This window comes from Bacillus sp. UMB0893 (assembly GCF_002858905.1).
In the GTDB taxonomy this organism is placed as follows: Bacteria; Bacillota; Bacilli; order Bacillales; family Bacillaceae; genus Bacillus_P.
In genome coordinates, this window is record NZ_PKLB01000009.1 from 1 (window position 1) to 55,480 (window position 55,480).

A 55,480-nucleotide genomic window follows, 5' to 3' on the forward strand; every position below is an offset into this window, starting at 1 on the left:
CCCGTATCATACCAAGAGGGCTCTTTTTTGTTCAAGTGCCCGAAAATCCTTCTAACAGGAATGCTCCTTTTTTCATACAAGATAATTTTAATAGATTAGGGCATTAAATACTACAAATTTCTAAAAATAGCACTATATTCTTATAAAAAACGATAATTTCCTGCAATTTTATCCCGATATCTTTACATTTTATGACAGCATTAGTCATTTATAGCTTATTTGTACGAGATCATTTTTATCCTAGTCTCATATATTGATAAAAAAGAAACAGGGTGTTGAAGATGGCAAAAAGAAATCGGGGAAAAACGTTATTAAGAATGGCATCAAGGGGCCGCGGCACATGTCCGATATGCGGAACTAAGCGGATTAAACTGCTTTACCCAAACCTTCAAGCAGATGGACATAAGCTGACAGTCTGCAAGAAATGCCGTGAAAAATAAGTAAAGCGCAAGCGTCTTGGTCAGCGTACAGATCAGGTCTGTCCGAGGAGTTTGTGCATGAGCTAATAGATACTGAAAAAGAAAACCGGCCATTGGCCGGTTTTTAAAAAAAGAGAGGTCTCACCTCTCTTTTATTTGCTTTCACTTAAAGCTGCATTAAGCTCTGTCTTCTGAAAATACTTTAGCCCGTATAAAATCACTAATGCGAGAGACAGTGTTCCGAAGATAAGCACCATGAATTGCAGCCCGATTGTGTCAAGAAAAAGTCCGGTACCAAGCAATACAACCTGGAACATGACACGATCAAGCATGTTTCTGAACGAGAAGAACCTCCCATGGTATTCTTTTGGAATTTTTGTTTGGAAAATAGTTGAGACAATTGGGAAAAAGCAGCCTACTCCCAGACCAAAGAGTCCAAATGATACAAGCGACATCCACATGATGTCACTGAAAAATAAGCTGAGATGTGCAATAGATATTAACAATGCAAAAACAAACAGCATGTTTACATGTGAAAAACGATGTGTGATTTTTTTTACAAAAAAGGCTCCAATCATAAATGAAATTCCTTCAACCGTATAAAGAAGTCCTTTAATAGATGTACTATCCTGCAGTTCACTAATATTGATTACCATCAAATTAAATCCGCCAAGGAACAGAACCGGGATGATTGTTAACACAAGGGCTATGATCGCAACCGGCGTATCTTTTAAAACAGGAATAACCTCTTTAAATCCTCCAGACTTCCCTGACTTCGATTTATCTTTCTTTTCTTCTTCGAAATCAAGCAGAAAGGTTGCTCCAAACAAGATCGCATAAGCGGCCATAGAAATAGCATAAATCGCTGTCAGGCTCATGAAGACAAGAAGAGCTCCGGCAAGTGCAGTTCCTATGACTCTCGACATTGTGGAAACATTCATATGTACACCATTCATCTGAATTAAATCACTGTCCTTTACAATAATCGGAATAACAGCCTGCAGGGCAGGAAAATAAAAGGCTGCTGATAATTGAATACAGATCATGAACAAAACCATTAGTATCAGGGAGTCAAACTGAATCGCCATAAACATAAAGACAACACTGAGCATTCGTCCAAGCCCGGAATAAATAAGAACCGACTTTTTAGAACGGCTGTCAATCATTCTTCCAGCCAGCGGTCCAACGAAAACACCAGCCAGCAAACCAGTAAAGAGAATCAGAGATTTCAAGAAATCCGATGGTACATTTTCCTGCATAAATTCCAAGTTTCCTATGATGCCAAACCATAGCCCAAGACCTGCAATGAACTCTCCGCTGAGTACAATCCAAACGTTTTTATTTTTCCACATGATGAGTTCCCCGATTTCCATGTTATTTATCAATATCTACTATAGCATCACGTAAATTGTTTCGCTACACGAAACTTATCTGGAATAGAAAAAAAGGTCCTAAATGGACCTTTTAAAGCATTGTATAAAAATTAATGAAGAATGCTGCTGTAATGATGTACATCATCCAATGAAGTTCTTTTCTCCGCCCTGAAAAAAGTTTTAATAGTGTGAAGGAAATAAATCCAAATGCGACCCCTTCAGCGATGCTAAACGTTAATGGCATCATAATGATGGTCAGAAAGGCAGGGATTAGTTCGGTCAAATCATCAAAGTTGACTGCTTTCAGTTCTGTCATCATAAAAGCTCCGATGATAATTAAGACAGGTGCCGTAGCAGCGCTTGGAATAAACTGTATTAAAGGTGTGAAAAGAAGTGTAAGTAAGAAAAGCAGTGCTGCAAATACCGCTTTCAATCCTGTTCTTCCTCCTTCAGAGATGCCTGTTGCATTTTCAATATACGTGTTCATTGCTGTGCTTCCAAAAATGGCGCTGATCATTGTTCCGATAGCTCCAGTCGTTAATGCCCGTTTCATATAAGGTGTTTCATCATTTTCATTGTTTAGATTTGCTTTTTTTGTCAGACCGATTAAAGTAGCAAGCGTATCAAACAGCTCAACAATTGTAAATGAAAAAATAACGGAAAAGATGCCGTATCCGATGGCAGCCATAATATCCAACTTAAGAAAAGTCATCTGTACAGACGGCATTTCAAATGAGAAAACATCTTTAATCGAGCCTGGCACAGGAGAATATCCAATGATCATAGCAATCACTGTTACAGCAAAAATACTTAAAATCAGCCCGCCTCTTACATTTCTGGAAACAAGTACAGCTGCCAGAATCAAGCCGAGTAATGCGAGCCAGGTCCCCTGTTCCCCAATATTTCCTAATGCTATATATGTAGAATCATCCGGTACGATAATCCCCCCATTCTTCAGCCCGATAAATGCAACGAACAAACCGATTCCTGCCGTAATAGATGCTTTAAGAGTTTTGGGAATGGCAGCGACAACCTTTGAACTGATACCTGTAATGGATAATAGAAAGAAAACCAAACCTGAAATAAAAACGGCTCCGAGTGCTGTTTCCCAAGATAACCCTTGTCCAAGCACGACAGTATAGGTAAAGAATGCGTTTAGTCCCATCCCAGGTCCAATCACGATGGGCAAGTTAGCCCAAAGCCCCATAAGCAAAGTTGTGATGACAATCGCAAAAATCGTTCCTGCTAATGCTGCCTCTTTAGGTATACCGGCCTCTGACAAAATAATCGGATTCACTAAGATGATGTAACTGACAGTCATAAACGTTGTCAGAGCTGCGAGAAATTCGGTTTTCACCGTTGTTTGCCGTTCTTCTAATCTAAAAAAATCATTTAACCTTCTACTCAAAACATGTTCCTCCTCGGGCACACTAAGGGCACCTTTTTTGATGAGGTGTCTTTGCTTTTACATAAAAATCACATTATATAAGGATTCTTTATAGGAGGCAAGGTTTTTTTTGAAAAACAATGATACAAGATAAATAGTTCTTACTCCGCTCTAAATGGATACAAACCTCCATCAATTGCAAATGACATTTTACCAGTCTCCTCTGAAACAACAAGTGCTATCGCGTCTGTAGATTCTGTAATACCAAGCGCTGCTCGGTGTCTAGTTCCAAGTTTGGCATCGCTGGTTTTTACGGAAAGCGGCAGAACGTTGGCGGCGGATATTATTTTTGTGCCGGAGACAAGGACTGCCCCGTCATGTAAAGGACTGCCAGGAAAGAATAAACTTTCAAGCAATGAGGCAGATAAATAAGCGTTAATAGATACACCGTTTTTAAGAAAAGGAAGCACGGGATCCTTTCTCTCAATCACAATCAATCCTCCGTGCTTTTTCTCTGAAAGCTGCTGCATAACTTTTGAGAGCAGAGCATAATGCGGTGTGAATTCTGAAAGGTAGGACTGCAAATAAAAGGAGGATGCTTGTGATTGCAGCTGCTGAAATACCTTATGCAATTCATCAAGCTCACATAATAAACAATGGTCCTTTTCATGGAGTGAGCTCATTAACTGCAGGGACTCATCAATAATTTTGCCAAGGTGATTATGAATGTGTTTTTTAATGGGATCTGTTAATTCTTTTTCCATCCTAGCCATCCCCTTTTCTGTTCTTCCTCTTATTGTTGGATGAAACAGATCATTCCATGCAATTATTTTCCATTTATAGCTCATACTAAAGAAAAGGAGGTCGGGAAAATGACAGCAGTTAAAATTTTTCAATATCTTTTTTCAGGTTTGGGGATTATGATCCTAAGCTATTTTTACTACCAAATGTTTAAGCCACAGAAAAAAGAAATCGAGGAAAAGTCGAAATAGTCACGAGCACCCTTATTTCATGTTATAATTCTTTGGTTACTCAAAGAAACGGGGAATCTCATCATGAAACAAACCTTTACATTATGGGAGAAAGGAAAGCAGTTTTCTCTCATTCTACTACCTATTTTTATTACACAGCTTGCTCTTTACTCGATGAATTTTTTTGATACGACTATGTCAGGGAAAGTAAGCCCGGGTGATCTTGCTGGTGTTGCAATTGGCTCAAGCATTTGGGTTCCGGTTTACACGGGATTAAGCGGTATTCTTCTTGCGGTGACTCCGATTGTATCCCAGTATGTGGGTGCCAGACAGAAGGAAAAAATACCTTTTACTGTCGTACAAGGTCTTTATCTTTCTATTTTGCTGTCTATTGTTGTGGCGATTATCGGTTTTTTTGTCATTGATCCCATTTTAAATTCAATGAAACTTGAGGATCATGTCAGGGAGACAGCCAAGTTTTATCTGGTCGCATTATCTTTTGGAATTCTTCCTCTTTTTGCTTACAATGTCCTCCGCTGTTTTATTGATGCCCTTGGCTTTACTCGCGTATCGATGATCATTACATTATTAGCACTGCCAATTAATGTAGTTTTTAATTATTTATTTATCTTTGGAAAGTTTGGATTTCCGGCTCTTGGAGGCGTAGGATCAGGCGTTGCTTCAGCTATAACCTATTGGTCCATCTTTCTTATTTCTGCATTTGTCATTTGGAAAAAGCATCCGTTTGTTCAGTACTCTATTTTTAAAAAGCTCTATAAAGCTTCGATTGAAGCTTGGCTCAGTCTTCTAAAAATAGGGATTCCCATCGGAATTGCCATTTTCTTTGAAACTAGTATTTTCGCAGCTGTAACCTTATTAATGAGCAATTATGATACAGTGACAATTGCTTCTCATCAAATCGCAATAAATTTTGCCTCGCTCTTGTATATGCTGCCTCTCAGCATTTCAATGGCGCTAACGATTGTTATCGGTTTTGAAGTAGGCGCGGAACGATATAAAGATGCAAAGCAGTACAGTTATTTAGGAATTGTCATGGCTGTACTCCTATCACTCATTAGTGCAGCGGTTATTTACTTCTTAAGGAGTGAAATTGCAGGGATCTATACGAATGAAGAAATTGTTATTAATCTTTCAGGACAGTTTTTAATCTATGCAATTTTCTTCCAGCTGTCAGATGCCATTGCTGCACCCATTCAGGGAGCGCTGCGCGGCTATAAAGATGTGAATGTCACTTTGGTAATGGCGCTAGTCTCTTATTGGGTAATCGGACTGCCGACAGGATATTGGCTGGCAAATTATACTTCTTTCATGGCATTTGGATATTGGATAGGTTTGATAGCAGGTCTTGCCGCTGCAGCAGTTGCGCTTTCTGCGCGGTTATGGTTTATACAAAACAAGGTATATACACTTAGCGAACATCAAAAAGGGTGAGCCGATATGGCTCACCCTTTACTTTATTATTATGGAAAAGAAAACCCTAGGCTAGGCCTATGATTCTAAAAAGCTTTCAGCGTGTTAGTAAAAAAACTCTTCCGAGGTGCTAAAATATATTTGGTTTACCAACCAATATCTTAGAAATCCAATCTGAATGGTACCCTGGAACCCGGAAAAAGCGAAATCCAAGTACTCATACGAGCTGAATGGTGCCATAGAAATCGGAAAAAGTGAAATCCAGGTACTCATACGAACCGAATGGTGCCCTAGAAATCGGAAATAGCGAAATCCAGGTACTCATACGAGCTGAATGGTGCCCTTGAAATCGGAAAAAGTGAAATCCAGGTACTCATACGAGCTGAATGGTGCCATAGAAATCGGAAAAAGTGAAATCCAGGTACTCATACGAACCGAATGGTACCCTAGAAACCGGAAATAGCGAAATCCAGGTACTCATACGAACCGAATGGTGCCCTAGAAATCGGAAATAGCGAAATTTGGGTACCTTAAGGAAATAAGCAGAAGGCCTTTGAGGTCTGGCTAGTAGAAGTAGTACAATTGGCGAACCGTTCAGTGTCCCTTTAGGGTCTGGTCAGTAACAAAGGCTTTCAGCCGCAGAGAAAACCACCCGTTTATCACGGGTGGTTTTTATTTAATCGTTCCATTTATATGTCCAAAAAATCTCCTTCTCAATCCAGTGCATAACTTCAGGATCTTTATTTTTGAACTTTTCTTCCATTTGCTTGAGCATTCCTTCTGTCTGACTGCGATGTGCACGCAAAGCATTTAATTTCATTTCTGCAACGCTTGAAATATCGATTGTGATATCATGTTCACCAAGTACTTCAACACGGTTTCTTGTAATCGCAACACAATACGTTTCCGGTCGCTCTTCAACCGGCATTCTTCTTAAGGCGTGAATGGTTGCTGCCCCGGTTGCATCATGATCTGGATGCACCCCATGTCCAGGATAAAATGTTACAACGAGTGTGGGCTTGACTTCTTTAATGATTTCTTCAATGATGTCTGCAAAGTGCTCAATATCCTCAAATTCAAGGGTTTTGTCGCGAAGTCCAAGCATTCTTAAATCCTGAACATCTAGTGCATCACAAGCATCACGCAGTTCCTTTTTGCGGATTTCCGGCAATATTTCACGATTTGCGAATAAAGGATTCCCCATATTTCTTCCCATTTGGCCAAGTGTGGCGCATGCATAGGTTACAGGAATCCCTTCTTTTCTTTTTAATGACATCAGTCCGCCAACTCCAAATGATTCGTCATCAGGATGCGGCAGTACAACTAATACATGCTCTTTCATATTATTCTCTCCTTCTACTCTGCAAACGGAGTTTCACTGATTTGAAGTGCGATTGCAAGCTTGCCTTCTCGATCATGTCCGGCCATTAACAGCTGATTCTTTTCGTTAAACACCCAGTCTGTCAGTCCTTCCGCATAGATCCATCCATGATCCAATTTTAGACCGACTCTGTATGGTCCTTGTCCTGTAATTTTAGCCTGATTAAAGGATACTTTTACGTTTCGGATAAAAGCTACAACCGTCATGTTATTTTCATTCATATGAGCAGAATAGGCGCCGGTCGTAGTCTCTAAGTGAACATACACTTCTTTATTCAGCAGAACATCTAAATATTTTTGAATCTCTTCTTTCTTAATAGGGACCATGTTACCGCTCCTTTAATGTTGGTTGTTTGATTTCTTCGTACATTTTAATATGTAAGGCAATCAGCTCGGTTTTGTCCTCGGAGCTGATTGTGGATTCCGTGATCCTTTTTGCTGCCAAAAAAAACTTCTGTTCAATGTTTTTCCGTAAACGGGGATGCGTCATTTCATCCATCAGCTCAACCTTGATTGCGCTTTGCAGTGTTTGAAGATCAGATTCGCTTCCTGCAAGCTTTCGATTTGACCAAAGCGTCCGGTATATTTCTAACAAATGGCGGTTTTCCGTCATCTTCTCCAATCAACCCTTTCCTTACCCTCATATTGTATACTGAAAAATCATTTCAATGAAAGAAAAAAGCCTTGCGCAAGGCAGGCATCTTCTAAATCTCCATCGTTTTCTTCTTTTCTGTTACTTTTATCCCTCTGACATGGGAAAATGAAAATAGGACAAGCGCGCTCCATATTAATGAAAACGTGATGATTTCAACGCCAGTAAACGATTCTTTGTAGATCAATACACCAAGGAGCAAAGTGATAGTCGGTGCAATATATTGCAGAATGCCCACCATAAATAATGGAATATGCTGAGCCCCTTTCGCAAACAGCAGCAGAGGAACAGCAGTTACGATGCCTGCCCCGATTAAGAACGTATTTGTTCCTGCATTCCAATCAAAAAATGATGAAGTCCCGTTATTTGCAATCGACAATAAATAAATGAAGGCAACTGGCATCACCATCATTGTCTCAAGCGTAAGTCCTATTGAGGCGTTTAATTTCGTCACTTTTTTTGTAAGTCCATAAAAACCAAAGCTTAATGCAAGAATGAGTGCTACATATGGGAATTTCCCGTAATGAAATGTCATGAATAGCACGCCTGCTGCTGCCAGGGCGAAGGATGCATACTGCCATTTATTAAGACGCTCTTTCAAGAATATCATTCCGAGCAGCACGCTGATCAGAGGATTGATATAATACCCCAGGCTAGTTTCTAAGATATGGCCATGATTCACAGCCCATATATATAAAAACCAATTAATGCTGATCAAAATGGATGAAAGAATAAGTGAAACAAATAATATCGGCTTTTTCAGCATCCGCTTGCACACTTCAATCAGCTGAGGCCACTGCCTGTTCATTTGAATCATTCCAATCATAAATAGAAAAGACCAAAAAACACGATGAGCAAGAATCTCCTCAGCTGCAACGTAATCAATCCACTTCCAATAAACAGGAAGGATTCCCCATAAAAAATAGGCGAGTGCTGTATGCATCATGCCTGCACGATATGTATCAAGATTTTTTTGTTCCATTTTTTGCTCCTTCCTTTTCCCCCAAGTAAAACCACATGCCCATTATAATCCTGATAGCAGGAATTCTACAAGAAAAAAAACTTAACCATGACTTGCTGCCCGGCATATAGTAAAGTATATCTGCAAAAAAGGGCGTGAACATCATGTTTCCCTGGAATAAACATTTTCCCTTTAACAATCAGTCCGGACAACTGCCTGAAACGTTTAAAAATATGAATCCTAAAAACGTTGAAGACTATATACAAAGTGTGATGGGAAACGTATTTGGAGAAGGTTTCAGTCAGCAGTTCCCATATCAGGGCAGCCTGACAGCAAAAGACAAGCAGCCTCAAGGAAATCCAGCAAATGCAGAGCTATTTGAAACGAATGATAACGTATTTATAAAAATCCCTGCTACAGAAGAACAAGCAGGAAATCTGCGCATTCAGCACAACAGCAATCAGCTCTTCATTATCAATTATCCAGCAATGGGTGAACAAAAAAACTTCATTTTGCCTTCCCTTGTGAAGCGAAAAGGCACGAAAGCCTCCTACCGCAAAGGAATTCTGGAAATTAAACTGACTAAAAATGAAGATCTGCAACTGTCAGAAATTGACATAATAAATCTTAATGAATAATAAACGGTCTTCCATTTGAAGCAGGCAAATTAAAAATTGCCTGATTAGCCAAGTTTTTAATAGATATCATCCCAAAAAACAAAATTTATCAGCCAAAATCTTAAAACAAAATTGACCAAAGAAGACTTAAGCATCTTCTTTGGTCAATTTTCATTTCCACACCGCGCTGAAGTCTTTGCACCTTAATACGGCCCTCCAGCGTATCCTCCTCCGCCTGGATATCCTCCAGGATACCCTTGAAAGCCTCCAGGTCCCGGGTATCCTCCATAGTATGGAGGAAGCTGGGGGTAATAATAAGGTCTGGGTCTCGGATAGTTAAAAAGGGCACTTCCAAGAAATCCTCCAACTAATCCGCCTACAAACGGCGCTCCAAATCCGAAAAAGAATGGTCCTCTATTTCTAGGGTTACGATAGCTGCGTTGGACATAATTAGGGTACATCTATTCCCCTCCTTCTCATTTCACTTACCTTATAAGGGTATTCACCTACTAGTTTTTGGAGTGGGCGAATATCTCAGGAAAATGAAATTAGTAAGGAGACAAGTATATAAATCATGATTGTGCTGCAAAGATTGTTGTTTTAAGTAGTCATATATAAACGTCTATGGTTAGCAACTTGTTCCCTTTTCTAAAAAAACAAAAACAGTTATCCTATTAAATATAATTAAAAAATAACAAGTGTTTTAGAAAGAAGTTTTAATCATTGATTTTATTTTCAATAGAGCCGTCTTTAAGATGAACAATCAGTGAGCTATTATTCTCCTTTACGAGATCTCTTCCTTTCTTTAATGCCTCCTGTTTCATCTCAAATCTAAAACTTGCCCGTTCATTTCCATCCTTTTTTATGATCCAGCCGCCATCATTATCCGAAAACACGTGATATTCATCTTTTGGAGTGTCATTGTCCGCCCATTTTTCTGCCTGCGATACAGCGATTGGAATAGCTCGTCCTTCCTCGTAGCCATCATCAAGCAATGCATTCGCAATCTCAATTGCTTTTTCACGAGTTTTCTCAGGAAGGTTCTTCATTGAAGCAGGATAATCTTGTTTTGTCCATGGCATTTCAATCATTCCTTTCAAGGTCATTTCTTTACCTTTACCCAGGCAGATTGAATTTAAACAAATATCATGATGATTTTCGGTAGAGCATATAACCGGCAAAAGCATGAACAATAAGCTTTTTATTGTCAGGAAGATTGGGTGAAATAACCAGCGTATCCTGGTTTACATCCTTAAATCGCTTACCCCATTCAAGCGGCAGCCAGCCTTCGCGGTAATGGCACCAAAAGGTATGATCGAGACTATGCAGCTTGTAATCATATAATAAGCTTCCTAAATCAAAATCAGAAAGAGAATTTCCTTCTTGGTCTAAAATAGAGCCTTTGATTCCGACTAATGACTTGCTTTCACGAATTTCACCGATCAAATCCCTTTCCCCATCATATATTTTCACTGGCGGATATAATCCATAAGATTGACTGACATATCCAAGCTTATATCCTGAGTGATCAGCAATGATCCACTCTTTTTTCATAAATGTCTGTATTGATTTTGGAATCAGCCAATGAATCCAATTCATTTTGAAACCTTTCATTTCATGGGTCATGTATCCACTAGGAGTGTAAAATGCAATATGAAATACCGATGAAGTCATTTTCATCATGATAAATTCGTTTTCTTTATGATACTCTGACTGGTGCTCAGATTCTTCCACGATAACTTCAATTGACCGATTTCGATTAATGATTCCGACTGTGATTAAAGTTGCGCTCATCATGAAAATGGAGATTAAGGTTCCGTTTAAATCTTCTTTTACTATATTGAATAAATTGACAGCGAAAAGAATGATTCCGGCTGTACAGAGAAATCCCCCAATCCAGAGTGAGTACTTGGCTGTTTTCTGATAATAATTATTAATCTTCATCGCATATCCCCCCAGATTATATACGAATAGGATTGGAAAAGGTTACTAAAAACAGCATAAAAAAAGACTGCATATTAGCAGTCTCAATGTTCATAGATCATCTTTCTAGTCATGCCTCCATCAACGACAATGTTTAATCCCGTTACAAAATCATTTTCAGGATCTGTTAAATAAAAACATGCTTTTGCAATATCAGCAGGCTTTCCGACTCGTTTGGAAAGATGCTGATCATGATCGATTTGTCTGAGTTCTTCGTATTCCTTTGTTTCAATCCAGCCAGGTGAAATACAATTCACTTTGATCCGATCTTCACTGAGAGATACAGCAAGCGCATGTGTCAACGCAACGATCCCGCCTTTTGTTGCAGCATAGGCTTCAGAGTCTGGTTCTGACATTGCAGCTCTTGTGGATGCGATATTGACAATAAAACCGCCTGATGAATTCTTCCTCATCACCTTCGCTGCCTCTTTGGAACAGAAAAATGTGCTTCTTAAATTGGTGTTGATCACATCATCCCAATCCTCCAATGTCAGTTCATAAGGCGATTTAAAGCGGGATACACCTGCATTGTTAATCAAAACATCAATTCTGCCGGTTAGACCAGCTGCTTCGTTCATAAGTTGCTCGATTTCGGCAATGTTCCTTACGTCTGTTTGCACAAAGCGAACATTTTTATAATCTGCTTCGATTCTTTTTCCTTTTTCTTCATCTAAATCAGCAAAAACAACAGTATCACCAAGAGAAGCATACTGTTTGACGAGTTCTTCTCCAATGCCATTAGCACCGCCAGTAATTATGACTGTCCTGCTCATTCCTTTTTCTCCTCTTCAAAACAATAACGTTCAGCCCATTCTTTTACTTCCATCATTACTTTTTCTAAAGAATGGCCCATTTCGGTTAGCTGATACGTCACCTTTACTGGGGTATCCGGAATCACTACTCTTTGAACAATGCCGGCTGATTCCAATTCTTTCAATCGTTCGACAAGCATTTTTTGGCTTATACTAGGAATGGTATCTGTTAAGTCCTTAAATCGCTTAGGTCCATCTAACAGGACGTGTATGATTAAACCCGTCCATCTTTTCCCTAAAAATCCAAATGCTTTTTCCATTTTGGGACATAAATTGGATTCCATTTGAATCTCCTTTACCATCTTTTTTCTTGACATATTATTTTAATCATTTTATGATTACAAAAGTCAAATAACTTACTAAAAGTTAGCCTGTAACTTTTTGTATATTATACCCTAACTAAAAATGATATTCAACAATGGAGGTTTTTCACAATGTCTACCGCTACAACTGAAAGCATTTTATCCATTATGTCTGAACGCAGTTCTGTCCGTAAATATGATCCAAGCGTTAAGATCAGCAAAGAAGAATTAAAAAAAATCCTTGAATTTACAGGAAAAGCTCCATCTGCATGGAACCTTCAGCACTGGAACTTCATAGTATTTCACAGCGATGAGTCAAAAGAAAGACTTCTTCCGATTGCCTACAATCAAAGTCAAATTACGGAAGCATCTGCAGTGGTTGCTATCTTAGGAGATCTTGAGGCGAACAAAAATACAGATCAAGTTTATAATCCGCTAGTAGAAGCAGGATTTATAAAAGAAGAAATTAAAGAAACATTGGCAGGCCAAATCAACGGTGCCTATCAGAATCCGATTTACGCTCGCGATGCTGCTTTCAGCAATGCATCCCTTGCTGCCATGCAGTTAATGCTTGCAGCAAAAGCAAAAGGCTACGATTCTTGTGCGATTGGCGGATTCAATGCCGAGCAGCTTTCTGAAACATTTAAAATTGAAGACCGTTATGTACCAGTCATGCTCATTTCCATTGGCAAAGCAGCGAAACCTGCACATCAAAGCTCACGCATCAGCATCGATAAATTAAGTACATTTCTTTAATACGAAACCGGTAAAGTGAAAACTTTGCCGGTTTTTGTATTTTTTGAACCATTGGGGGAAGTTAACGCTGACACTCCCCTAGTCCGCAAACAGCTGCAGGACATTGCAAAAAAAGACTGCTTTCAGTTGGTGAAGTTACTGATTACGCCGTATTCTTATCACATGTTAAACCAAAAGGTGTAACGGGACTGGCTCTGCTGCTTGAAGGCGGATAGACAGCTTTATAGTCTGGTCCTGTTTATCTCCAACAGGCATAAAAGGATCCGACGGAGAAGTCCGGTTTTGACTTCATCGGCGGAGCGGACAAAACCGGATGCTTGCCAGTCAAAATAAAAAAGGAGTGTCCATACCGGAACTCCTTTTTTATACGATTCAAAACTTACTTAACATACTCCTTATACCATGCACTTGCTGCTTCCACTTCAGACGAAGTCAGCTGATGACCATGATTCTCCCAGTGGATGGCTACTTCACCATTTGCTGCCTTCAGTAATTCAGCTAAGTCACGTGTCTCTTGCGGCAGACATATCGGATCATTCATACCAGCCCCGATAAAAACAGGAGTGCCTGCTAATGAAGGAATCTCAATGTTTCTTCTCGGGACCATTGGATGATGCAAGATCGCTGCCTTCAAAGAATTTTCATAATGAAATAGTAGGCTCCCGGCAATATTCGCTCCGTTTGAATACCCAACCGCAACAACATCGGATCGGTCAAATGAGTATTTTTTAGCCGCTTCGTTTAAAAAATCATTTAATTCACCTGTTCGGAAAATCAAATCCTCTTCATCAAACACACCTTCAGCCAATCTCTTAAAGAAACGGGGCATACCGTTTTCGAGCACATTCCCTCTCACGCTTAGAAGATTTGCGTCGTCATCAATATGTTTAGCCAAAGGAATGAGATCGTTCTCGTCTCCGCCTGTACCATGTAAGAGCAATAATGTTCGATTGCGATTTTTTCCTTTTTCAAAAATATGTTTCATATTACACCTCTCCTGTATTGAAATTAAAAGGTTTGGCAGTTAAGCCAAACCTTTTTTTTAGAGATAAGAAAGCATAAAATTTTGCGCATTAATGTCTAGCGTAAGCGCCCAACTCCTCACCCAAAACAAATCCATAAAAAAGTCAAAACCGGACTTTTCTGCCGGATTCTTATCTGTCATGCCTGCGCTAAACGGGCGCTTGTGCTTTTCTTACTGCATCCCTTTTTTAATCGATTCTGCAATTGTAACTGTTCGCTTAGCCTGGTGCTTAACAGCTGCTTCTACATCTTCTTTTAAAGTACCATCCTGATCAGCAGTAACAGAAGTACCGTATGGATTTCCTCCTGCAGCGTATGCTGACTGATCTGTATATCCTGGTGCCGCTACAATCGCTCCCCAGTGATACATTGTTGTATATAAGCTTAAGATTGTCGCTTCCTGACCGCCATGCGGGTTGCTTGCAGAAGCCATTGCGCTCACTACCTTATTCGCAAGCTTTCCTTGGAACCAGAGACCCCCTGTCGTATCAAGAAATTGTTTCATTTGCGCTGGAACATTACCAAATCGAGTCGGTACACTGAAAATAATCGCATCTGCCCATTCTAAATCATTCAGGGTTACTTCAGGAACATGCTGAGTTGCTTCAGCATGAGCTTTCCAAGCAGGATTTGAATCAATTGCAGCTTGCGGTGCAAGCTCAGGAACTTTAAGTACTTTAACTTCTGCTCCAGCTTCTTTAGCGCCGGCCTCTGCCCATGTTGCAAGCTTGTGGTTCGTACCTGTTGAACTGTAGTAAATGACAGCTAATTTTACATTTGACATTCCGATCTCTCCTTGTGTAATGTTCTTTATTTTCGAGAAAAAATATCTTCAATAAATATATCTCGAATTCGAATTAATTATATGTTGTCCAATAATGAAAGTCAACAAATAACCTGTATATTCTGCATTATTACTATTCCCCTCTTTTGAAAGAAAAAACTCCTTTTTATGGAAGAAAAGGAGTTTTGCGAGTGAGTTGCCCGTTTCGCCGATTTGGAATTTTGTTTTGGCTCATTGGAACACTCTTTGGCAGGTTGTAGTTGGGTGCATGGTATCTTTGCATCAGTCCTGGATTATTAAGTTGGGATTTGGGCTTATAAAATGACTTCTTCTGATCATATAGCTGCAGATTCGATAATAGGAACAGCAGTTAGTTGAAAAGGTGGCAGACGCCTTCCAACACTACAGTAAGAATAAATGGTCAAGTGCACCCAGTAACAGAATATTTTAGGGTATAAGATTTTAAATTCAACCTATGTTTTCAACTCTAACTGTCATTGTGCTAACTCATACAAACATACACTATCTAAAATTTGAATACGAAAAAAGCGCAGACAATTTGTCCGCGCTTTTTTCTATCCAGAACTTACATCTGTTCATTCAACACTTTAATGGCTTCATCCATCTGGGTGTCATTTTCTTTTAGCTGCGCCTGAAGCAATTCAAGCATTTTGATTGTTGTGTCACCGCTGATGGTGCCGGTCGGTTCGATGTTATTTTTTGTTTGGAACTCAGTCACAGCTTTCTTTGTGCTTTCATCAAAGAATCCATCTGTTTTTATGTTTGTATAACCTAATGCTTTAAGCATTTGCTGTGCTACTTTTACTTCAGCAGATGAATCTTCCTGCTTAAGCGTTTTTTCTGGATTTAAATAAGGCAGATTCGCATATGCAGGCAATGAAGCCTTATGCTGCGGTTCAATCCCTTTTTTATGAATCCAGGATCCATCAGGCGTCAGCCATTTGGCAATTGTATATTTAATAGAGGATCCATCTTCAAAGCTTTTCGCAGTTTGTATGGTTCCTTTACCAAATGTCTTTTCTCCAACAATAGGAATACCTGCTGATTGATTCAGGGCCCCAGCCATAATTTCAGCTGCACTTGCTGTACCATTATCTACAACGACAACAACAGGTACATTGACTGCTGAATCATTTTGAGATTTTTGAACTTCTTTGGAACCGTCCTTATTTTCAATCTGCATGATTGTTTTCCCTTTAGGAACGAAAATATCGCTCATCGCAATGGCCTGATCAAGCAGACCGCCGGGATTTTGTCTTAAATCAAGGACTAAGCCCTTAACTTCTTTTTTGTTCAGTTCATTTAAGGCATCAGCCAGCTCCTTGCCTGTCGTTTCAGAGAACTTTGTGATTTGAACCTTTCCGATTCCATTTTCAACTTCCGTATACACTGTCTCTAGAGGAATTGTATCTCTTGTTAGGTTAAAATCCAGCTCTCCAACGCCGTCACGTTCAATAACGAGCTGTACTTTAGATCCTTTTTCACCGCGGATCAGCATGACTGCTTCATTAACCGTCATTCCTTCAACACTTTTATCATCTACTTTTAAGATTTTATCTTTCGGCTTTAATCCCGCTTTTTCCGCTGGAGAACCTTTGATCGGAGAGACAATCATGATTTTTCCGTCAGATTCCTGGACTTCAGCACCAATTCCTTCAAAAGATGAAGAGATGTTTTCATTAAAGCCCTTTGCTTCGTCTTGGTCCATATAGGTTGAATACGGATCATCCAAAGACTGAATCATTCCTTTGATGGCCCCATCTACAAGCTTTTCTTGATTTGTATCTTGATAAAACTCGCCTTTTAGCGTGTCGTATGTAGAAAATAGCTTTTCAAAGGGATCATCACTTTTTTCCTGTGCCTGACTTAATCCGCTGTCCTGCTGCACAAATGCAAACGTAATACCTGCGCTGATGATGGCAGTTAAAAGGATTGCAAACAGAAATTTCACATTATTATTTTTAAACAAATTAACACCACCCTCATTATGTAATCATTATGAGTAACGAAAAGAAAAACGTCAACTAAAAACGCAGGAATCATGTGTTCCATCAAACAGTATGTACTATATGGCAAAAACCATTCTTTTCGAACATCACATTTTGGAGGCAATTCTTTTTTTTGCCAAAACATAGTTTAATCCGGCAGGAGGCCAATACCGGGCTGTTTGCTTTACTCTTCTATGTGTTCATATCTAAATAATCCGCATATTTTATCTATCATGAAAGGAGTTAATGCACATGCCGAGCTATCTTGATTTACTTGCACAACTTGGAGTTGGCGGCGCCCATCCAGGAGGCTTTTTGCTTACAAAAGAGATTATTGAACGCGAAATGGTTTCTGAGTCAGCAGTCATTCTGGACGTTGGATGCGGAACGGGCCAAACCCTTCAGTTTCTAAGATCGATGAATTATGATGCAACTGGTTTTGATTGTGATCCAACAATGCTTCTAAAAGCAAAGAAACGACTAAATGATGATACGTGCCTCATTCATGGAACAGCCGAAAAGCTGCCATTTAAAGACAGCCAATTTGATTTGATTTTATGTGAATCTGTTCTAAGCTTTACTCATTCTCAGCAATCTCTTTATGAAATGCATCGTGTTCTCAAAGATCATGGGGTCCTTCTCGCCATCGAAGTGACGAGAATTGATCACCCTGCTGATGAAATCCAAAAAAAGATTCAATCATTTTATGGTTTTCGGAACCTTTTGACTGAATACGAGTGGAAGTCTGCATTCTATCAGGCAGGATTTAAAAAGACCGATATTTTCACCGAAGAGGATTATGACATTGAAGATGATGAACCAACAACTGAGTTTGATATGTCAGACGATCTAGATCCTATTTATTTTGAAATGCTTGCCAAACATGAAGAACTGCGCGAAGCCTATCAGCAAACTGTACAATTTCGAATTTTCAGAGGCGTTAAATAGAGACTATCGGGGTATACGTACAAACCCTTCTCTCTCTTTAATCATAGTTTATGAGGAGAGCGGGTTGAAGGGAGGATAAGAATTTGTCTCAAAATTATTATAATCTTTGTTGTCAGTATCATGGAAAAGTCGTTCGCATCAGTGACCGATTTGGAAATCAGCATGTTGGAAGAATTATGAATGTTACAAGAAATAAGGTTTATATTCAGCCTTTTGGCGGCCGCAGACGTGGCGGTTATGGATTGGGATTCTACGGCGGCGGTTACGGTTATGGCTACGGTTACGGCGGTTATGGAATCGGGCTTGCGTTTATAACAGGCGTTGTACTGGGCGGTTTGCTGTTCTGGTAAAAGTTTCTGGGAATAAAAAAGCAGTCTTTTCACAAATAAGTGAGAGACTGCTTTTTTCATAATAACTTACCTATTTTTTTATAAATAGAGACAATTTCATCTTCTTTCATTCTGACCAGACCGCTTGACGAAGGTGCAGCAAATTCCATGACACCTTCTACCAGAGACTCAGGTTGCAATCCCCAATCTGCTTTCTTTTTCCCGCTGTAGGACAAATAAACGCCCTTTCCAACAAAACATGCCACTTTTGGCTGATAGGTTTCAAGCTTTTTCCTGAGTTCGGCTTTGCCAATACGATATTCTTCAGGAGTAATTTCTGCAGCCGTTTTCGTTGGGCGATGAACAATGTTGGTGAACCCAAAACCTTTTTCAAGCAGCAAGCGATCTTCACTTGGCAAATAGAGCCGTTTGGTAATTCCTGATTTAAATAAAATTCTCCAAAAGCGGTTATTTCGACTGGCATAATGATGCATAACTTCTGCTGAATAGAGGCTTGGATTAAATCCTATGAAAATGAGATCCAGATTCTTTGCGAGCAAATCAAGATCAGGATTTTCAGATATCATTATATTTTCTTTACTTTGGCAAAATATTCTTCAAGCGTCAAATCATTTTCATAGATTTCCGCCGCTTCATTTACCCCTACATAACGTAAATGCCATGGCTCGTATGCAAACTGGGTAATGTCTTCTTTTCCTTTTTGGTAGCGAATAATAAAACCGAATCGATGAGCATTCTCTTTCACCCATTTACCTTCAGGGGTATCCCCGAATTTTTCGGTGATGTCCATATTGGCGCTTTTGCTTGTTATATCCATAGCAAGTCCAGTCTGATGTTCACTTTGGCCAGGGAGTGCGACTGTCTCTAAAGCCACTTGTTCACCTTTTTGTTCCTTCTCAACATTTAAAATGCCGGTCTGCCGTTCGTAAGATCTGTATCCTGACACAGCAAACAGTTCAACGCCTTCATTTGTTGCCTGATTAAACATTTTTTCAAGTGCAGCTGCTGCCTCTTTGCGGATATATCGCTGTGGAACATCTTGATCTCCAAATGAAAATGGAACGTTTGGAGCGACCAGATCTTCAGGCTCATATGTTGATGGAAGAGAAAATTCTTTGTTCACGAGCGCCATCCGGTTTGAAGGATTTGCTATAGTCGGCATTCCATTTACATCTTCAATCTGATTAAAGAACTGCTCTTCTAATTGCAATCCTGTGATTTCATTTTGGTCAGATTCTTTAGCATCAAGCTGCTGTGTCTCGGATTGTCCTTCTTTGAAAGGATTTAAATCCTTTGAAAATTGGACTCCCGTACATGAGCTCATCATCAGTGTCATTGGAATAAAAGAACTAGCTACTATTTTTTTTATTTTCAAAATACGTTCACCCTACCTGCTTGATTATCATTTTCACCTTCATTCTATCACTATTGCCCAAAATGATAAAAACTATATCTGTCATTTGTGGCAGATCTTGTCGAAAAAAGAAGAAAAACGCGTGAAAAATTTTCACGCGCCTTGTTTTTAGAGATAAGAGATTATAAAATTTTGCACATTGATGGCGAGCGGAATCGCCCAACTCCTCGGCTAGAACAAATCCGGCAAAAAAGTCAAACCCGGACTTTTCCGCCGGATTCTTTTCTGTCATGCCTGCGCTAAACGGGCGCTTGCACTTTTCTTATTTAATTGCTGCCTCTAAAGCAATTTCCATCATTTCATTAAATGTTGTTTGACGTTCCTCTGAAGTTGTTTCTTCGCCTGTTAAAATGTGATCGCTTACTGTCAGAACAGATAGTGCCTGACGTCCAAATTTGGCTGCAAGTGTATAAAGGGCCGCAGATTCCATTTCAATTGCAAGAACTCCATATTTTGCCCATTTCTCGAGCTCTGAATTGTCGTTATAGAACATGTCCGCTGTAAAAACGTTTCCAACTTTCAGCTTTAATCCTTTTTCAGTTCCAGCATCGTATGCATGCTTTAACAATTCAAAGTCAGCTGTAGGCGCATAATCAACTCCGCCAAATGTCATTCTATTCATTTGTGAATCTGTTGATGCGCTCATTGCGAGGATGACGTCTCTTACTTTTACGTCTTTTTGAATCGCTCCGCACGTACCGACACGAATTAATTTTTGCACATTGTAGCTTTGCATAAGCTCATTGATATAGATGGCGATGGATGGAACACCCATGCCAGTTCCCTGAACTGAGATGCGCTTGCCTTTATATGTTCCTGTAAAACCAAGCATGCCTCGTACTTCATTGTAGCACACTGCATCTTCTAAAAACGTTTCAGCTATATATTTTGCGCGAAGCGGATCCCCAGGCAATAGAATAGATTCTGCAATTTCATTTTCTTTTGCTCCTATGTGAACACTCATCGTTCATACCTCCAATTATATGTATAAAATGGTGCTCATTCACTATACCATAAATGACTTTCAAAAATCATTCATACATTTTCATTTTTCGATTGGAGCTGCTTTCTTATACATGCAAGTATTTTACTGTTATGAGAATCCCGAAGCACGGGGAAAATAAGCTGGACAAGGAGGGGTTCCATAATGGGCAAAAAACACCGAAATCGCATAAACGGACAAAAGAAAAACAATCACATTCCCGTTGAAGCAATTGAAGCAGAAGAAAATGCTCACGGTAAAGAAGAAACTTCAACTAAACGAAAAAATGGTCCTGGACATAATATGTAGAAATAATAATAGACAGCGATTCTTCAGGTCGCTGTCTATTATTACCTTACATGGACCCTGTTAATTTTCGTCCAGCCGCCTGATAATAGCTTATAATAAGTTTGCCCACGTTTCACTTCATCAATTAAGACAATATCACCCGTCAAAATGAACCTTGCGTCATAATCTCGAGGTACACGGTCAGACACGTTAAAGGTACAGAAAACAAGATGTAGAGCTTCATCATGCCCCGCTGCTTCAATGTTCATTCGATATACTTGCTCATACCCCTTATTTTCACCGTATTTTGGTGTTTGAAAGATGGTAATGTCGTATTTCTGGCACCTCTTTTTTACTGCAAAAAGATTTAAACCCATATACGCTTCACCCCTTCATATCTTTCCTTATTTATTAGAGGGAGAACGTCATTTTTCCTTCTTCTAAGTTAGTCTAGTTTTGTCGATTATTTTCGAATTAATGCCCTCGTACACTTTTATCAGAATTAAAAGCCACGCCATACCTGCCGAAAAACCAGCCAGCACATCAAATAAGTAATGAACACCAAGATAAATTCGGCTTATGCCGATTAAGCCAATTAGTAGAACGGTCATACCGATCAGCCACTTCTTGCGGCGCTCATTTGTGCCATTTAACTCAATCAGCAAATAACAGATAAATCCATAAACAGCTGCGGAATTCATCGAGTGACCACTTGGGAAGCTATAGTGGGCAGCGTTTATAACCGCATCAAATGAAGGTCTTTCGCGATGAAAGAATTCCTTTAATTCAAAATTAAGAAAACGAACCGAGTTTAATGTAAACCACAGAAAGATTATCGATAAAATCCTGCCATAAAAAAGGAGAATAATCGAAACAAAGAAGAGAAGCGGTAATTCTACTTTTATGGATCCAATTTCGCTCATGACGAGAAAGAACTTAGTAAAAGCCTCAGAGCGGAGTCCCTCCATACCTTTTACTGCGTAATTATCGATTTGCTGAATTTGCTCAAATCGATACATTAAGGCAAATAAAACAAATAAAAAAAGATAAAGTGCAATTTTTTTCATGTTTCCCCTCTCCGCAATCTATTCATATTTGTCTGTTTTCAAAATCAAATCACTGTAAACGCTTATGTGTATCGTAAAACAGAGCGTTAAATTTTTTTATGTTTTTTCTGTTCTTTATGTCCTGGAGCAGGCTGAGCTTTATGTGTCAGCTCGTTTGAGAATTCTTCTTTATTATTTGAATGCTGTTTTTTTGCTTTTTGCTCTGCGCTATTTTGATGTTTATGGGCCATAACAGTTCCTCCTTCATAAATAAGAATAGTAACTGTCTTATTTTTTCACGACAATAGAAGAAACATTCATGAAAACGATTTATACTCTTCATGCATATACTATGGAAAAGATGCACTTTTTTCATAGAGGGTGATTCTTCTGAAATACTTCATACTCCTCGTTATATTCTTTTCCTATCTTTTCTATTGTGAACAAGCGGCAGACCCGCCAGCCACTCCACATACTCAGCTGCTGATTGCTCACAGAGGACTTTCTTCATATGCCCCTGAAAATACGATTTCTTCATTTGATCTCGCTGCAGCAGAAGGCTTCGATTTGATTGAGCTCGATGTACAAATGAGCAAAGATAAACAATTAGTCGTCATTCATGACACCTCCCTTAAAAGGACGGCTAACTTTGATGAAAAAGTGGCGAATTTGACTCTTGATGAGCTGCAGACTCTTGATGTTGGCATCTGGTTTGATGAATCATTTGCAGGTGAAACCATCCCTACGTTGAATGAGGTCTTTACAAAATATAAAGACCATCACTTATTGATTGATATAAAACGCCCCTCGCTTTATCCCGGAATTGAACAAGTCCTGGCAGATAACATCCTCAAATCATATAAGCCGCAAGAGTATTCTCTACTATCGATTCAATCAGCTGATCTCACAAGCATCCGAATCCTGCAAACACTTTTGCCCCACATTAAAAAAGGACTTGTTGTTTCCTCGCATATTCCGTATCATCAAATAAATGCACTTGGATCAGAAATTGATTTTTTAACTCTTCACAAACGCACCTTAACCATTTTTGTCTATCAGCAAGCAAAACGGGCTAATCTTACACTTTATATTTGGGGTATACAAAATAAATACGATTATAAAAATGTAAAAAGACTAGCTGTGGATGGTGTTGTGATCAACAAAACCTATGATTAAGCATAGCGGAAGCGCCTTATTCAGCTCAGACAGACAGAAAAGGATCTGACTGAAAAGTCCGGTTTTGACAATACTTTCAGATCCGTTCTGACCGAGGTGTTAGGTGCTTACGCTTGCCATCAATGCACATACTGCCTATGTCTCAAAAAAGCCCGTTTAAAAGGAACGGGCTTTTTTACGTTTTCCTATCCATTTCAAAAACATTTTTATGTATAGATATCCTAAAAATAAACACAGGATTGCCATTCCAATGACATCCAAGCCAAACAGCTTCAATACCATACTTAATGCAGTAAACAAATAAAGCATCCCAAGCATGGATCTCATTTCAGCATGTTTGTATTTGCCAGTCATGAATGCCCCAGCTTGAGCTCCTGCGAGTCCTCCGGCTAGCAGGAAGGCACCTGCTGATAAATCGATTGGCGATTTTATAAAATAAGTGATAAACCCTGTACTAACAATGAATAACACGCTAAGCAGGCTTGTACCAATGGCATGCTTAGGATAAAAACCACCTATTGAAATCAGAAGAGGTACAATGATAAATCCACCTCCAACTCCAAGCATAGCAGATATAAATCCGCCGAAAACCCCTATAATGTTTAAAAAAACAAACGCCCATTTTTTTACTGGTTTACGTGTATTCAAAGTATTCTTTTTTTTAAAGACAAGAAGGCTCCAGGCAAAATAACTTAAAATAAGGATATAAGCAAATGGTATAACTGTTTCATCATATCCATTGTTATTTAAAGAATATACCAAAGGATTTGCAGCCTGTGTAGCGGCCATACCGCTCAGAGCAATGATCGATGCTTCTTTCCATTTCACATTCTTCATTTTAAAATGTGCAAATGCCCCTGACAGTGAGGTGCCGATTGTATACAATAAACTAATTGTAATTGCAGGAATTGGTTCTGTACCTAGCAACAGCAGGATGGGTGTCAAAATAAAACCTCCGCCGACACCGAAAAAACCGGATACGACACCAATCAGCATACCCATTGCTGCAAACAGGATAATAATAATGATCACACCTTCTGCAAATAATAAACTTCTTTCTTATTTTATAGGTACCGCCCGGTTATTAAAAGGTGATGCGTTATTTTCAGAATAATTACATTACTGATATTAAAAAACCGCAGCTTTCAGCAGCTGCGGCAACTAGATTTTATTCTTTTTTTAAAGAAACCAGCAGTACACCTGCAATAATGAAAACCCCTCCTAAAAAGAAAGAAAGACTTAATGCTTCATTTAATAGCAGCCAGCCAAAAAAAGCGCCAGTCAGAGGCTGGAAAAAGAAGAAAAGTGAGCCTGCTCCTGCATCCAATAATTCCATCCCTTTATTCCAGAGAAAAAAAGCGCCTGCGGTTGAAACGATTCCTAAATATAAAAGCCCTCCTACAACGAGAGGATTTAGATTTGAAATGGTGTGCATTTTCAATTCCATAATCATAAACGGAAACGTGAATAGCACGGCAAACAGGATGGCATAAGCGGTAATCGTTAAAGATGAAAATCTCTTGGAAGCTATTTTGACGTAAACAGAAAGCAAAGCCCACGTCACTGCAGCCATAACTAAAAATAGACTTCCGCTAATAGAAGCATCATGGGTATCTCCCATCCCGATCACGATAAGCACACCAATTGTCGCAAGGAAAACGGATATCATTTTTCTAGCCGTTATTTTTTCTTTTAGAATCAATCTTGCAAATAGAACTACAAACGCAGGTGTTGCTGAAGTTATTAAGGCTCCTGTGTGGGCATCTGACAATTTTATGCCGACAAATTGGCAAGTAATCGATACAAAATACCCGATAAAGCCAATCCGTGCAAATATAAGATAATCACCTTTTGTATATTTAGGCTTTTTTCCTTTATGCATAATGTTTACAATCACAAACAAAACAACAGCTGCAATGGCAAAACGCAGCCAAACTAAAGTTAATGGAGGAATATAGTCCAGCACATATTTGCTGACAACATACATTCCGCCCCATATGCTTGCAGCGAGCGATAAACAAACCGCTCCTGTCCATGTATTTTTCATTGGCAGTGCCTCCGTCTATATAGGATTTAAACTGAACTTCTCCTAAAGACAGGGCAAGAATTCATTCTTTCCCTTCTTTAGGAAAGAAACACAGGCTGATCATTTTCAAAAAGTGATTGAAATAACATGATTATTTCTCCTTTCGTCTAACGCGGTTTGGCAATAATGCCATTATGAACCTTTATATAACCGTGTCTCAAAATATCGAAACCGTTTTCATAAACGTACAGTCCCATTTGCTGAATCGTCATTAACTCCCGGTACGTATGATTCATAACGTCAGCCATGATTTGATAATACAATTTAGACTTCATCTGTGCCCTTGGCGTTGTTAAAATTGCATACCCGCCCTCTTTTAGAAACCTGCGGTGCCAATCTATGGACTCTGGCTTTTGGTCATCCGGAAAATGTTCGATCATTCCCACGCTGATTACTATATCAAACTCTTTGCCAAACGGCAGCCTCCGGATATCTTCAACAAGATATGTAATATTAAAATCTTGTTTATACCATACTTTAGGTGCTCCAGTCTCAGGGTTTTCACCTAAAAACGGATAATGCTCAGGAAATTCCGCAAATCGGCCATCACGGCAAAAGGCATCATAATCAACCATCACAATTTCAGCTCCAGGATACATTGCTGCAAGCTGCATCGCTTCATAGCCTTCAGCTGCTCCTAAAAACAAGATCTTCGGTTTTTCAACATCAAGCCCTTCAAATAGTGCACGTTTCCCTCTAGGATCCCAAATACCATCTTCTATTCTATGTATATAATTCCATAGCCGCAGCCTCATTGATTTCCCCAGAACGTCTTTCACTTCACTTGGGCGAAATGCCGAAATGCTTTTTTTTATTTGATCATTTAAAACGTTTAGTTCTTCTGGAACATCTTTCACAAACCATTCATGGAATGATTTATTAAAATACTTCCCATGATGTTTGAACTGGCATCGTTTTATTGTTCTCCGCCTCCCAGTCTTTGCGATCTTTTGCATAAGTCTTTACTTCATATGGCTTGCCAACATCCTTCCAAGTAAGAATTGACCAGTCTCCAACCAGATTTGAAGCAAAAAGCTCATCCTTCTCTTCCTTTGAATAGGTCCGAAGATCAATTTTAAAGCTTTCAGTTAAAGCTGTTTTCCCAATATCACTTTCCGTAAACGGACGAACAGCTGCTTCTGCAGGCACTGGTATTGGCATGAAGAACCTCCACTCATTATTTTCTGAATTTTATACTAATTTTATCAACCTGCATTCCTTTTCGCAATTAATATTTTATAAGAAAACATTAAATAACAAGAATACTGAGGAATACTGAGAAACACTGAAAAAAGACGAAAAACTAAGATAGTGGAAGAAAAAGAGCATTTTACTGCTCTAAATCGTCTGAAACACCTTTATACAGATAATTCTGAATCTTTAACTATTGTAAAGTTTTTGTTAAGATTAACTTACTCACTCATAGGAAGGCGTGATTCCAATGACGACGGTAAGCGAAGCATATCAGAATCACATCTGACAAAAAAATCAGCCCGTGAAAACTGATTTTAAGGTGTGTGGATATGCGGGGATATGTGAATCTGACTAAGGGGATGATTCCAATGACGAAGGTGAGCGAAGCATGCTAAGATCATGATGCAAATGAAAATAGCCTGTGAAACCTATTTTCGCAGCATGTGGGCATGTGGGGAAAACAAAAATAAGAATAAACTGATCGAATCCGTGCAAGACATTAATTGAAATACAATCAATTGATTCAAAGCAACGAATGGTTATTAGTAAGAAAGGAAAGAACGAAAAAGTGAATATGCTTGACTCAAGATAAGGCGCTGTTTATGTTCTGTATACATAGACAGCGTTTTGTTTTATCTAATTGTGCAAAATCAGCTAATTCGAATTAATTCGCGGCCATTTCAATTTAATTCGCGCGCTTTCCAAATTAATTCAACATCAATGTCAAAATAGACGTTTCATTTAATTGAAACGCCTTCTGTTAATTTCTTTTTCTTATTCTAATTCGTTTCTGCCAATTCAAATTCTTCTATTAAAAATAAAAGAAACTGATCTGCAGCATCATGGACAGGTCCAAACTTGGCGGTGTCTTGAATTCTTTTTTTCGCAGCATCTATGTAAGGATAAAAACCTGGCTGAATTTCCAGATCCTTGATTAATTGTTCTCTCGTTTTATCTAATACAGTATATTTCCTTGTCCAACTATTTTCACTCATATCTACCATTCAACTCTTTCCTTTCCACATGAAGCGGGAAGCCCTTCAAATCATTATTTTCAGCTATAATTTATTTGAAAATTTATCTCTGGAGATTCTCACTTTCAAGTTTTCGGTCCATGAATTTTATACCGTTTCTAATAAAGTAGATGATAGAAATGGGAACCTATCAGCAGTTTCATCCCCATATTCCTCAGTAAGAGCTGCAGCAAGCATACTGGAAATTGTTTCTTTCTTTTGAATATCAAATGATACAATTTCATTAGCATTTAAGCCAAATGTAAGACCTGTGTGTGTGTAGCCTACAAAAAATCGATCTATTTGCAGTTTTTCGATTACTTCTTCTTTTTCAAGACCTAACGTAAGCAGTGATAGCTTTCCTTTTTCTGTACCAATTTCAATTTCGTATATCATGGGTGCTTCCTCCTTAAATTATTGATCATGAAGCCGATTAATATGTATGCTCTGTGCATGACAATTAAGGTAATCAGTGCGACTAATCGTCTTTTTTAACCAACTGTCCTAGTATACTATACGTGTTGTCCCTCACTTTTTTTGTCTGTACCTTTACTTCCCCTTTTTTTAAAAGGCGGTTATCGCATTGATTGTTGTTTTTGGTTATTAATTGTACCCGTGGATTTCGCTGCAGGCACTTTCTTTTCGCTGGGAGGGATGGGAGCCTCTATTTCCCGCACGATTCAATTCCCTTCCGCTGCAATCCACTAAAGGTTTTAACCATTTTTTCTAAAAGCAGCAACCTTTACGAAAAGAGCCTTTTAAAAAGTTGCTAAGGAGACAAAGAGCACTGTTTTTCTAAGTGAATCCTATCTGCAGTTAGTGCGATATAAAAAAGGAAACACTTTTTTAGGTTTCCTTTCATTTATTCATGCCATGCCTTTGTAGGTCGGTCCTCAGGATACCCATACTTTTCACGGTAGCTCTTTCGCTCTTCGGTAAAATCCCACCAATTTTTATCACTTTCTGGATGTTTCGCATGATGAACGGCACATCTCATCACGTCTTCTACACAAGGATCCATCCATACACCGTATTTTTTCTCAAGTTCATGCACTAGCTCTTCTCCCTTTTTATCCCTCAGTTCACTTACATCAGAAAAGCCTAAATCTACGACAAGATTGTGTGCAAGCTTCGGTCCGACAGAGGGGATGGACTGAAAGACAGCTAGTCCCACTAGTTCTCTTGCACGATCTTTTGAAATGCCAATAAGTGATGCTAATTTATCTGATTCCATATTCTTTATATCCGAAAGTTTAATTTTGGCGCTTCTTAACTGTAACCTTTCACTGTCATGAAGCGGCAGTTTTGGTGATTTTGCATGTTCTTTTTGCAACGTTATTTCTCCTTGTGATTAAGAATATTCATGAGAAGTCTCGTCATAAAAAACAGCAGTGATCTTCTCAATCACCACTGTTACTCTTTCTTAACTATATCTTTGAATGACGTTTTCAAGAGTCCGGCTGATGCTTGCCTGATCACCTTGTGTGAACGTAACTTTCACCTTTGATTCATCCATTTCAAGGGCTTCAGATAAAAAGCCTCCCAGACCTCTTGCTCGACGATCAACTTCAAGCAATAGCTCTACTCCGTGATTGCTTATATTTGAAATAACGACTTCAAGTTCATCCAGCTTGCCGCGGAACTGTCCGCCAGTTGGATAAAACTCAAATTCCTGTACGAATGGAAGGCGCTTTCGCAAGTGATAGGGAGCGGCTTCGTTTTCTACTTTTCTTAAATTAAAGCCCAAATCTCTCAATGCAGCAAATATGGTTTGTACGAGCGCAGGGGGGACCACTTCCAAATAATCTTTATCGCTGGGATCGACTGCCCCTTTAATATCAAGACCTGTCTCAAGCCAAACCTTTGAAGAGCCTAATGAAATTGGTGTATCCGATGGAAGCGGAAAAGAAAAAGGAATTTCTTTTATTTCATTTGCCATTATCACAAATGGTTCATTGATCTTTACTTTTGTGATAGTTGCAGCCTGCTCATATTTTTTGTCATCTGATTCTTTCACATAGGTCGTTTGAAGAGATAAATAGATTTCATCAATCTGCTGTTCAATGTTACCGCCTTGAACATGAATGATTCCTTTAAGCTCCTCGCCTAAACTAATTTTATCAGAAGATAACCGTGCATCCACCTTTGCAGCACCTATTCCTACACTTGAAAGAATTTTATTGAAAAATGACATTCTGCTCTCTCCCATCCGTACACTTCGTAACTTCTTCTATAAGCTCGTCGATTGAATCGAACGGCTTTTGAAGCTGAAGCATCCGTTTTATTATTTCTTTGGCTACTGCTGATAATTCAAGTTCTTCTTCCCAACAACTGTTTTTTTTCGTGGAAGGCTCAAAGCTTGAATACAATAAAAAAAGCACAAAATGTCCTAATGCAAAAAAATCGCTTCGATAGGAACATTCTCTAAATAGCTTTTTCTCTTTTGTGTATTTCGATTCTGATTTGCTTTCTTCATTTTCTTTACTCATCCGTCTCGCTAAACCGAAATCAATGATATGGATAGACTGATTCTTTAAAAGAATATTCGGGATCCTTAAATCTCTATGCACAATCTCCTTTTCATGAAGATTCTTTACGGCCATTAATACTTTCAACAAAATATGAAAGGATTCCTTCTCATCATACGAATCTTTCTTAATAAATATTAAATCCTCGAATGTTTCACCATCAATATACTCCATCGCAATGAAATTTTTATTTCTCCATTGAAAGTCTTCATAATAAGCTGGAAAAGCTGTTTCATGCAGGGCTGAAAGAATTTCTGCTTCTCTCTGAAATGAATGCAATCCCTTCTTGCTCTGTGCTTTATATGATCTTAGCTGTTTAACAACTGCAGGCTTTTGCCCCTTTTTGTCTTCTGCTAAATAGGAAATGCCATAGCTCCCCATACCAAGAACTTTCTTAATTAGATATCGTTCTTTAATATGTGTGCCTGGTTTAAAAGGCCTTCCAGCGTATTTTAAGATCCAGTTGAACATTAGCTGCTATAAGATCTCGAGAAACGGCTGGATTTTGATTTTCTCTTGTAATGTTTATGACCATATTGAGCGGGATTTCCATAATGCCGATGCTTGCGGTCACTGCTGCTGTATCGACGATGTGATTTATTCCCTAGAAATGACTTTATCAGCTTTTTTAACATGCTTTATCCCTCTTTCTTTTGGTTTCGTCTTTATTTACGTTTCAAATGAACAAAAGTTTCAGCTTTTTTATATGTAAGTAGGAGGCAAGGATTTAGGAGCTGGCTATCATGAACATCCTCCCGCTTAGTAAGAAAAAAGCATTAGCTGTACTATTACCTAATGAAGGAAAATTGAAACTTCAAACTGCACTTTCGGAATCCTTTTCCAATAAACACAGCCGGTTGTCCTATTTAGTGATGAAAAAGAACCTATCAAATGGATCCGACACCAGACAGCCCTCCACAACAAAATAACATTACCAGAACAGCGGCTTATTTGCATTTTTATAAGAAACACCCGGAAATTCATTGGGCTTTTCTCGCTCACATGGTCTCTAGGAATGGCGGTTACAGTATGACTGACCTGAAAAATGGGATGGTCAAACATTTTCTCTCCATTGAGGAGATCACAAAAAATCTTTCATTTTTTAGAATCTGCCAATGCGCTTATTTTTCATGATGCATATCCTCAATTGCTTTTATACGAAATCAGTGCTGCTGTTGGGAAGCCGCTTTTTCATTTGCTCCCTGCATTAAATGTTTCATTATTCAGCCATCCGCGCTGCATACACTCGCCCTTATTACAAATGAACAGCATTATGTAGAACAGCAGCTCATTAAAAAGTCCGCCGCCGTTCTGAAATCCCTGCCATACATTCTACAGGAAAAGTGCGGACTTACGAATGTTGTCTTTCCTTATCAAAAGCATTTTTATGACAAAAAATATTCGCTTGCAGGTCTTGAAGTAGATCATTTTATTCACCTTAAAGCAAGAATAAGATTGGGAAAGGCAATGTATCAAACCCTTTTTCATCCAGCAGTTTTCAAGGAAGCATTAGCATTTGCGGAACACACTTCACATACTGGATCAAGAAGTGATTACTGGCCACATTTTTTCACAGCGGCAGATGAAAAAGTGAAACGTTCCAGCCCAACATTATTGGAAGCCTGAACCGACGTCCCCCATTCCTTTCACATATACTTAGATTGGTTTCAAAGTACTGTCCGTTTTTGGGTTTGACGCCTTTGAACAAAAAGCGGCTTTCAAAGACATGACAAAGAATGTCAAATTGGATTTACTCAAATTGACTTCCCTAAATATTCTTGCCGGATAAATCCTTTATTTCCTTGGAAAATAACAACCTCATGGAAGTGATTTCATTAAAAAACGACGAGAGCTCTCGTCGTTTATTCTATATCATCTAATTCTTCGTCTATTATGCATTTTTCGAGTAAGTAATCGAATGCGATATCTGCGATAGCATCCAGTTCCTGTTCTGAGGGAACATAGCCCCTTCTCGTCAGCTCATTGTAAAAGAATTCTGCCATCTCTTCTGTATCAATAATAACTTCTATTTCTTTCACAACATCGCCCCCTTAGTAAATGTATATATGTCCTATTTTCTGAAACTATGTCTTCTTTATATACGTATTCGATAAAATTTCAAGTTCATAATCTATGCCGGGACGCATACCTTTATAGTAAATGGACAAGCCTAAGGAGATGATTTTATGAAAGCATTACAAGTAGTTTCAAAATCAGATATGATTCAAAACGCACTGAAATTTATTGATGGAGAAGGATTTGATAACATGCTTGAGAACACGATCTATCTATTAAAGGGCTTTATGTTATTCGGTTGTATTCCGTTTTTTATCTATTTGCTTTTGACGCTTTCTCATTTATGATCGTTTGTATATTTTAATAAACTTTCAATGATGAAATCCATCATTTCTTTGTATTCAGGATCTTCAAACATCTGGTACAATGACCTGTAATCATTGTAAATATCAAGCAGTTCATTCACAATATCATTTTGGGTGCGTTTTGCTTTACGGACTGGAGGTTCAAGCTTTTGAAGTTTTTCTTTCGCAAGAAGCTGATCCATCGACTTATTTTCAGGAGAAACGATGTGCATGAGGCTCAGCTGCTGAACAAACGTTCCAGCTTCTTTCTTCCCCAACACAAATGTCAGCTCTTCATCAGATGCCTCAAGCCATTCTCCATCGTTAATTCGCATAAGTTCATAAATAACATCTTCCCATCCGTCTTCTGTGTATCTCCATATCTCCGTACGATAGCCCACGACCTTAAAAAGTTCAGCTTCATATCCCTTCACTTGAACAATATCTCCAATTTGGTACATAAACTCAATTTCAATTTTTTCAGAATCGATGACTTTTCCAGTATAGTCTGCATAAAGCTGAATCGCATTTTCAAAATATAAAATTTCACTGTGATTTACTTCATATAAGTAATGCTGATCGATTTGATGAACGTTCGTAACCGTTCCGACCGTACTATACATGATAATCACGACAATATCACCAACTTTATATTTAGGAATTTTTTTGTTCACTAAAAGGTCCTCCTCTGCCGTGATACATAAAAGTTAAGATAGTATATGCTGCAAAAATGATTTCGTAATGGGCAAATCAGCAAAGGATTTTTGAAAAAAGGACAAGAATAAAAGCCTTGATCAATGATTCAAGCTTCTTTCGGCGCCGTTTATCGATAGGACTTATTTTTTCAGACGAAATGGACATAGTAATAGAGAGTTAAATGATTTAGGAGGCTTGAATCTATGGATAATACAAATGATTTTGTTGAAAAATTACATGACAAACAGGAAAAAGACGAGGAAAACAGACAGCATCAAGGCAATAGTAATCCTGGAAAAAAGAAGCCGAATAAAACACATAAATGAGTAAAATCACCTCCCGCTGGAGGTGATTTTTTTCAGTTTATATAATACATAAAGGAATAAGAAGCTTGCTATCATGATAAGTTCCATCCAGAAAAGATACATCGGCCATTCCCCTAGAACGTCTAAGAGAGAAGCATTATCAGGTTTCTTTTTGATGTATAAATAATTTGAATCCAACAGCTTATTCAAAAAATAAATGCAAACAGCATATCCGTTGACGATCAGCACGGATACCCATAATGAGGACCATGTTGGTCTTAAGTGATAAGCAAGCAGCATAAACAAGCAGGCAATAATCACGCCTCCATGAGTCAGGAAAAAGACGATATATTGAAAATGCGGAAATGAATATTTACCAAGATCAGGCGTTAATATCGCTTGAACGGAGCTTGCTATTCCTGCAAAAAACATAAATTGAAACAGTTTGGTGCTTTTTGTTATTAGCATGACGATCGCAAGAATGACAGCAAGATCACTAAGATGCAGCGGAAGAGATGATTTTGCCTTCCATGCACCCTCTTGAACGAGCCAAAGCTGATGACTAAGCATGGAGATTAAAAGGAAACCCGCAAGAAAGAAACGAATGAATTGTCTCCTTAACCGGACCTGCTTTTTCATAATGAAAAGTAGGATGGACAGAAAAAGAATGATGACGATTGTCCAGAGATGTTCGCTTGAAAATAGGCGGAACTCATTAAGCTGTGAGTTATGCTGAAAGTATGGATTCATCGTTGAAAACCCCGTTTTTGTTTAGTTTTAGACAAATTTGGGGTGTCTATGCAAAAAGGTTGAAAAAATGTATATCCACTTTCTATTTGTGGCGCGGATAATAAGATCTCGGTTCCGGCTGATAAAACCTGGTCTCCGGATTATAAGAAGGTTTCAGTGGATCATAAAACCAGCTTCCCGGATAATAAGCACGAAATCAACATAGGCTGGTCAGCTGCAGCGCATAGATATGTACGTTTTCATTTGTTTGGTGAATCTAGCTAGAAACAAGGGCATTCGTACTGGATTTTAGGGTTTCTGCTTTAAAATGTTACAGCTTTATTCGTCCTTTACTCCATTCACTCCTAAAAAAGAGCAGGTCCATTCATTGGCCCGCTCGATTTATAGCTATTAAGTCCCTGTACTTGCATAAGCCTTCAACCCGAAAAGCCAAAAAATGTAAGCAATCGCAATCGCTCCGACACCTATTAATGGCGAGACCACACCTACATAACCGTACCCCGTGCGGTCCAAAAACCACGCTGCAGGATAAAAAGCAGTAAAGCCATATGGAATAACCCAGGTTAAAAAGATACGAATTGTTTTGTTATAGATTGTCAGGGGATACTTGGCAAATTCACTTAAATTAAACACAGCATACACAACTGGCAGACTATCTATCATCCAAAATGAAAACGTAGCAAAGAATAAGTTGATGGCAATATAGATCAAGCCGCTTGAAATGATCATGATAACGAGCATAACCCATTCAAACATACCAAATGCCAGATCTAGATGCAAAAAGGCACTTGCCAAAATAATAATGCCGATTGCAAGCTGGCCTAATCCGTCCTGCTGAAGTCTGTCTGCACACACATGAAACAGCGGATTAATCGGTCTGATCAAAAGCCGGTCCAACTGTCCTGGGCGTACATATTGCCATCCAAGTGTCCATAGGTTATCAAAGAATATATGATGCAGAGACCTTCCTGTAGCTGCAATACCATATATAAATAAGATTTCATAAAACGACCAGCCGTTAATTTGTTCAATATGATCAAACACGACTTTTACGAAGAAAATACTTGCAAATTGCTGCAGCATAACACTGATCACACCGATAAAAAAATCAACTCTGTATTCCATCATCACTTTTATATGATTTTTAGCAAAAATATAATAAAGCTTTGCGTACCGTTTCAGCATATTTGCCCCCCTTTACCCGCCAAAAATAGTTACTTTCTTAATCGCCTGTGCCCAAATTAGTTTCATGATGACAAACATTCCAAGACACCAGCCAAATTGAATAAGAACTGCAACATAGGCGTCAGACCCTTCAACGATTCCGGTATATATGGAAACTGGAGTGAAAACCATAGCTTGAAACGGTAAATATGCGCTTATGGACTCAAGCCATCCCGGAAATAGAGTAATCGGAACAAGCGCTCCGGAGAAAAAGGTGATCACTCCGTCTTTCAGCACTCTTAACCCCCAAACGTTAACTGTCCAAAAAGCAACAATTCCGATCATCAAATCAAAAAATGTTCCAATCCAGATTCCAAAGCCAGCGCTAATGACAAACAGCAGAGCAGCTTCAACCGAACCTGGCCATGTAATATGTATAAATATGAATGCAATAACCATAAGCGGAATCGTTTCCCGTAAAAAATGTGTAATCTTGCCGCCAAAGTCCATGAATATAAGCTTAAAAATAACATCGTAGGGTCTCATTAATTCAATGGCAATATTTCCATCTCTTATTTCATGGGCCAATTCGTTTCCTGCTCCAGAAACATATCCTTGAATAAACATTGCTACGACAATATACGTCAGCATATCCTGCAGCGTTAAGTTTTGAATTGTATCTTTTCCATCGTATACAGCATGCCAAAAATAAAACATAATCATCAAACGCATAATGGACGAAATCGTTCCTGCCCAGTACCATGCGGAATATGCCGTATTGATCTGCATTTGAGATTTTGTGAACATTAAATATTTGTTCAACATTCACACCTCCTAAAGTCCGCGGTTATATATTTCTTCAACTATTGTTTCAATCTTTGGATCATTTAACGAAAGATCTATGATGTCATTTTCTGAAAGAACGGCTGAAATCACTTCGGATGCGGCGATTTCTTTTTGAGAAAAAGCTAAAATGACTTTTTGCTGCTGCTCTTCGTCAATTACCCTCATTTCCACATGATCTTGTATAGATTCAGGATTGGAAAACGTTTGCACATTTTCAACTTCAAAATGTATTTCTCTTTTTGCAGCAAACGTATCTTTTATTTCATGCAAATCTCCATCATATAATATAGATCCATTATCAATAATGATAATTCGATTGCAAATCTCTTCAATATCCTGCATATCATGCGTTGTAAGAAGCACCGTCGTACCCCAAAGAGCATTCATTTCTTTAATGAATTTTCGGATTCTTACCTTTACGGCAACATCCAGACCAATGGTCGGTTCATCTAAATAAACAACATCAGGTCTATGCAAAAACGCTGCAGCAAGCTCACATCTCATTTTTTGTCCCAATGATAGCTGCCTGACTGGAATTGAAAGCAGCGGTTCTAATTGAAGCACCTCTGTAAACAACCTTACTGTTTCTTTAAATTGCACTTCAGGAATTTCATAAATGTGCTTTAGTAAATCAAACGATTCTGAAACAGGAATGTCCCAAAAAAGTTGTGTCCTCTGCCCGAAAACGGCACCTATCTGCTTTGCATTTTGTTTTCTGTTTTTGTAAGGCACAATTCCCCCTACTTTCACTTCCCCTGATGAAGGCGTCAATATACCTGTCAGCATCTTGATGGTTGTCGACTTTCCAGCTCCATTTGCGCCAATGTAACCAATCATTTCCCCTTTCTTAATATGAAAATTAACCCCTTTTACAGCTGTTTTCGTAACATACGTTCGTCTGAAAAGAGACTTCATCGCCCCTCTGAGACCAGGATCTCTCTTTACCAGCTTGTATTCTTTCTTTAAATCCCTTACTTCAATCACCCTGTGATTCCCCCTTTCAGAATCAGCAAACTTCTATGTAACTACCAAATTATAATTTGTTATGAAATATTTGTAAATTGTTATTTTTATACGCTTACATTTATGGATCCTTTGTGTATTATACAAAAATACCTACTAATAAAACTGCAATTCTTCCTAAAACTCCTACTATTGATGAATGTTTGGAATAAGCACTAAATGATAAAATTCGTAGAAGAAACAGAATATTACAATATTTAAAATGGACAGGAGTGGTAAGGATGAAAAGGCGTATTTGCATTGTAGGCAGCGGTACTGCAGGATTGCACTTGGCATATGCTCTAAAGGAAGATTTTGATGTAACGGTTATTTCTCATCGCACTGCAGAACAACTAAGAAATGGGAGAGTCATGTCTACCCAAGTTCATTTTGGAGAAGCCAGAGAGCGTGAACATCGTTTTTCTATGCCAAAATGGGACGACCAATCACAAATAAAGAGCATCCATATTTCAATCGGTGATCAAAAACTGTTTGCAGGAATACTGGAGGAGCCGGCATTGTCAGTTGATCAGCGCTGGTACTTTTCACATTGCATGGATAATCTGGAAAAATCGAATATTCCTATCCTTACTAAAAAGATTTCGGAAGACAATTTGGAAAAATTAATGAGTGAGTTTGATTTAGTTATAGATTGTACAGGAAAATCAGGTCCTCTCATCCCATTTCCCATTGAAAAAGAGTTATCGCCTTTCATGACACCTCAAAGAAAATGCATCGCTGGATATTTTCATGGCATAAAACCTCTCTCACCCCAAGGGATCAACGTTGTCGTTCTTCCTGAGCAAGGAGAAATGTTTGAAATACCGGCAATAACTGAATTTGGACCTGTTACGATTTTATTCCTTATGGCGATACCAAATAAATCATTAGATGTTTTTCAAGGTATTAAGACACCTGAAGAATTTACCTTAATAATGAAAAACACGGTTCAAACCTTATTCCCAGAGATATACAGCAGATTAGAAGATGAAACGTTTTCATTATGCGATGACAGAGGCTTTCTTCAAACAGCAATTACACCTGCCATTCGAAAACCGTATACACTGTTCCAAAATAAACTGGTGGTCGGATGCGGGGATAGTGTGTTTTTGAATGATCCCATTACAGGTCAAGGCTGTAACTTATCATCTTATTGTGCTGAAAAATTGTATGAAATTCTAATGGAGTATAAGGATTCAGCATGGGATATACAAGTTGGAGAAACATATTGGAGCCGTACGAAACCATATGTAAAAAAAGTGACCGAATGGACAAATACAATGACACAGCCATTGCCAGAGCATGTCATTAAACAGCTCCTGCAGGGTGCTGAAGATCATACAAAAGCAAATCGGATTGCTGAATGGTTTGCTGATCCAACAATTGCCCATCAGGATTTCTTTTCTGCAGCGGAAATTTGAGAAAAAACAGAAAGGGTGACCAAATTCGGTTCACCCTTTTCTAAAAAGATTATGTAACAGCATTCCGAAACCTAATAATTGAAAAATCTAAAGTTGAAGAAAGAACACGATTCCTTATCGGAAGTAAGTTTGGAGTAAATCTTAATTCTACATTTTCTTTTATTATTTTCTCCATTAAATTCCCAACAAGTTCAACCTTAAGCGGGACGATTTCTTGATGAGACACATAGTACCCTGCTGTCTTCGATTCTTCAAACCAATCAATTGATTCTTCCGGCAATGTATAGACGTATAACTTTGTGCTGCACATTCGTTCCAGCCATGAATTTTCAATTACAATGATTTTGTCTGTGTTTGAATCAGAAAAGAAACGTTCGATATCCCCTGCATTTGTTGACTCTCCTTTCCAATAGATTACTCTTGGGCAATCGCGTGGAAAATAATAGTGCAGCGAGTGCTCCTGATCGATGGCCCATACAGCAGGACGAAGGTTAGGAAAGGAAGCTGAAAGCCTGGGCTTGAATACTTGTATAGAAGGATCTTCACTAAAATGGAATAGCAATTATTGTTGCCTCCCCGTCAATAATTTTTATGTAATTGAATATACTCTCTTTCACTATTCAGTAAAAAGATTTGATTGATAAAATGGAACGGCACAAATCCTATCTTTATGTACCTAATAAATTATTTAAAATGGATTATAAAATGAAACGAATAAATCCAAACCCGTCTTTTAACCCTACATTTTCACTCAAACATCATAACCCCCGGATCTTTCCCATAACAATGCACAAGCATTGCATGCAGCTGCCCTCTATGATGATAAAGATGAGCAATGATTTCCAGCAGCCATTCATAACGAGGGTAGGCTGTTCCCCAGTATGAAGTGACTTCCTGCATAAGTTCAGATTCATCGTATTGACTGACTCGTATTGCCAGAATATCATAATTTTCAATCAATGCTTCTTTTATTACATGGAGGTTTTTCAAAGACATACTCGAATAAAATTGAATCATTTCTTCTTGAGTAGAACCTTCCGATATTAATAAGTCCGCATGACAAATCATCGCGATGTGTTCTAAAAGTTCTCCGATTGAGTGTTTACCAGCTGTCGGTCTTTTTTGGAGGTCTTGATCTTCGAGTTTATCTATTATTTTTATGATCGTTGTGACAGCAACTTCAATTTGATGAAGTGCGTATTTACAAAATGGATTCATATGGAATCCCCCCTTGTTTTTTTCCCCTCTTTATGTCAATAAATTTTAACTCAAATCATGACAACTAAAAACCCTCTAAAACAAAATAGGTCTGCATAAACTTCACACCTCATTAACACATTCAGAAGTGATAAAAATTGAAATTCTGTGATATCGTTTTATTAGTCAAATTTGACCACTTGTCAAGAAGGATAAAACGTATGTTTGAACGTTTTCTAAAAAGAGGAAAATGAATCATTATTTTATTTTTTGTCGTTATTTTAGTGGGCGGCTATTTATTTTATCAGCTGCCAAAGCGAGAATTGCCTGAGTTATCGGCAAATGTCCTCACCGACTCAACGGTATATCCGGGTGGAAAATTGCAGGTGCAGTAGCTGGATTATTTGTAACACAGACTCCATTCAGCTTCCTGGCTACAATGGGAATTGTTTCGCTCGCTGGAATTGTAGTCCGTAACTCTGTCGTCTTCTTTGAATTCATTGAACAGCGAATTCGGGCAGGCTATGACCGGACAGAAGCTGTCATGGAGGCTGGAAGAGCGAGAATAAGCCCGATCCTCTTGACTGCATTTACTGCATTAGTGGCTCTTCTGCCTGTTGCATTCAGCAATGATCCATTATTCAGGCCGCTTGCGATCAGTATTGTTTCAGGTGTATTATTTTCTACGATCCTGACTCTCCTGATTGTTCCGGCATTGTATATTGCGGCAGATAAGCTTCGTTCAAAAAGAGAAAAGCGTAAGGATTAAGGCTGCCTATTATTGGCAGCCTTTTGTATGAATAGTATAGTAGAATATGAGAATAATGGAATAGGAGGTATTATATGTTTGTTCATAAAATTGATAAAGACATATCTTTAAAATTATTGGAATTCAAGGATGCAGAAAAGCTTTTTGAGCTGACCGATCAGTCCAGAAATCACTTGCGGGAATGGCTGCCATGGCTTGACTTTACAACAAAAGTTGAAGATACGAAAGAGTTTATTGGAGCTTGTTTAAAGGCATATGCTGAGAATAAAAGTATAAACGGTCTTATTTTATTTAAAGGAGATATTGTTGGTACAGCAGGATATAACCAGATCAATTGGTCTAACAAAACTGCATATATTGGCTATTGGCTTGGAAAAGACTTTCAAGGGAATGGAATCATGACGAAAGTGGCCAAGTCATTGACAGATTATGCGTTTAGCGAATTAAAGCTGAACAAAGTAGAAATCAGGGCTGCCGTTGAAAATAAGAAAAGCAGAAGCATCCCAGAAAGATTGGGCTATGTCAACGAAGGCTTTATCCGGGAAGCTGAATGGCTTTACGACCATTTTGTTGACCATGCTGTTTATGGAATGCTTGCAAAAGAGTGGATTCAAAAATAATACAAATAAGCACCTGACCATGTCAGGTGCTTTATAAGTAATTAATAAGAAGACGAAACTGTTTGTTCTTTAGAAACCTTCCTGCCCCTGCCTTCTAATATCGTTAATACCATTGGTATGATTAGGAAGAAGCTTGAAATTTGAAATAATGTTCCTGTTTCCATAAATTGAGCAAGAACTCCAAAAATAATACCGCTGAGCCCTATCCCTAAATCGATTGATGAGAAGTACATGCCATTTGCAACGCCTCTCCGATGAACTGGCGTTTTTGAAAGGGTCCATGACTGCAGAGTCGGAAGCAAGGAGCCAAACCCAATTCCAAATAAAGCACCAGCAATTGAAATGCCTATATTGGTATGAGAGAAAGACAATATCCACATCGCTATAAAAGTGATGGCTGTACAGACAACAATGAGTCCTCTTGGCCCTTTTTCATCAAACCATTTTCCAGAGATTGGTCTAAAGATTGAAGCCATGACTGCATTAAATAAATAGAAAAGAAAGATCTGTTCAATACCGCGTTCTTCACCAAAAATCACAATAAACGTCACAACTGATCCATATCCAAATGTTGCGATCATCGTAATAAAAGCAGGGTACCAGCTTGACTTTTCTACGAGCGAACCGATGTATGAAAATTTCAGGTCTTCTTTTTTCGTGTTTTTGACCGTTTCCGGTGTGAAGTATCGAACTGCACCTAATAACACGATTGCAATGACGCCTAAAATGCATGAAATATAGATTAAGTTATTAAATGAAGTGACTTGGAATAAAAAGATTCCTAGACTTGGTGCAATAATCATTCCGAGCGTAACGGAAAGACCAAAATACCCCATCCCTTCACCTAGCCGTGAATTAGGAATCACATCAACCGCTGCCGTTCCATTTACCGTTGTCGACCAGCCCCATGCTAGGCCATGAACAAATCTGAACATCAAGAAAACAAGCACGATATTCGAGATCGGATAAAAAATCGTAACCGTCAGCAGCGCAATCGCTCCAATTAGAACGAGCGGTTTTCTTGCTTTATACTCAAGCATATGTCCGATAAAGGGACGGCTAAGCACAGCCCCAATTGAAAATAATGCCGTGACTAAACCTATTTCTAAACCTGATGCTCCTAATGACTTTATATAAGGAGGCAGAGTAGGAATCAGCATTTGAAACGACATAAAAATAAATAGATTACCAAGCATTAGCATAATGAAGGATTTGGTCCAAAGAGGTTCTTTAATTAATTGATTCACTGTATCTCTCCTATTTTTCGTTTGAATACCAGACAATATATTTCGCATTACTAAATAATATCACACTCAATGCTGCTATTAAATAATAAAAGCTTGATTGATTACATCTCAAAAAAATATACGGGCAGCAAAAAGCAAGAATGGCATATGTTCAATGTAATAAAATTTCATTCAAAATAAGTCGTTTTACACAGGATGTGCATGGCAGCTCATGCAAAGCTGTTGAAATTAAATGAAAAATATAGAGAGAAAAATTATCTTTAAGCCCAAACATCTGCTTGTTGTATTTACTGGTTTTTAGTTTTTATCTGTATGGAAACAAGAAACTTCGTTATTGAACTTACGTCCATTGGTTAAGAAAAGTAATTGAAGAGTGAAACCTTCGTTCTATTCATTCGTATTTGCAGATATGAATAAATATATAGAATTGGAGGAGGATTAATGAAAGCAATTGTATATACAAAGTACGGTACACCCGACGTTCTTCAGTTGAAAGAGGTAAAAAAACCTACTCCTAAGGAAAATGAAATACTCGTAAAGGTAAAAGCGACAACGGTAACAGTGGCAGATATTCGGTCAAGGAGTTTTACAGTCCCTCCCGCTTTTTGGCTGCCTGCCAGAATAACACTTGGTTTCAGACAGCCCAAAAATGAGATATTGGGGATGGAGTTAGCTGGAGATATTGAGTCAGTAGGGAAAGATGTCAAAAGGTTTAAGGAAGGAGACAAGGTTTTTGCTGCTTCCCTAGTGGGTTTTGGTGCTTATGCCGAATATAAGTGTCTGCCTGAAGATGGACCAGTAACTCTTAAACCCTCCAATATAACTTATGAGGAAGCCGCTGCCATACCAATTGGGGCACGAACAGCATTGTTTTATCTTAGAAAAGCTAACATTCAAAGTGGTCATAAGGTTCTTGTTTATGGTGCTTCAGGAAGTGTAGGAAGTTATGCAGTACAGATTGCCAAGTATTTCGGGGCAAAAGTTACAGGGGTATGCAGTACCACGAATTTAGAATGGGTAAAATCTCTGGGAGCCGATCATGTAATTGATTACACTAGAGAAGATTTTTCGAGTAAAGGCGAGATTTATGATGTTATCTTTGAAGCGGTAGACAAGAGTTCGTTTTCAGCTTGTATGAAATCGCTAAAGAAGGACGGCACCTATATAAATGTCACTGTACCATTACCAGGTGTTCAAATGCTATGGACTAAATTGATAAGCAACAGGAAATTCATTTTGGGTCAAAATTCACCTGAAACTTCCGAAGCTCTAAACTTCCTCAAAGAACTTGTTGAGGCGGGAAAGTTAAAAGTGGTCATTGACAGGTACTATGCGTTTGAAGAGATAGTTGATGCTCATAGGTATGTTGAGAAAGGACACAAGAAGGGAAATGTCGTCATAAGTGTGGAACATAACAACAAATCCTGATAAATGAAGCACTATTCTATCAAAGATGGCAGAGGAATTGAGTTTTCAAATAAGATAGCATCAAACTATCTTTAAGCTATCTGCTGCTTTTCTTGATAAACATTAGTTCGAAGTCATTTCCCTAAGTCTATTAAGATGCCAAAAATCCCCACTTTTTAATCAAAAGCAGGGATTTTTTCTATGTTTTAACTAGTACCATTTTTCTCAAAGCACTACACAATATGACTTCTGAGAAACACCTTTAGTGAATCATAAAGCCGTGAAAAAGAGTATTATTTACTTGTTATTCACTTTTCTCCATGACTGCAAAATAGTTCTCTTCACTATCAGCAAAGTTAAATACTCTCCCAGAAGGCATATTTACAATTTCTCCGACGGTGACATTTTTATTTACTAAGTGATTATGTAAATGATCGAGATCTTGTGTAAAAAACAATAAGGAAGGTGTGCCAAGATTTAGTTCAGGCTGCATTTTTGCGATTAATTCTTTGTTGTGAAGAATAATACTTGTTTCAACATTATGTGATGGGGCTATTTCAATCCATCTCATTCCAAGATCATTTTCCTCTTCAGAAATAACCGTGAACCCTGCTTTTTCTGTCCAAAATTTTACTGCCTCATCTTGGTTATTTACATATACCATGATTTGTCCAACTTTATTAATCATTCCTATTCACTCCTTATTCCCTTTTTCATCTGTGTTGATCAACAAGAATGGGATTACCATCAGGATCTTCAATTGTAAAACTAGCAGGGCCTTCGCCTGTTTCATCTGCTTCAGACAATATTTTAATTCCTTTTGCTTTAAGTTGTTTCTGAATATCTCGAATGTCCGTAAACGTATTGAGATTTTCGCCACTTTCATCCCATCCTGGATTAAAAGTCAGAATATTTTTTTCGAACATTCCTTGGAAAAGACCAATTACGCAGCTTTCGTTCTTCAAAATGAGCCAATTTTGGTTAATATCCCCCCCTAAAACTTGAAAACCTAGAGTTTCGTAAAATGATTTTGATTTGTGAATGTCTTTTACATTTAAACTTACAGAAAATGCGCCAAGTTTCATATTTCCTCCAATAAAAAATTAATAATTTAGAAAGTTTATTGCATAAAATTAATTATACATCATTTCTATGAAGAACACATTTCAGTTTGTCCAATAATTGTAAAGAAAAAAACAAAGCCCAGTTACCTCAAGTAGCCCTAAATGACCCAAGACACAAAAAAGAAGCGCCCCATCGTTGAAGATAATAATACTTTGGAAGGCTGCTGAATCAAGCTCACACTTGTTATCGATAGACCCAGTCTAAGTAAGAAAAATAGCGTCCCTGCTTTCTTGCATGGATGGCTCCGTTAATATTTGAAACGGCCAACTAAATTGAAGAAGCAATTTCCTTTTCTGCTGATATCAATAAAAACATAGGTCTTCGATTTTCATTTATCATTTCAGGTAAATTCTTTAACATTTCATCAGAAGGCTTAGGTTCTTTGACTACTCTTATGCTAAAACCAGCATCAATTAAGTCATTTATATATGTTGAAATCGTACGATGATATTTTACAACATTCTCTGTTAAGAAAGTTGTTTCACGCACGCCTTCTGATTGATAGTTGTCAACTGGCCAATGCAGACGATTCCCTTGTTCATCGAAATACCAATCTTGTTCGTTTCGAGAAGTAAAGATTGGATGTTCAACTGAGAAAACAAAGGTACCCCCAGGCTTTAGACAATCATAAACTTTTTGGCAGATTGGTTTAAACGACTTAATATAGTGAAAAGCCAACGAACTGATAATCACATCAAATTGAGAGTCAGAAAAATCGATGTCTTCAATTGGCATTTTTAGATACGAAATGAAAGGATCATCTGTTTTTTCACGAGCTTTTTGAAGCATTTTTCCTGATATATCTACACCTACCACAGAACTTGCTTGTTGCTCACGAGCAAATCGGCAATGCCAGCCGAAACCGCATCCCAGATCAAGTACATTTTTATTACATAACACTGGTATTAATGTTTTTAATACATGCCATTCCCCTGCAGCTTCAAGTCCTTTTATTGAACGGGGCATTTTCTCATATGCAGAAAAGAAATTTGTATCATCATATTTATTTTGTTTCACCATCTATACACTCCTATAAATTGAATTGCCTCATTCATGGAATTCCACATCTATTTCAGGCTATCTATTGTCTTCTTCCCATTACTTTCACCTTTTTATCTTTGAATAATCACTTATTAATACTAACACAATTCTTCTTAATCTAATTTGCACCGTTGGTTTAAGTACGAACCCTTATAATCTCTTCAAAACTTGAACATGATATATTTCTTTCGACCTTTAAACTTCTTTTCTTCTTTCCTAAGTCAACCCAATCCCTTCACATTGCCGCATTCATAAAAATTAGAGAGCAAGATTTCGAAATGAAATTGTCATCAAATTTTGCCATAATGAGATTGGAGAAAGGAGGCAGATCATGCTTCGACTTTATGGAGCCTTAATTGGGCTTAGTTTAATTTGGGGTTTATCTTTTGTTTTTATGAAATGGTTGCTTCCTCCAGCTGGAGTATGGGGAATTGTGTTTCTCCGCTGTCTGGCAGGTGCAATCATCCTGCTTCCGGTTTTATTGTGGAGACGAAAAGAAATCAAAGGGAGACTGCCTTGGAAAGCATTGATTGTTGTTGGCATATTTAACTGTGGTTTGGCATGGGGCTTGATTCCTTTAAGCGAAACTGTGATAGACAGTACGACCGCTTCGATTCTGAACGCTACTACTCCGATCTGGACAGGTCTTATTGGATTTATTCTTTTTTCTTATCGACTTACCAGCCGTCAGTGGATTGGCATTTTGATTGGGTTCTTCGGGATACTTATGCTGATGGATTTCCAATTCGGCCAGCTTTTCGGAAAGAAATTTGTTGGAATTGGAACAATGCTAGCTGCCGCCATCTGCTACGGACTTGCCGGCCAGTTAACAAAACGATTCTTGTCGGAGATAGGAGTGCTGGTTATTTCAACTTTCACCTTGCTGACGGGTGCTCTCGTTGGTTTAATTGGGATGCTGCTTACTGAGCCGTTCAAACCGGATTTGTTGCTTAACCCTCTTCCGTTTTTGGCGATCATTGGTCTCGGCTGTTTCGGTTCAGGGCTTGGGCAACTGATCTATTTCTATATTAATAAAAACGGCGGTCCAGAGTTAGCAGCAACTGTCACTTACCTGATTCCTGTCTCTGCTATGGTCTGGGGTTATTTATTTCTGGAAGAAACGATTACTCCAAATATAATTATCGGACTGCTTATTATTTTTACCGGGGTTTATCTTTCATCGAAAAAGTCAAAAGATAAAAGGACAAATTCACCTGTTGTTGATCATTTATAAGATTAGTTCATTATTAATAGAATAATAACTCAATTAGACTCCCGATGTTGAACATCGTCCTGGAACATCCACCATGCAAGGATATTCCAGAAAAGCCCCCCTTTCGAATTCTAAGGTCAACCAAATGTTTCTGGTTAACCTTAGAATTCGATTGCTGGGCTTTTTGTTTGTAGGTAAAATGATCATTAAATGTGCTCATTTTGTCAACGCTAAACTCACCGCTTCCTCATATAGTATCCTAGTCCTACAAAAGGAGGGTATTATGTTATGAGTGATGACTGTGGAAGAAAAGACAATAATGGTTTTGCATTAATTGTTGTTCTTTTCATTCTTTTAATCATTGTTGGAGCAACATTCGTTGGCGGCAGTTACGGTGGTTATGGCGGCGGCTACTGCTAATGACCGACAAGTTCATATAGAAAAATAATCCTTCTTGGGTGGATCAGGACTGGTTCCTGGTCTTTTTAGTGTTTACATGAATGAAACTTTGGAAATCCCCTGGAAAAGAGTGAATAACTATCTTTTTTTATTGAACTAGAGGGTGCGTTTATGGAGTAATGAAAAAAGCCCAATTTCTCAATTTTAATACTGAGAAATTTGGTTTTTTATATTGGGATTTACTTAACATTGTATATCCGCATTTTCCTGACGCTACCTCATCGCCACCAAGCTAAGGAAATTTGTATCCCTATAAACGAAAAAAACTCCTTTCTAAGATTCTACGGAAAGAGTAGCATTTTTTTCGTTTTGGAGTGTTTTTATTTTCAGCTGGTATGATGTTGCTCCCCTATTTAACAAAATTTTTCCTTATAATGACTTAAAGTAAGTATTGGTATTGATTTAAATGAGTGAAATTTCCTAAAAATTCCAATGTTCTCCCTGTTAAATCTGCGGTTGAAGGGTCTAGCATCAATGTTCCTCCTTCTTCAACAGGCAGCCAAGCAAGAAAAGATTTATCAATATTTTTCTCAAACGCAGCCCATCCTCCATCATCGTTTTGCATGGATTGACCCATTGAATCGCTCGATCCCAAGCTTGACGATAGACAGGGTTTTTAAGAACGACGCACCAACGAGTAAATTAAATCTTCATCATTTATTTCTAATGTGCGTAATAAGATGATCATATAACAATCCGTTGAAATACTCGTTTCAAACGGATAGGACCATGATCCGCCGGGGTTCTGTTCTTCTATAAGAATGTTAACCAACCGGTTTATTTCAGCTTCAACCATTTGTTTCATACCATTGTTAACCCTCTCTTTGTTAAAAGCAGTTTTTCATATACATATTCCTTTCTACTCACGAAAATTCCTAGGACGGAGTGAAATGATGGCTATCGGTCGTTTCAAAAGAAAGAAGATAACGATAAAATCTTACCTTGAAATAAAAGAAGAATTGAAGAGAAAGAGAAAAAATAAACCAAGCACTTTTTCAGAACTAAAACTGTCAAAAGAGGAAAGAAAACTAATTAACTATATTAAAGAAATGACGAATAAGTTGAATGTGAATAATGTCATCAGAACACAGGCTTATTTGGATTTTTTTCTACAGCACCCTGAAATCCACTGGGCTCTATTAGGCCATATGGTATCACGAAATGGCGGCTGGCACATGACAGATTTAAAAGGTGATCTCCTCCAAAGGCTGTTGTCTGAAAAAGAACAACAAAATTTCTTTTTATTTTTAGAACGCGGAAATTGGTTAATATTTCAAGACGTTTATCCGCAATTTTTGCTGTATAAGCAAAGTTTAAAAATCAATAAAAATCTTTTTTATCTTCTTCCTTACGTGGATGTTTCAGTATTTATGGAAACAATATGGAATTATTTTTGGGAACATGGCGACTGCTATCTGTTAGCCATCGCGACGGTTATAAACGAACAAAGTTATTTAGAAAAAAAGGTTATTCAAAATCATCATTTCAAAAAAACGGTATTAAATACAATTGGATTTAGGCTGTATGATTTTCTGCATTTTAATCATATAATTTTTCCATATTATAAGAAAGAAAAGGCAGAAAAACCAAACTTACTTGGAGAAACTTTGCAACATTTTGATTCGCTTCATGAGCGAATCATGTTAGGAAAGCGATTATATTCCTTACTTTTTCATCAAGAATCTGTCTTACAAGGTGTTTTGCTTTGGGCTAACAAACATCCTCATACAGGTTCTAGAAAAGATTATTGGGATCATCTGTTTCATCATGTTAGCGAATCGCTGCCAGGTTCCATTTATCGGAGAAGAACAAAACAGTGCCAACTTAAAAAAGGAGCGCTGCGTATATATAGTCCTCCATTGCAATTTGCTTGGAAAAATGTTGATCATTCAGAAGCTGAAAAAGGTGACTGGTTTGATGATTGGAGAATTATCGATTATTTAATGGAAGAAGAAAAATACGCAGGTGGTGAAATTTATGATGTTTACTGTAAAACGATTGAGAAAATTGAGCTTGCCATCATTGCAAAAAAGGCGATCTTTCTCAGAAGGGAGTAAAGATCTTTATGCATATATAACATTAGCTTTATTCTCTTCATTTGTTGGGACTTATTTAGATTTAATTTTTGTTGGGAAAGGAATGTATCACTTTCCTGGTAGGCTTTTCCCTGAAATATTTACAATTAATATTGTGTTTACTTTATTTATCCTTCCACTCTTCACGGTGCTCTTTTTGTTTGTTGCCAAACGGCTTCAGCCATTTGCACGTTTAATGATGATGCTTATTATTAGCGTTGTTATATTTTTCATAGAACAATTTACTGAACAACTAGGATGGTTTATACATCATACTGAATGGAATCATGCTTATTCCTTTTTTGGATATATGTTATTTTTAATCATCGTTTGGAAGATTTTCCTCTTCTCTTCATATTTCCGTTAAACAGCAAGGAACGCCTTAGAAACCAAACTCTTTCACTTTTATTTTCTACAGGTTTATTTGATAAATGTTCCTATTATTGGGGTAGTACCATAATATCCTTGCCATCTATCGGGTCGTCCATTTTAACGAATGGCTGAAAGTATTCACAATTAGTTTTAGGGAGCATAACTGAAAGTCTCGCAAACTCTTCGGTTAGAAATTGATTCGATAGTTTAAGCTCTAATAAATTCTTTAAGTGAGATATAGGCTCTAAGTACTCATCTTTCAATATGCAACTAACCTGCTAACCTGCTTTTTAGCTAATTCAACACTACATATGAAAGATGTTTCTCTTAATAAGGCTCCATCCATTTGCTCCTATCTGCAATGCTTTCCTATACTGACCTAATTGGTACTAATTGAACCGTTCTTTTCATATTGTTTTAAAAGGAAACAATAGAAGGAGTGTAAAGTTAGTTGTTAGAAGTTAATGTTAGTTTACGGCCAATTGTAAGTAAGATAAATTTACCCACTGTTTTGAAAACAGCTATACTTCCGGGTGACTCAATTGAAAGATTATTTATTGCTACCCAGGTAGGAGAAATCTTCTACATAGGAAACGGAGTTATAAGGACTTTTTTAGATATTCGCCCGCGAGTCATAAAGCTAGGTGGTTCTGGTGGTTATGATGAACGGGGATTGCTGGGACTAGCGTTTCATCCCGAATTTTATTATAACGGTCTGTTTTATCTTCATTATTCAGTAGCTGGAACACAAGGTCCAGGTACTCTTACTGAATCTTTTAAGCCTGACCCCTGTGATCCTGGAACTTTAAACCTAAGGTGGATAAATAGAGAAACTCAATATGATCATATTGATACAGTTGAAGAATGGATTTTACAATCGAATGGTCAACCTCAAAAACGACGGATATTACTTAACTTAAGAAGACCATTTTCAAATCATAATGGTTTCAATAGCTTAAACTTTTCACCTGAAACAGGGAAACTTGTTTTAACAACCGGAGATGGTGGATCTGGCTATGATCCATTTAATTTAAGCCAGGAGAATATGGAAATCGCTGGTAAAATAATTGAAATTGATGTAGGAAAGAATACATTTATGGATAATCCACCCGCAGTCACACGTTTTAATGAACTTCCCGTATCTATTCAGGAAACGCTTACGGTAATGGCCAAAGGGGTTCGCAATATACCAGGTATTTCTTTTCAAAAGTATTATAATCAGTATATTAAATATGTGGGAAATGTCGGACAGGATTTAGTAGAGTCGATTTTTTCATTTATTCATTATAAACCAATACCGGTCACTCAGCTTATTCAAGCTTCATCATTGAATTCTTCACCTGACCGAGAAGGATTTATTAACTTTGGCTGGCGAGGTTGGGAAGGTGCTTTTCCTACTTCGGTAATAAGGGACTGCTCTGCAAGTCCGACTTTGGATGAGAAAACAATTGCTTATTACAATGAAGCAATAAAGACCTCAGTGAGGCGCCTTCAGCCTTTAACTAGTTATTTTCATAATGATCCCAGACCCGATAAGTTTGGAGGAACTGCACTAACAGGAGTCCAGCCATATATGGGGAATGGAATCCCCGATTTAACAGGAAGCGTTGTGTTTATTGATCTTGCCCGGAAAGAATCTCAACCTCAGCTTAGAGGGGCTTTAGCATATACCAGCGTAAGACAAGATGGTAAACTAAATGATTTTAGTGTAATTAAAACCGATTATGATTTTGGGTCTCAATCAGCTTTTTATGTTAATTTGGGAACGAATCTGGATCAAACCAGACTATATTTAGGGGTTTATGGCTCTATGAAAGTTACTGATTTTAACCAAGGTACTGTTTTTGAAATTGTTCCATGATTCTTAACATATTTATGTCAGCGGCAGCTGGCCTGTCGAGAATTCTCCTGATGAGTTTCAATGGAGTAGACAAGAAATGTGGTATGGCTGGACGGATTATACGGGCGGTCTCCCAGTCACAAATCCACGCTTTAAACCGGAAGGAAAACCAGCCATCGTTTTTACTTGCCCAGCATCCTATGCAACCGCCTAGACCGGTTGTTACATTTACCCCGGTAAAGGCGGCTTGTAAAGACCCATTGATGTTACCCTTGACAAACAAAAGGAAATGTTTATTACCGACTTCGGAATCTTTAAGCCACCCAGTACAATAATCTATGCCGTTCCATTTACTGGGGTGATTTGGAGAGTCACTAAGTTATAATGGTCTTAAATTTTTTAAAAAAGAATAAAGCCATCTCAACCCATAACGCGGTATAGAGGAAAGAAAATAAAAAAATACTTCCTGCTGTAAGGAAAGAAAAGGAATCGGGAACGCCTGGACCAAGTATGGGAAAGTAGAAAATATATAGTAGACTCATAATTCCTATCGTTAAGAGAATGGCACCAATAGAAATAATGCTTAAGCTCTTCTTGAAAAAGGAAAAAGCTGCCCCTATACCAATCCCTAACAGCCCTGTTGTAAAAGGAAAAACGACTAGTTCACTTGGAAACAGAATGAATAGCAACAGGATGGTAAGAAAATAAGACATCACTCCCATCTGAAGGGAAAACATCGCACCAATCAGAATGGGTAAAGTGGCAAATGGACTGATAAAATATCCGATCCCTGGTAAAAAGCCACCTGCTGCTTGAAGTACAGCAGCCATACAGGCGAGAAAAGATCCTAAAACAAGCCTCTTCGCTTTTGTATGTTTACGAAATTCTAATTGGGCAAATCGAACATCATCTGAAATTGATTTAAAAAAATACACCGGTCCACCTCATTCAAAACGCTTTTTAGATACAATACAATATATTAACCATTGATTAGAGGTGGAACTATGATTAAAAATCCATCGAGCAATACCCTATGATAATAAGCAGATGAAAAATTCCCTACTAATCTAACTATTTTTTTGCTTCTAAACAAAAGTACACATTTTATCAATACGTTATATTGTCCAGAAAAAGTACAACCTTTAACAGCCAAAGCAGCATAACTGAACCTATTCTTCATTCCCTAAAAATGAATCCCCCGTAAGTCAGATAACTAAAAATTTTTGAATTCAATTATCAAATCATCATTTGGCTCAAAGTGATAAAGATTCGTGGCCCGATTGCTGAACAAGAAAAAATCCTGTGCATCAACACAGGATTTTAGATAAAACTTTTTTATATATTACCTAGCATAATTTCACACTCTCATTTAACCTATAAGAACTCTTTTATCGATAGAAATGATAGAAATCATAATGAATTAAAATGATAAACACCCCATATATCAGGAGTTTCAGAACCAATATACCAAGCAGCTGCTCCGCCTAAATAATTTCGTTTTATCATATTCAATCGGAGTTCCATTGATTTTTTATCTTCTATCCATATTTGATGTTTTTCACCTTTTTCAGTGTATTCCACATAGTACTGTGATGCTGTTTTATCCCATACTCGCTTTAGGCCCTTTGATGCTATGATTTTATTCACTTCTGCCATGGAACGGTCAATGCTTCTCACTTTGTTTACTGATAAGTCTGTCACCCATTCTCGAGTGTAGAATGGAACAGCGAGTATGATTTTATGAGATGGCACATCATTCATTAAAAGCTGAATGCCTTCCTGCACCCAAGGCAAGGAAGCAATTGAACCTGCTTTAGGACTGCCGCCCCAATGTTCATCGTACCCCATCATTATTACATAATCAGCTATTTTTCCAATTTCTCTTCGGTCTAAACTTCCTGACCAGAAAGGATCATCGCTCGTTCTTGTAACATCTACCGAAACGATCATTCCGTGAGGCTCTAGAGCATTCTTCAGTTCTCGGATGAACTGTACATAATCCTGTTTGTTTTTAATATCGATGTTTTCAAAATCAATATTAATTCCATCACTCTTGCTTTGGATTAAGGCATCCCTGAGAGTAAAAACAAGTTTTTTGCGTTTTTCTGGATTGCTTAAGATTGAGTGTGTTAAGACAGGATCAAAATTGTTTCCGAGGAGCGGCCATACCTGCTTGCCTGAAGCATGTGCTGCCTCGGCATATTTTGGATCTGTATTGACAGCAGCTCCATTTTCCGACAGATTTAATGAAAACCACCGCGGAGATACAACATTTAAATTCGATTTATTTTTCAATTGCTGAATGTACGTTTTTGCTGTTCCATTAAAACTCCAGCCCATCACAATCCGATCTTTAGCTTTTACTTGAACCAGAGACTTTTTTATCCACCCTTTTTTTCCGCCCAGCAATTGAACTTGATCATAATAAACTGGGATATTTAATTTCTGGCCAACTTTAAGCTGTGCTGAATTCAAAGAATTAAGGATAGAAATATCATTTAATCCAACTTCATATTTGCGGGAAATCTTCCATAACGTATCACCAGAAATAACAGTATGAACATAATATTTTTGTGGGATTTTAAGCTTTTGCCCTCTTGAAATACTATCATTTTTTAATTTATTGATAGTTTTCAGTTCGCTGACTGTTGTCCCATATTGACTTGCAATTTTCCCTAAAGTATTTCCGCTGCTTACCGTATGTGTAATTAATGCGGCAGAATCTCCTGCAGATGTTTGAATAATCAGGTATTCATCCCCTTTTTCCAGTACCTCTAACACAGGTGAACTTAGGTTTGGTGCAGTATATACATTGGCATTATTCGCTTTCACTGTGCCAATTCGCAAATTATTTGATTCTGCCGCTCCATTAATGGGCAGCAGATTTAATAGTAGAATTAAAACAATAAAGCTGCTATATCTTTTTTTCACTTTCTTCATCTTCCTTCTGCAAACTTAAAAAATATAAATTTAATCATACTCCTTCATACTGATAAAATAATAGTGGGATTTAGTGGAGATTTTTTATCGAGTAACCTAAAAAACCGTAAAAAAGCAAGACCCCTCATCGGAGGTATTGTTTTCTTACGGTTTTACATCTGCTATTCAAGAATGCTTATTTGAAAAAGCTGCTATTAATCTATATTAAAGTTTGATAAAAAAAGATGGAATTTTGCGTATCACGATGAAGTCCACTCGCCGCCATTCACATGAAGCGTTTGTCCAGTTACAAAACGAGAATCATCTGATGCGAGGTAGACAAAAGTCGGTGCAAGTTCAAATGGCTGAGCTTGCCGCTCCATTGGATTATCTACAAGTGGCACCTGATCTGCTGAAAAGCTTGATGGTATCAGGGGAGTCCATACCCGCCCTGGAGCAACAGTATTAACCCGAATGCCTTTATCAATCAGGTTATTAGCAAGCGCACGTGTAAATCCAATGTTAGCTCCTTTTGTTGCTGTGTAATCAATCAATTGTTTATTGCCAGCAAACGTCACTACTGAAGATGTATTTATGATGGAACTTCCTGCTTTTAAGTATGGCAGAGCCGCACGGGTTGTGTAAAAATGTGAATAAATATTGCCTTTAAACGTATGATCGAATTGCTCATCCGTAATATCAAGCAGACTTAACTGCTGAAACTGTATACCTACATGGTTGCATAAAACTTGGATTTCTCCAAATTC

General features: G+C 38.1%; 67 protein-coding genes and 2 pseudogenes (1 of these 69 cut by a window edge). 22 read left to right on the forward strand and 47 right to left on the reverse strand.

The window, feature by feature from the left end; all coding sequences use genetic code 11:
• Window positions 1-281: 281 nt before the first annotated feature.
• Entirely contained in the window at window positions 282-440 is a 159-nt protein-coding gene (locus CYJ36_RS23835; RefSeq protein WP_180850459.1) for a hypothetical protein, read from the forward strand.
• A 131-nt stretch (window positions 441-571) separates the two neighbouring features.
• Here the strand turns inward: CYJ36_RS23835 and CYJ36_RS18595 are convergent, their stop codons facing one another.
• The 3 genes from CYJ36_RS18595 to cdaS all read right to left on the reverse strand — a co-directional run bounded on the left by CYJ36_RS18595 (window position 572) and on the right by cdaS (window position 3,952).
• The gene (locus tag CYJ36_RS18595) at window positions 572-1,771 is read right to left on the reverse strand and encodes an MFS transporter (protein ID WP_101568766.1); all 1,200 of its coding nucleotides are present in this window, start codon (window positions 1,769-1,771) and stop codon (window positions 572-574) included.
• Window positions 1,772-1,883: 112 nt separating this feature from the next.
• Complete coding sequence (locus CYJ36_RS18600) at window positions 1,884-3,200, reverse strand: NCS2 family permease (RefSeq protein ID WP_257962538.1); 1,317 nt, start codon at window positions 3,198-3,200, stop codon at window positions 1,884-1,886.
• A gap of 140 nt (window positions 3,201-3,340) precedes the next feature.
• The gene (cdaS, locus tag CYJ36_RS18605) at window positions 3,341-3,952 is read right to left on the reverse strand and encodes a sporulation-specific diadenylate cyclase CdaS (RefSeq protein ID WP_101568768.1); all 612 of its coding nucleotides are present in this window, start codon (window positions 3,950-3,952) and stop codon (window positions 3,341-3,343) included.
• A gap of 282 nt (window positions 3,953-4,234) precedes the next feature.
• Here cdaS and CYJ36_RS18610 point away from each other — a divergent pair, with 282 nt between their 5' ends.
• The gene (locus CYJ36_RS18610) at window positions 4,235-5,602 is read left to right on the forward strand and encodes an MATE family efflux transporter (protein WP_101568769.1); all 1,368 of its coding nucleotides are present in this window, start codon (window positions 4,235-4,237) and stop codon (window positions 5,600-5,602) included.
• 655 nt (window positions 5,603-6,257) lie between these two features.
• Here CYJ36_RS18610 and bshB2 read toward each other — a convergent pair.
• The 4 genes from bshB2 to rarD all read right to left on the reverse strand — a co-directional run bounded on the left by bshB2 (window position 6,258) and on the right by rarD (window position 8,595).
• Window positions 6,258-6,923 carry a bacillithiol biosynthesis deacetylase BshB2 gene (gene bshB2, locus CYJ36_RS18615; protein ID WP_101568770.1) on the reverse strand — a complete coding sequence of 222 codons (666 nt, stop codon included), beginning with the start codon at window positions 6,921-6,923 and terminating at the stop codon, window positions 6,258-6,260.
• Window positions 6,924-6,937: 14 nt separating this feature from the next.
• Window positions 6,938-7,288 carry a YojF family protein gene (locus tag CYJ36_RS18620; RefSeq protein ID WP_101568771.1) on the reverse strand — a complete coding sequence of 117 codons (351 nt, stop codon included), beginning with the start codon at window positions 7,286-7,288 and terminating at the stop codon, window positions 6,938-6,940.
• 1 nt (window position 7,289) lies between these two features.
• Window positions 7,290-7,574 (reverse strand): hypothetical protein, encoded by a 285-nt coding sequence (locus tag CYJ36_RS18625; protein WP_257962556.1) that lies wholly within the window; start codon window positions 7,572-7,574, stop codon window positions 7,290-7,292.
• A gap of 91 nt (window positions 7,575-7,665) precedes the next feature.
• Window positions 7,666-8,595 carry an EamA family transporter RarD gene (gene rarD, locus CYJ36_RS18630; protein ID WP_101568773.1) on the reverse strand — a complete coding sequence of 310 codons (930 nt, stop codon included), beginning with the start codon at window positions 8,593-8,595 and terminating at the stop codon, window positions 7,666-7,668.
• 143 nt (window positions 8,596-8,738) lie between these two features.
• Between rarD and CYJ36_RS18635 the strand changes: the two genes are divergently transcribed.
• Complete coding sequence (locus CYJ36_RS18635; RefSeq protein WP_101568774.1) at window positions 8,739-9,212, forward strand: Hsp20/alpha crystallin family protein; 474 nt, start codon at window positions 8,739-8,741, stop codon at window positions 9,210-9,212.
• 182 nt (window positions 9,213-9,394) lie between these two features.
• On the opposite strand, the gene CYJ36_RS18640 is transcribed toward CYJ36_RS18635, so the two are convergent.
• The 5 genes from CYJ36_RS18640 to CYJ36_RS18660 all read right to left on the reverse strand — a co-directional run bounded on the left by CYJ36_RS18640 (window position 9,395) and on the right by CYJ36_RS18660 (window position 12,270).
• Window positions 9,395-9,652 (reverse strand): hypothetical protein, encoded by a 258-nt coding sequence (locus CYJ36_RS18640; protein WP_101568775.1) that lies wholly within the window; start codon window positions 9,650-9,652, stop codon window positions 9,395-9,397.
• A 255-nt stretch (window positions 9,653-9,907) separates the two neighbouring features.
• A complete protein-coding gene (locus tag CYJ36_RS18645) occupies window positions 9,908-10,282 on the reverse strand; it encodes a DUF2188 domain-containing protein (RefSeq protein ID WP_257962540.1) in 375 nt (124 codons plus the stop codon).
• Between the two features lie 55 nt (window positions 10,283-10,337).
• A complete protein-coding gene (locus CYJ36_RS18650) occupies window positions 10,338-11,135 on the reverse strand; it encodes a hypothetical protein (RefSeq protein ID WP_101568776.1) in 798 nt (265 codons plus the stop codon).
• A gap of 83 nt (window positions 11,136-11,218) precedes the next feature.
• A complete protein-coding gene (locus CYJ36_RS18655) occupies window positions 11,219-11,947 on the reverse strand; it encodes an SDR family oxidoreductase (protein ID WP_101568777.1) in 729 nt (242 codons plus the stop codon).
• Window positions 11,944-12,270 carry a winged helix-turn-helix transcriptional regulator gene (locus CYJ36_RS18660; RefSeq protein ID WP_101568778.1) on the reverse strand — a complete coding sequence of 109 codons (327 nt, stop codon included), beginning with the start codon at window positions 12,268-12,270 and terminating at the stop codon, window positions 11,944-11,946. Before CYJ36_RS18660 ends, CYJ36_RS18655 begins: the two co-directional genes overlap by 4 nt.
• 150 nt (window positions 12,271-12,420) lie before the next feature.
• Between CYJ36_RS18660 and CYJ36_RS18665 the strand changes: the two genes are divergently transcribed.
• The gene (locus CYJ36_RS18665) at window positions 12,421-13,044 is read left to right on the forward strand and encodes a nitroreductase family protein (RefSeq protein ID WP_101568779.1); all 624 of its coding nucleotides are present in this window, start codon (window positions 12,421-12,423) and stop codon (window positions 13,042-13,044) included.
• A gap of 379 nt (window positions 13,045-13,423) precedes the next feature.
• Here the strand turns inward: CYJ36_RS18665 and CYJ36_RS18670 are convergent, their stop codons facing one another.
• The 3 genes from CYJ36_RS18670 to CYJ36_RS18680 all read right to left on the reverse strand — a co-directional run bounded on the left by CYJ36_RS18670 (window position 13,424) and on the right by CYJ36_RS18680 (window position 16,841).
• On the reverse strand, window positions 13,424-14,029 hold the full coding sequence (locus CYJ36_RS18670; RefSeq protein ID WP_101568780.1) for an alpha/beta hydrolase: 606 nt from the start codon (window positions 14,027-14,029) through the stop codon (window positions 13,424-13,426).
• Window positions 14,030-14,239: 210 nt separating this feature from the next.
• Entirely contained in the window at window positions 14,240-14,851 is a 612-nt protein-coding gene (gene wrbA, locus CYJ36_RS18675) for an NAD(P)H:quinone oxidoreductase (RefSeq protein WP_101568781.1), read from the reverse strand.
• A gap of 586 nt (window positions 14,852-15,437) precedes the next feature.
• Window positions 15,438-16,841, reverse strand: a complete 1,404-nt coding sequence (locus tag CYJ36_RS18680; RefSeq protein WP_224768269.1) for a S41 family peptidase — start codon at window positions 16,839-16,841, stop codon at window positions 15,438-15,440.
• A gap of 271 nt (window positions 16,842-17,112) precedes the next feature.
• Here CYJ36_RS18680 and CYJ36_RS18685 point away from each other — a divergent pair, with 271 nt between their 5' ends.
• The gene (locus CYJ36_RS18685; protein ID WP_180850461.1) at window positions 17,113-17,808 is read left to right on the forward strand and encodes a class I SAM-dependent methyltransferase; all 696 of its coding nucleotides are present in this window, start codon (window positions 17,113-17,115) and stop codon (window positions 17,806-17,808) included.
• A gap of 83 nt (window positions 17,809-17,891) precedes the next feature.
• Window positions 17,892-18,158 carry a hypothetical protein gene (locus CYJ36_RS18690; protein ID WP_101568783.1) on the forward strand — a complete coding sequence of 89 codons (267 nt, stop codon included), beginning with the start codon at window positions 17,892-17,894 and terminating at the stop codon, window positions 18,156-18,158.
• Window positions 18,159-18,214: 56 nt separating this feature from the next.
• Here CYJ36_RS18690 and CYJ36_RS18695 read toward each other — a convergent pair whose 3' ends face one another.
• From CYJ36_RS18695 to deoD, 4 genes are read right to left on the reverse strand one after another with little or no spacing between them, the layout of a single operon-like run.
• On the reverse strand, window positions 18,215-18,724 hold the full coding sequence (locus CYJ36_RS18695) for a mismatch-specific DNA-glycosylase (protein ID WP_101568784.1): 510 nt from the start codon (window positions 18,722-18,724) through the stop codon (window positions 18,215-18,217).
• The gene (locus tag CYJ36_RS18700) at window positions 18,724-19,536 is read right to left on the reverse strand and encodes a M15 family metallopeptidase (RefSeq protein ID WP_257962557.1); all 813 of its coding nucleotides are present in this window, start codon (window positions 19,534-19,536) and stop codon (window positions 18,724-18,726) included. The genes CYJ36_RS18695 and CYJ36_RS18700 overlap by 1 nt, the downstream gene beginning before the upstream one ends.
• 4 nt (window positions 19,537-19,540) lie before the next feature.
• On the reverse strand, window positions 19,541-19,804 hold the full coding sequence (locus CYJ36_RS24120; protein WP_101568785.1) for a hypothetical protein: 264 nt from the start codon (window positions 19,802-19,804) through the stop codon (window positions 19,541-19,543).
• 30 nt (window positions 19,805-19,834) lie between these two features.
• Window positions 19,835-20,536 (reverse strand): purine-nucleoside phosphorylase, encoded by a 702-nt coding sequence (gene deoD / locus CYJ36_RS18710; RefSeq protein ID WP_101568786.1) that lies wholly within the window; start codon window positions 20,534-20,536, stop codon window positions 19,835-19,837.
• 183 nt (window positions 20,537-20,719) lie between these two features.
• Here deoD and CYJ36_RS23840 point away from each other — a divergent pair, with 183 nt between their 5' ends.
• A complete protein-coding gene (locus CYJ36_RS23840; RefSeq protein ID WP_180850463.1) occupies window positions 20,720-20,863 on the forward strand; it encodes a hypothetical protein in 144 nt (47 codons plus the stop codon).
• Window positions 20,864-20,904: 41 nt separating this feature from the next.
• On the opposite strand, the gene CYJ36_RS18715 is transcribed toward CYJ36_RS23840, so the two are convergent.
• The 3 genes from CYJ36_RS18715 to CYJ36_RS23845 form a co-directional block, all read right to left on the reverse strand.
• Window positions 20,905-21,219 (reverse strand): hypothetical protein, encoded by a 315-nt coding sequence (locus tag CYJ36_RS18715; RefSeq protein WP_101568787.1) that lies wholly within the window; start codon window positions 21,217-21,219, stop codon window positions 20,905-20,907.
• Window positions 21,220-21,282: 63 nt separating this feature from the next.
• Window positions 21,283-21,909: a phosphatase PAP2 family protein gene (locus tag CYJ36_RS18720; RefSeq protein ID WP_101568788.1), complete on the reverse strand. Its 627-nt coding sequence runs from the start codon at window positions 21,907-21,909 to the stop codon at window positions 21,283-21,285.
• Window positions 21,910-21,995: 86 nt separating this feature from the next.
• Window positions 21,996-22,139, reverse strand: coding sequence for a hypothetical protein (locus CYJ36_RS23845; protein ID WP_180850465.1), 144 nt, complete (start codon window positions 22,137-22,139; stop codon window positions 21,996-21,998).
• A gap of 130 nt (window positions 22,140-22,269) precedes the next feature.
• Here CYJ36_RS23845 and CYJ36_RS18725 point away from each other — a divergent pair, with 130 nt between their 5' ends.
• A complete protein-coding gene (locus CYJ36_RS18725; protein WP_101568789.1) occupies window positions 22,270-23,064 on the forward strand; it encodes a glycerophosphodiester phosphodiesterase in 795 nt (264 codons plus the stop codon).
• A gap of 156 nt (window positions 23,065-23,220) precedes the next feature.
• Here the strand turns inward: CYJ36_RS18725 and CYJ36_RS18730 are convergent, their stop codons facing one another.
• The 9 genes from CYJ36_RS18730 to CYJ36_RS18765 form a co-directional block, all read right to left on the reverse strand.
• Window positions 23,221-24,096 (reverse strand): sulfite exporter TauE/SafE family protein, encoded by an 876-nt coding sequence (locus tag CYJ36_RS18730; protein WP_257962541.1) that lies wholly within the window; start codon window positions 24,094-24,096, stop codon window positions 23,221-23,223.
• Between the two features lie 136 nt (window positions 24,097-24,232).
• On the reverse strand, window positions 24,233-25,111 hold the full coding sequence (locus tag CYJ36_RS18735; protein WP_101568790.1) for a DMT family transporter: 879 nt from the start codon (window positions 25,109-25,111) through the stop codon (window positions 24,233-24,235).
• Window positions 25,112-25,257: 146 nt separating this feature from the next.
• Complete coding sequence (locus CYJ36_RS18740) at window positions 25,258-26,007, reverse strand: class I SAM-dependent methyltransferase (RefSeq protein WP_257962542.1); 750 nt, start codon at window positions 26,005-26,007, stop codon at window positions 25,258-25,260.
• Window positions 26,008-26,029: 22 nt separating this feature from the next.
• On the reverse strand, window positions 26,030-26,311 hold the full coding sequence (locus tag CYJ36_RS24520) for a hypothetical protein (protein WP_257962543.1): 282 nt from the start codon (window positions 26,309-26,311) through the stop codon (window positions 26,030-26,032).
• 812 nt (window positions 26,312-27,123) lie between these two features.
• Window positions 27,124-27,339 carry a hypothetical protein gene (locus tag CYJ36_RS18745; protein WP_219621124.1) on the reverse strand — a complete coding sequence of 72 codons (216 nt, stop codon included), beginning with the start codon at window positions 27,337-27,339 and terminating at the stop codon, window positions 27,124-27,126.
• Window positions 27,340-27,465: 126 nt separating this feature from the next.
• Window positions 27,466-27,753 (reverse strand): hypothetical protein, encoded by a 288-nt coding sequence (locus CYJ36_RS18750; protein WP_101568792.1) that lies wholly within the window; start codon window positions 27,751-27,753, stop codon window positions 27,466-27,468.
• A 466-nt stretch (window positions 27,754-28,219) separates the two neighbouring features.
• Complete coding sequence (locus tag CYJ36_RS18755; RefSeq protein ID WP_257962544.1) at window positions 28,220-28,690, reverse strand: helix-hairpin-helix domain-containing protein; 471 nt, start codon at window positions 28,688-28,690, stop codon at window positions 28,220-28,222.
• A 90-nt stretch (window positions 28,691-28,780) separates the two neighbouring features.
• On the reverse strand, window positions 28,781-29,551 hold the full coding sequence (locus CYJ36_RS18760) for a sporulation protein (RefSeq protein WP_101568793.1): 771 nt from the start codon (window positions 29,549-29,551) through the stop codon (window positions 28,781-28,783).
• On the reverse strand, window positions 29,535-30,356 hold the full coding sequence (locus CYJ36_RS18765; RefSeq protein WP_101568794.1) for a serine/threonine protein kinase: 822 nt from the start codon (window positions 30,354-30,356) through the stop codon (window positions 29,535-29,537). The genes CYJ36_RS18760 and CYJ36_RS18765 overlap by 17 nt, the downstream gene beginning before the upstream one ends.
• 420 nt (window positions 30,357-30,776) lie before the next feature.
• Between CYJ36_RS18765 and CYJ36_RS24915 the strand changes: the two genes are divergently transcribed.
• Genes CYJ36_RS24915 through CYJ36_RS24525 form a run of 3 tightly spaced genes read left to right on the forward strand, consistent with a single transcriptional unit; the run spans window position 30,777 to window position 31,511 of the window.
• Window positions 30,777-31,019 carry a DUF2515 family protein gene (locus CYJ36_RS24915; RefSeq protein WP_101568795.1) on the forward strand — a complete coding sequence of 81 codons (243 nt, stop codon included), beginning with the start codon at window positions 30,777-30,779 and terminating at the stop codon, window positions 31,017-31,019.
• Window positions 30,931-31,164 (forward strand): DUF2515 family protein, encoded by a 234-nt coding sequence (locus CYJ36_RS24920; RefSeq protein ID WP_101568796.1) that lies wholly within the window; start codon window positions 30,931-30,933, stop codon window positions 31,162-31,164. The genes CYJ36_RS24915 and CYJ36_RS24920 overlap by 89 nt, the downstream gene beginning before the upstream one ends.
• Window positions 31,140-31,511 (forward strand): DUF2515 family protein, encoded by a 372-nt coding sequence (locus CYJ36_RS24525; RefSeq protein ID WP_374702834.1) that lies wholly within the window; start codon window positions 31,140-31,142, stop codon window positions 31,509-31,511. Before CYJ36_RS24920 ends, CYJ36_RS24525 begins: the two co-directional genes overlap by 25 nt.
• Before the next feature lie 236 nt (window positions 31,512-31,747).
• Here CYJ36_RS24525 and CYJ36_RS18785 read toward each other — a convergent pair whose 3' ends face one another.
• Window positions 31,748-31,924, reverse strand: coding sequence for a YozD family protein (locus CYJ36_RS18785; RefSeq protein WP_101568798.1), 177 nt, complete (start codon window positions 31,922-31,924; stop codon window positions 31,748-31,750).
• A gap of 147 nt (window positions 31,925-32,071) precedes the next feature.
• On the opposite strand from CYJ36_RS18785, the gene CYJ36_RS23850 reads away from it, so the two are divergent.
• On the forward strand, window positions 32,072-32,248 hold the full coding sequence (locus CYJ36_RS23850) for a hypothetical protein (RefSeq protein WP_180850467.1): 177 nt from the start codon (window positions 32,072-32,074) through the stop codon (window positions 32,246-32,248).
• Here CYJ36_RS23850 and CYJ36_RS18790 read toward each other — a convergent pair.
• Complete coding sequence (locus tag CYJ36_RS18790) at window positions 32,239-32,868, reverse strand: hypothetical protein (protein WP_374702835.1); 630 nt, start codon at window positions 32,866-32,868, stop codon at window positions 32,239-32,241. The two genes, CYJ36_RS23850 and CYJ36_RS18790, sit on opposite strands and share 10 nt — an antisense overlap.
• A 276-nt stretch (window positions 32,869-33,144) precedes the next feature.
• Between CYJ36_RS18790 and CYJ36_RS18795 the strand changes: the two genes are divergently transcribed.
• Entirely contained in the window at window positions 33,145-33,267 is a 123-nt protein-coding gene (locus CYJ36_RS18795; RefSeq protein ID WP_101568800.1) for a DUF4023 domain-containing protein, read from the forward strand.
• Between the two features lie 6 nt (window positions 33,268-33,273).
• Here the strand turns inward: CYJ36_RS18795 and CYJ36_RS18800 are convergent, their stop codons facing one another.
• From CYJ36_RS18800 to CYJ36_RS18815, 4 genes are all read right to left on the reverse strand, one after another.
• Window positions 33,274-33,996 (reverse strand): YwaF family protein, encoded by a 723-nt coding sequence (locus tag CYJ36_RS18800; protein ID WP_101568801.1) that lies wholly within the window; start codon window positions 33,994-33,996, stop codon window positions 33,274-33,276.
• Between the two features lie 390 nt (window positions 33,997-34,386).
• Entirely contained in the window at window positions 34,387-35,181 is a 795-nt protein-coding gene (locus CYJ36_RS18805; RefSeq protein ID WP_101568802.1) for an ABC transporter permease, read from the reverse strand.
• Window positions 35,182-35,193: 12 nt separating this feature from the next.
• Complete coding sequence (locus tag CYJ36_RS18810) at window positions 35,194-35,982, reverse strand: ABC transporter permease (protein WP_257962545.1); 789 nt, start codon at window positions 35,980-35,982, stop codon at window positions 35,194-35,196.
• Window positions 35,983-35,994: 12 nt separating this feature from the next.
• Window positions 35,995-36,990, reverse strand: a complete 996-nt coding sequence (locus tag CYJ36_RS18815; protein WP_101568803.1) for an ABC transporter ATP-binding protein — start codon at window positions 36,988-36,990, stop codon at window positions 35,995-35,997.
• Between the two features lie 260 nt (window positions 36,991-37,250).
• Here CYJ36_RS18815 and CYJ36_RS18820 point away from each other — a divergent pair, with 260 nt between their 5' ends.
• Complete coding sequence (locus tag CYJ36_RS18820; protein WP_101568804.1) at window positions 37,251-38,429, forward strand: styrene monooxygenase/indole monooxygenase family protein; 1,179 nt, start codon at window positions 37,251-37,253, stop codon at window positions 38,427-38,429.
• A 49-nt stretch (window positions 38,430-38,478) separates the two neighbouring features.
• Here CYJ36_RS18820 and CYJ36_RS18825 read toward each other — a convergent pair whose 3' ends face one another.
• Complete coding sequence (locus tag CYJ36_RS18825; protein ID WP_101568805.1) at window positions 38,479-38,991, reverse strand: DUF6886 family protein; 513 nt, start codon at window positions 38,989-38,991, stop codon at window positions 38,479-38,481.
• Window positions 38,992-39,176: 185 nt separating this feature from the next.
• On the reverse strand, window positions 39,177-39,647 hold the full coding sequence (locus CYJ36_RS18830; RefSeq protein ID WP_101568806.1) for a DinB family protein: 471 nt from the start codon (window positions 39,645-39,647) through the stop codon (window positions 39,177-39,179).
• A gap of 358 nt (window positions 39,648-40,005) precedes the next feature.
• Between CYJ36_RS18830 and CYJ36_RS18835 the strand changes: the two are divergent.
• A pseudogene (locus CYJ36_RS18835) lies at window positions 40,006-40,395 on the forward strand (efflux RND transporter permease subunit); the annotation flags it as partial.
• A gap of 74 nt (window positions 40,396-40,469) precedes the next feature.
• Complete coding sequence (locus CYJ36_RS18840; RefSeq protein ID WP_101568807.1) at window positions 40,470-41,015, forward strand: GNAT family N-acetyltransferase; 546 nt, start codon at window positions 40,470-40,472, stop codon at window positions 41,013-41,015.
• Window positions 41,016-41,056: 41 nt separating this feature from the next.
• Here the strand turns inward: CYJ36_RS18840 and CYJ36_RS18845 are convergent, their stop codons facing one another.
• Window positions 41,057-42,217 (reverse strand): MFS transporter, encoded by a 1,161-nt coding sequence (locus CYJ36_RS18845; protein ID WP_257962559.1) that lies wholly within the window; start codon window positions 42,215-42,217, stop codon window positions 41,057-41,059.
• Window positions 42,218-42,703: 486 nt separating this feature from the next.
• Here CYJ36_RS18845 and CYJ36_RS18850 point away from each other — a divergent pair, with 486 nt between their 5' ends.
• Window positions 42,704-43,690 carry an NAD(P)-dependent alcohol dehydrogenase gene (locus CYJ36_RS18850; protein ID WP_101568809.1) on the forward strand — a complete coding sequence of 329 codons (987 nt, stop codon included), beginning with the start codon at window positions 42,704-42,706 and terminating at the stop codon, window positions 43,688-43,690.
• A 283-nt stretch (window positions 43,691-43,973) separates the two neighbouring features.
• Here CYJ36_RS18850 and CYJ36_RS18855 read toward each other — a convergent pair whose 3' ends face one another.
• The 3 genes from CYJ36_RS18855 to CYJ36_RS18865 form a co-directional block, all read right to left on the reverse strand.
• Window positions 43,974-44,357 carry a VOC family protein gene (locus tag CYJ36_RS18855; protein WP_101568810.1) on the reverse strand — a complete coding sequence of 128 codons (384 nt, stop codon included), beginning with the start codon at window positions 44,355-44,357 and terminating at the stop codon, window positions 43,974-43,976.
• Window positions 44,358-44,382: 25 nt separating this feature from the next.
• Entirely contained in the window at window positions 44,383-44,754 is a 372-nt protein-coding gene (locus CYJ36_RS18860) for a VOC family protein (protein WP_101568811.1), read from the reverse strand.
• A gap of 307 nt (window positions 44,755-45,061) precedes the next feature.
• A complete protein-coding gene (locus CYJ36_RS18865; RefSeq protein ID WP_101569017.1) occupies window positions 45,062-45,811 on the reverse strand; it encodes a class I SAM-dependent methyltransferase in 750 nt (249 codons plus the stop codon).
• A 355-nt stretch (window positions 45,812-46,166) separates the two neighbouring features.
• On the opposite strand from CYJ36_RS18865, the gene CYJ36_RS18870 reads away from it, so the two are divergent.
• Together CYJ36_RS18870 and CYJ36_RS18880 are read left to right on the forward strand one after the other, a co-directional pair.
• Window positions 46,167-47,069 (forward strand): DMT family transporter, encoded by a 903-nt coding sequence (locus tag CYJ36_RS18870; protein ID WP_101568812.1) that lies wholly within the window; start codon window positions 46,167-46,169, stop codon window positions 47,067-47,069.
• 267 nt (window positions 47,070-47,336) lie between these two features.
• Complete coding sequence (locus tag CYJ36_RS18880) at window positions 47,337-47,468, forward strand: YjcZ family sporulation protein (protein WP_101568814.1); 132 nt, start codon at window positions 47,337-47,339, stop codon at window positions 47,466-47,468.
• 418 nt (window positions 47,469-47,886) lie between these two features.
• Here CYJ36_RS18880 and CYJ36_RS18885 read toward each other — a convergent pair whose 3' ends face one another.
• Window positions 47,887-48,102, reverse strand: coding sequence for a hypothetical protein (locus CYJ36_RS18885; protein WP_308315365.1), 216 nt, complete (start codon window positions 48,100-48,102; stop codon window positions 47,887-47,889).
• A gap of 298 nt (window positions 48,103-48,400) precedes the next feature.
• Between CYJ36_RS18885 and CYJ36_RS18895 the strand changes: the two genes are divergently transcribed.
• From CYJ36_RS18895 to CYJ36_RS18910, 3 genes are all read left to right on the forward strand, one after another.
• Window positions 48,401-49,564: a DUF2515 domain-containing protein gene (locus tag CYJ36_RS18895; protein WP_101568816.1), complete on the forward strand. Its 1,164-nt coding sequence runs from the start codon at window positions 48,401-48,403 to the stop codon at window positions 49,562-49,564.
• Window positions 49,515-49,949 (forward strand): CBO0543 family protein, encoded by a 435-nt coding sequence (locus CYJ36_RS18900; RefSeq protein ID WP_101569018.1) that lies wholly within the window; start codon window positions 49,515-49,517, stop codon window positions 49,947-49,949. The genes CYJ36_RS18895 and CYJ36_RS18900 overlap by 50 nt, the downstream gene beginning before the upstream one ends.
• A 456-nt stretch (window positions 49,950-50,405) precedes the next feature.
• A complete protein-coding gene (locus CYJ36_RS18910; RefSeq protein WP_101568818.1) occupies window positions 50,406-51,815 on the forward strand; it encodes a PQQ-dependent sugar dehydrogenase in 1,410 nt (469 codons plus the stop codon).
• Window positions 51,816-52,168: 353 nt separating this feature from the next.
• On the opposite strand, the gene CYJ36_RS18915 is transcribed toward CYJ36_RS18910, so the two are convergent.
• The 3 genes and pseudogenes from CYJ36_RS18915 to CYJ36_RS18925 form a co-directional block, all read right to left on the reverse strand.
• Window positions 52,169-52,729 (reverse strand): hypothetical protein, encoded by a 561-nt coding sequence (locus CYJ36_RS18915; protein ID WP_101568819.1) that lies wholly within the window; start codon window positions 52,727-52,729, stop codon window positions 52,169-52,171.
• Window positions 52,730-53,204: 475 nt separating this feature from the next.
• Complete coding sequence (locus CYJ36_RS18920) at window positions 53,205-54,734, reverse strand: glycosyl hydrolase family 18 protein (protein ID WP_101568820.1); 1,530 nt, start codon at window positions 54,732-54,734, stop codon at window positions 53,205-53,207.
• A gap of 239 nt (window positions 54,735-54,973) precedes the next feature.
• Window positions 54,974-55,480, reverse strand: a pseudogene (locus tag CYJ36_RS18925) (SDR family oxidoreductase) (its annotated part continues 141 nt past the right edge of the window); the annotation flags it as partial.

Bases quoted from the DNA above. Each gene is read 5' to 3' on its own strand.
- CYJ36_RS23835 (WP_180850459.1), top strand. From the start codon at position 282: ATGGCAAAAAGAAATCGGGGAAAAACGTTATTAAGAATGGCATCAAGG.
- CYJ36_RS18595 (WP_101568766.1), bottom strand. From the start codon at position 1,771: ATGTGGAAAAATAAAAACGTTTGGATTGTACTCAGCGGAGAGTTCATT.
- cdaS (WP_101568768.1), bottom strand. From the start codon at position 3,952: ATGGCTAGGATGGAAAAAGAATTAACAGATCCCATTAAAAAACACATT.
- CYJ36_RS18610 (WP_101568769.1), top strand. From the start codon at position 4,235: ATGAAACAAACCTTTACATTATGGGAGAAAGGAAAGCAGTTTTCTCTC.
- bshB2 (WP_101568770.1), bottom strand. From the start codon at position 6,923: ATGAAAGAGCATGTATTAGTTGTACTGCCGCATCCTGATGACGAATCA.
- CYJ36_RS18620 (WP_101568771.1), bottom strand. From the start codon at position 7,288: ATGGTCCCTATTAAGAAAGAAGAGATTCAAAAATATTTAGATGTTCTG.
- CYJ36_RS18625 (WP_257962556.1), bottom strand. From the start codon at position 7,574: ATGACGGAAAACCGCCATTTGTTAGAAATATACCGGACGCTTTGGTCA.
- rarD (WP_101568773.1), bottom strand. From the start codon at position 8,595: ATGGAACAAAAAAATCTTGATACATATCGTGCAGGCATGATGCATACA.
- CYJ36_RS18635 (WP_101568774.1), top strand. From the start codon at position 8,739: ATGTTTCCCTGGAATAAACATTTTCCCTTTAACAATCAGTCCGGACAA.
- CYJ36_RS18640 (WP_101568775.1), bottom strand. From the start codon at position 9,652: ATGTACCCTAATTATGTCCAACGCAGCTATCGTAACCCTAGAAATAGA.
- CYJ36_RS18645 (WP_257962540.1), bottom strand. From the start codon at position 10,282: ATGATTGAAATGCCATGGACAAAACAAGATTATCCTGCTTCAATGAAG.
- CYJ36_RS18650 (WP_101568776.1), bottom strand. From the start codon at position 11,135: ATGAAGATTAATAATTATTATCAGAAAACAGCCAAGTACTCACTCTGG.
- CYJ36_RS18655 (WP_101568777.1), bottom strand. From the start codon at position 11,947: ATGAGCAGGACAGTCATAATTACTGGCGGTGCTAATGGCATTGGAGAA.
- CYJ36_RS18660 (WP_101568778.1), bottom strand. From the start codon at position 12,270: ATGGAATCCAATTTATGTCCCAAAATGGAAAAAGCATTTGGATTTTTA.
- CYJ36_RS18665 (WP_101568779.1), top strand. From the start codon at position 12,421: ATGTCTACCGCTACAACTGAAAGCATTTTATCCATTATGTCTGAACGC.
- CYJ36_RS18670 (WP_101568780.1), bottom strand. From the start codon at position 14,029: ATGAAACATATTTTTGAAAAAGGAAAAAATCGCAATCGAACATTATTG.
- wrbA (WP_101568781.1), bottom strand. From the start codon at position 14,851: ATGTCAAATGTAAAATTAGCTGTCATTTACTACAGTTCAACAGGTACG.
- CYJ36_RS18685 (WP_180850461.1), top strand. From the start codon at position 17,113: ATGCCGAGCTATCTTGATTTACTTGCACAACTTGGAGTTGGCGGCGCC.
- CYJ36_RS18695 (WP_101568784.1), bottom strand. From the start codon at position 18,724: ATGATATCTGAAAATCCTGATCTTGATTTGCTCGCAAAGAATCTGGAT.
- CYJ36_RS24120 (WP_101568785.1), bottom strand. From the start codon at position 19,804: ATGACAGAAAAGAATCCGGCGGAAAAGTCCGGGTTTGACTTTTTTGCC.
- deoD (WP_101568786.1), bottom strand. From the start codon at position 20,536: ATGAGTGTTCACATAGGAGCAAAAGAAAATGAAATTGCAGAATCTATT.
- CYJ36_RS23840 (WP_180850463.1), top strand. From the start codon at position 20,720: ATGGGCAAAAAACACCGAAATCGCATAAACGGACAAAAGAAAAACAAT.
- CYJ36_RS18715 (WP_101568787.1), bottom strand. From the start codon at position 21,219: ATGGGTTTAAATCTTTTTGCAGTAAAAAAGAGGTGCCAGAAATACGAC.
- CYJ36_RS18720 (WP_101568788.1), bottom strand. From the start codon at position 21,909: ATGAAAAAAATTGCACTTTATCTTTTTTTATTTGTTTTATTTGCCTTA.
- CYJ36_RS23845 (WP_180850465.1), bottom strand. From the start codon at position 22,139: ATGGCCCATAAACATCAAAATAGCGCAGAGCAAAAAGCAAAAAAACAG.
- CYJ36_RS18735 (WP_101568790.1), bottom strand. From the start codon at position 25,111: ATGAAAAATACATGGACAGGAGCGGTTTGTTTATCGCTCGCTGCAAGC.
- CYJ36_RS24520 (WP_257962543.1), bottom strand. From the start codon at position 26,311: ATGCCAATACCAGTGCCTGCAGAAGCAGCTGTTCGTCCGTTTACGGAA.
- CYJ36_RS18745 (WP_219621124.1), bottom strand. From the start codon at position 27,339: ATGAGTGAAAATAGTTGGACAAGGAAATATACTGTATTAGATAAAACG.
- CYJ36_RS18750 (WP_101568792.1), bottom strand. From the start codon at position 27,753: ATGATATACGAAATTGAAATTGGTACAGAAAAAGGAAAGCTATCACTG.
- CYJ36_RS18760 (WP_101568793.1), bottom strand. From the start codon at position 29,551: ATGTCATTTTTCAATAAAATTCTTTCAAGTGTAGGAATAGGTGCTGCA.
- CYJ36_RS18765 (WP_101568794.1), bottom strand. From the start codon at position 30,356: ATGTTCAACTGGATCTTAAAATACGCTGGAAGGCCTTTTAAACCAGGC.
- CYJ36_RS24915 (WP_101568795.1), top strand. From the start codon at position 30,777: ATGGATCCGACACCAGACAGCCCTCCACAACAAAATAACATTACCAGA.
- CYJ36_RS24920 (WP_101568796.1), top strand. From the start codon at position 30,931: ATGGGATGGTCAAACATTTTCTCTCCATTGAGGAGATCACAAAAAATC.
- CYJ36_RS23850 (WP_180850467.1), top strand. From the start codon at position 32,072: ATGAAAGCATTACAAGTAGTTTCAAAATCAGATATGATTCAAAACGCA.
- CYJ36_RS18790 (WP_374702835.1), bottom strand. From the start codon at position 32,868: ATGTATAGTACGGTCGGAACGGTTACGAACGTTCATCAAATCGATCAG.
- CYJ36_RS18795 (WP_101568800.1), top strand. From the start codon at position 33,145: ATGGATAATACAAATGATTTTGTTGAAAAATTACATGACAAACAGGAA.
- CYJ36_RS18800 (WP_101568801.1), bottom strand. From the start codon at position 33,996: ATGAATCCATACTTTCAGCATAACTCACAGCTTAATGAGTTCCGCCTA.
- CYJ36_RS18805 (WP_101568802.1), bottom strand. From the start codon at position 35,181: ATGCTGAAACGGTACGCAAAGCTTTATTATATTTTTGCTAAAAATCAT.
- CYJ36_RS18820 (WP_101568804.1), top strand. From the start codon at position 37,251: ATGAAAAGGCGTATTTGCATTGTAGGCAGCGGTACTGCAGGATTGCAC.
- CYJ36_RS18830 (WP_101568806.1), bottom strand. From the start codon at position 39,647: ATGAATCCATTTTGTAAATACGCACTTCATCAAATTGAAGTTGCTGTC.
- CYJ36_RS18840 (WP_101568807.1), top strand. From the start codon at position 40,470: ATGTTTGTTCATAAAATTGATAAAGACATATCTTTAAAATTATTGGAA.
- CYJ36_RS18845 (WP_257962559.1), bottom strand. From the start codon at position 42,217: ATGCTAATGCTTGGTAATCTATTTATTTTTATGTCGTTTCAAATGCTG.
- CYJ36_RS18850 (WP_101568809.1), top strand. From the start codon at position 42,704: ATGAAAGCAATTGTATATACAAAGTACGGTACACCCGACGTTCTTCAG.
- CYJ36_RS18855 (WP_101568810.1), bottom strand. From the start codon at position 44,357: ATGATTAATAAAGTTGGACAAATCATGGTATATGTAAATAACCAAGAT.
- CYJ36_RS18860 (WP_101568811.1), bottom strand. From the start codon at position 44,754: ATGAAACTTGGCGCATTTTCTGTAAGTTTAAATGTAAAAGACATTCAC.
- CYJ36_RS18870 (WP_101568812.1), top strand. From the start codon at position 46,167: ATGCTTCGACTTTATGGAGCCTTAATTGGGCTTAGTTTAATTTGGGGT.
- CYJ36_RS18880 (WP_101568814.1), top strand. From the start codon at position 47,337: ATGAGTGATGACTGTGGAAGAAAAGACAATAATGGTTTTGCATTAATT.
- CYJ36_RS18895 (WP_101568816.1), top strand. From the start codon at position 48,401: ATGGCTATCGGTCGTTTCAAAAGAAAGAAGATAACGATAAAATCTTAC.
- CYJ36_RS18920 (WP_101568820.1), bottom strand. From the start codon at position 54,734: ATGAAGAAAGTGAAAAAAAGATATAGCAGCTTTATTGTTTTAATTCTA.